Genomic DNA, 55,867 nt, shown 5'->3' on the forward strand with positions numbered 1-55,867 from the left:
TCGCGGGCTCGGGGAGCTCCTCCTCGTACCCGAGGATCTGAGCCATCAGCTGCCGGTAGTAGTGGAAGAGCCGCACCGCTTCTTCCGGATCACCAGCGGGAACCGCAGACTCGGGCCCTTCCTGCTCGTCACCCCGATCGGGCAGAACGAACTCGTCATCGATCACATGAAGGAACGGCAGCTTCTGCCGGGAGGATGTCGCCATGCCGCCGCAACCTAGCAGCGGCCTCCGACACCGGGATGCTGATTCTCTGCACGTTTACCTGTACGCCCCTGTGCGCTGGAAGCCGTCCGCCGCACGCCCCTTCTGGCTCCCGTCCCGGCGGCCCTTTCGACAGCCGCTGGTGGATCTGCTTCGGTGAGGAGCCCTTCGGCTGTATCGGGTCGTTGGTCATGGCGACCGCTGGGACACGCTGGAGAGGGTGGCAGATGGCGGCCCCGGCGAGGCCGTTCAGCGAGTCCCCGGCGCGAGGCAGGAATGCGCCCAGGTCCACCAGGAGCGTCACGTGGTCCGCGACGTGTTCGAGTGCCCCCGTGACCACCATGCCGCCGTAGGAGTGGCCGAGCAGGACGATGTCGCCGAGGTCCTCGTACAGGTTCGTGTTGGCGACGCCTCACGGGCGTCCGGTCCACGAGAACGGCAGGACATGGCACATCCCGGCGGATCCGGACGGCAACGAGTTCTGCGTCATGGCCCCGCCCGACGCCTACCGGACGGGGCCATAACACGGCCGGACCGTACCGCGGCCCGCGCCAACCTACGGTTACCGCGTTGCGGTGGCCAATGCCGCGCGGATGGCGTCCTCGCCGACCGGCTGGCCCTTCTCGTTCGAGAACGGCCCGTACGGGGTCCCCCACACCGGCGTGCCCGTCTCCTGCCGCCAGCTTTCGGCCAGCGGTCCCGCGTCCACGACGCCGTACCCGATGGATTCGATGAATTCGGTCACCGCCGCCTTCTCCGGCGCGGAGTCCCCGGCGATCGGCAGGTACGAGCTGTCGGCCGCCCCCGCCGGGCGGGCGAGTGACAGCAGGTGCTTGTAGAAGATGTTGTTGAACGCTTTCACGACGGTGGCGTCCGGGGCGTATCGCAGCAGCAGTTGGCTCGAGGTGAGCGACTTGCTGTCGAGCTCGGGGATGTGCCCGTCACGCTCGGGGCCGTAGTTGCACGTGTCGATGACCGTCTTCCCGGCCAGTGGCACGGCGGGCAAGTCGGGGAACGCCGTGACCGGCACCGTGACCACGACGATGTCACCGGCCGCCGCGGCCTCCCCGCTCGTCGCCGCGGACGCCCGCGGCCCCAGTTCCGCGGCCGTGTCCGCGAGCGTTTCGGGACCCCGCGAGTTGCTGAGCACGACCTGGTGCCCGGCCTCGATCGCGAGCCGCGCGATGGTACTGCCGATGTTGCCGCTTCCGACGAATCCCACAGTCGTCATATTCCGTCCCTCCAGAAGAGCCGTACCCTTGTCATTTGCCGGACTCGTTGCGATTCGGGTCCCTGCCGTCAACTGGCGGAGAAGTAATGGCCGTTGTCCAAATCGGCGAGCAGGCCGGGTTGAGCGGGTTCCCAGCCGAGGGTCCGGCGGGTGATGAGGTTGGACGCCGGGTAGTTCTGCGTGACTACGTTCGCGAGGAACCCGAAGTACCCCGGCACCATCAGTACGTCCGCGGGAACGCTCACGGCGGGCAGGCCCAGACGGCTGCCAATGGCCTCGGCGATCTCGCGGAGCGGGATGGCCCCGTCCCCCACCGCGTGCCAATATCTGCCGGCCGGCCCCTTCTCCAGCGCCAAGCGGAACAAGGAGGCGACATCGCGGACGTGCACGGCATTCCACAGGTTCGCGCCGTCTCCGGGGTAGCCGACAAAGCCCTTCTCCTTCGCGAGCGCGATCAGCTGCACGAGGAAGCCGGCACGATCGGTCGTGCTGTGCGCGATGTTGGCAATCCGCACCACCGAAGACCGCACTCCCCGCTCCGCGAGGCCGACTACGGCGGATTCCACGACGTTACGAACCCGCAGGGTGCCCTTGTACTCATCGCCGCCGGGAAGGGCCGGGTCCTCCTCCGTGACCGGCCGGCCCAGGTTCCCGGGCGAGCCTATGCTTCCCGCCGCGACCAGCGGCTTTCCGGTTCCCGCCAGTGCCTCGCCGTACGCGAGCATGATCGGGAGCTCCGCGGCGGCCACGGCGTCGATCCCGCCGGAGGGAAGCAGGTCTTGCCTGTGCGCGACGTGGATGACGCCGTCGGAATCCGCAGCCGCCTCCTTGAGCCCGTCGAGATCCTCGAGGTCGCCGCGACGTACCTTCGCGCCGAGCTCGGACACCGCCGCCGCAGCCGTGTCCGACCGGGCCAGGCCGGTGACCTCGTGCCCGGCGGCGATGAGCTCGGGGATGATGTACGAACCGGAATGGCCGGTCCCGCCAGTGACGAAAACGCGCACGCTACTGCTCCTTGTGAATGATGTGGCGCGAGAAGTGGTGGTGCGGGTGCGCTCAGCTGAGAATGCTGACGTCGAGGAAGAAGTTGGTGTGCTTGACGGAGTGGGCGACGAGGCCCAGCATCAGCAGGCCGGTCCTCTCCAGTGTCCGCGTCATTGCCAGCTGCCCGGTGTCCATCGGGCGCAGTCCCAGGCTGATGACGATGTCCCCGGCCGGGGCGGCGCCGGCCGTCCCGACAGTGGCGCCGCCGAGCGCACCGGCCAATTCCTTGGCCTTGGCCGGGTCGCGGCCGATGATCTCGACGGCGTTGCCGCCGGCGAGCGCCCGGCCGGCCAGAGCGCTGGCCATGTTCCCCAGGCCGATAATGCTGATGCTGCTCATTGGTGTGCCTGCTTTCCGGAGCTGGACAGGACGCCATGCCCACCCCCGTCGTTATTGACGATTGCGTCGCCGACGCCGTCGAATGACTCGATGGTCCTGGCTCAATTCATGATGCGCCCATTCTGGTTCTGGGCCCTGCCATCAAGCCCCGCTGTCGAATTCTTATGCCGAATTCGCTCTGGCCCATCGGGTACCTATTCAGGATGCCGTTTGGTGTGAGCGGGTGTCCAAGACCTCTTTCAGCTGTTGCGATACCCTGAAGGCATCACCGGGAGGCGCCATGGATCTGGACCTGCGCAAGTTGCGCTACTTCGTCGCCGTCGCAGACAGGCTGCACTTCGGCCGCGCCGCCGATGAGCTGCACATCGCGCAGCCCGTGCTCAGCCGGCAGATCCGCGCGCTGGAACAGGACCTCGGCACCCCGCTGCTGACAAGGGACAGCCACGGCGTGGCGCTGACCGACGCCGGCAAGCAGCTGCTGACCGACGCCGGCCCGCTGCTGGCCTCCGCGCACGCGGTCCGCCGCCGGGTGACCGTGGCCGCGCGGGGCAGCCAGCGGATAATGGTCGGCTTCCGGGCGGGAATCGCGGTCGCCCCGGCAGTAGAGCTGTTCGCCGCCCGGCACCCAGACGTTCTGGTGGACGTGCAGCGGATCGAATGGGACGACCAGGCCCCGATGCTGCTCGACGGCCGCATCGACGTCGGCTATGTGCGGCTGCCCATCGACGAGACCGGCCTGCGCGTCACCCCGCTGTACACCGAGCCGCGGGTGGCGGTGCTGCCCGCCGGCCACCGATTGGCCGGCAAGGAGGAGGTCACCGAGGCCGACCTGGCCGGCGAGCCGCTGGTCTGGCATGCCGACACGTGCACGCAGCCCACCAGGCGCCCGCACCCCAACGCCGGGTACCTGGTGCGCGGGGTGGACGAGACGCTCGAGCATGTCGCGGCCGGCCGGGGCATCTCGTTCCTGGCCCGTTCGGCGACCGTGTTCTACTCACATCCGAACATCAGCTACGTGCCCATCCCGGATCTGGCGCCCGACCAGGTGTACCTCGCCGTGGCGGCAGCGCGCACCTCGCCGGTGGTCGACGACTTCTTCACCGCGGCTCAGGCGACGGCCGATGTCACGGCAGAATGTGGGAACTACGAAATGTGGCAGCTTGGAAGCGACGCCGTTTCAAAGCACGGTTGAGCAGTCCGACTGACAACAGCAGCGCCAACAGGGGCACGCGGCCACAGCAATGGCGAAGGTATTGAGCTCGGGGGCGGAGGCGATGTTGGCGCACAGTGAGAATCGACATCGCCGCGCGACCCGCTTCTAACATGATGCAAATCATGATCTTGTTGAAGTCGTCGAAGGCATTCTCGATCAATTCCGCGAGACACTTCCACTCCTCGATCTCAATCTCAATCTCAATCTCACCGAGCATGCGAAGAATCCGCGCGGATGGTGTTATCCGCACCTTGGCCGATTCCCTCGAACGGGACGGCTACGGCATGACTCCGATCAGCATGTACTGGTTCACTTCCGCTTCCAGCGCGGCGGCGATCATCCGGCGGGCGCCCTCACGCACGATCTCGTCGATCAAGGAGCCGGACTCGGTGGACCCCTCGGCGGTGACTGCGCTCAGCATGGGCCCGCCTCCCGACCCGCGCTGCAACGCAGGTCCACTCGGTGACTTCTCGATCAATCACCTGGGAAGGTACGCCCTTCGCGCGCTCCCGAGGCTGATTCACAAGTCCTGAGCATTGCTCTGGTGGCCAGGACTCGGGTGATACGAGATCCCACGGCGGGCCGCCACGGTGCCAGGTCCGACGCTGTTTCAGTGGATCGTCGGTCGCCGCACGCAGTGCTGCCGCAAGGGTGTCCAGGTTGTTCGTCACACAACGATCTCGGGCGCCCTCGTTCTTGTCTCCGCGAGCACCCCATGTGTGGCTGAGCGCTTCACATGCCTTTCGTCCGCTGAAGCGCTCAGCCTGTCGAGCGACGCACGCGGGAGAGGATCGACCACGACTTCGATGACATCAGCCGCGTACGAACGAGCGCTCGCAGCATCGCGGCGCCCGCCCCCACCGCCGCAAGGTGCAGGGCCGCCGCGAGCGCGAGGTTTTCCGGCAGGGCCGCATCGGCCGGCTGCGCGACCGCCAGGTACAGGGTGAACGGAAGCTTCCAGCCGCTCCAGGCGAACAACGAGCCCGAGCCGAGCCAGCCGAGCACCATCGGACCCCATCGGGGGACTCGTGCGGGCCGGCCTCGGACGACAGCCCAGGTAGCGGCGGACGCCACGAACGCCCAGAGCCCGAAGACTCCGGACAGCGCATACCAAGCGAGGTCCCGCTCGCCGCGGTGGGCGACACCTGCGGTGCCGCCCACCGCCCAGTACAGCCAGATGAGACCGACCGCGGCACCGACCACGGCCATCCATGGCAGCGCTCTTGGCGAGCCTTCCCCACGGTCCCCGAGCCGGCCCGCGAACGCGTCCGGCCAGCGCCGCCGCAAGTACGTGGGCAGCGCGATGGCCAGACCCAGCCCCATGCCCACAAAGCCGATCTGAACCAGCGCGGCCTCCCAGACCGGCATCGACGAGCCTGCGTTCCTCCCGCTCTTCGGATTGCCATCCGGCGGGCCCAGCAACGAACTGAGAACGGCGTACGGCAACACCGGGACGAGGAACCCCGTCCCAACCCAAGCGCCGAAAACCAACGGCGCTCCCGGTATGCGCATCCCCCACGGCCGCACCAGCGCGAGCGCCACCGCGATCCCGATCCCTGCCATACCGATCGTGGCGCTGTTGAGCACCACCCACTCCGCCATGCCGAACCCGGTCCCGACCGGCAGCAGCCCCAGGAGCGACCCGACCACCCACGACACCTTGATCAACAGGTAGGGCGTCAGCGCCAGCGCTGCCCCATACGCCGCCACCCGCCCGACCCGATCCCACCGATCCACCTGAACTCCCAACTCGAGCAACGGAGTTCAAGCCTCATTCACCACTGCCTCCACGGGCGTCAACCGCCAGGCGCATCCATTTCATCACTCAGGGGGAGTGAGCATCAGCCGACAGGAGCACATAGAACCGCTGGAGCACGAGGAGCCGCCGGTTCAAGCCCTCCGACCGCCAGACGCAGCGCTCAGACGCACCGTTGGAATTGATCATCTACGGCCTGTCCGGCGGATCTTTCTGTTGCCCTCTTTCTGGTGCTGAGCGGGGGCTGCTGCCCCTGCCTGTGCGTTGCAGAGTGCGGGTGTTCCCCCAGGCTCTTCGAGCAGGGAGGTACCCCCAGGCTGGGCGCGCAGCTCCTTGCGCCGCTTCATGGCTCACCCCGGCGCCGGGCATTGTGCTGCGGGTCCCGTCCGGTCTCACACCCGGTGTCCCCTGTCCGGGGAAGTGGATTCCCCGGAGCCGCGTCCATGAGAAATCATGAAGCATGCGTTCGGACGACTGGCACCTCACCGAAGATCCCGACGACTTTCTCGCCCGGGCCGGGGAATTCCTGCGCTCGCGCCCGGCCCTGCACACCATGCCGCTGACCGTGATCGAGTCACTGCGCACACGGGGGGCGGACGCGTACGGGGCCGAAGCTCCCGTCTTCGGCCGGCTGGAGCGAGCGGGCGAGGTCCGTGCCACCTTCTACCGCAAACCGCCCGGCCTCCTGAGCCTCACCCCCCTCACCCCCGAGCACGCCGACACCCTCGCTGCCCGTCTCGCCGGCCTCGGCCACGAACTCCCCGGCGTCAGCGCGGAGCACAGCACCGCCACAGCTTTCGCCGAGGCATGGCAGCGGCACACGGGCGCGACATCGACGCCGCGCGCGTATCGCATCCGCCTGTACCGCCTGGGCACGCTGACCCCGCCGAAGCCGCTTCCCGAGGGCCGGGGCCGAGTCGCGGGCGAGCAGGACCTTGAGCACATCATGCGCTGGTGCCGCGAGTTCGCCACGGCCGTCGGCGAAGCCGTCTCCATCGACGCCGGCTCCTGGGCCGGCACACGCTTCGCCGACAAGCGCTACACGTTCTGGGAGACTCCGGACGGCACTCCCGTATCCATGGCGGGCATGACCCCGATGGTCGCCGGCCAGATCCGGGTGGACCCTGTCTACACCCCGGCCCGCCTGCGCGGTCGCGGTTACGCGGGCGCTGTGACGGTGGAGGTGAGCCGGGCCGCGCTGGCCGAAGGCGCGAGGGAGGTCGTGCTGTTCGCGGACGCGTCCAACCCCACCAGCAACGCCCTCTATCAGCGAATCGGGTACCTCCCGGTCACTGAATTCGCCGTGTACGACTTCTCGCATGCCGCACCAGAAGCCGGATAAGAACGCGGGGCACGTACGGGGCGCCCCCTGTGGGTGCGTGGTCCCGGCGGTCTCTCATGGCCGGGTATCCGCGGTCTTGTTCCCGGCGTTGTCACCGAGGTAGGTCTCGATGTGCCGGGTGACGGCGCGGTCCACCTCCTCGGCCGTGCCGTCCCGCAAGGCGGAGAGCAGTGCCCGGTGCTGCCTGGGGATCTCTTCGGGCGAGGAGTGCGCGGGTGCGTCTCGCAGGAAGTGGGCATGCACCCGAGGCTGGATCGTGCGCCAGATCTGGAGCGCCTGGATGTGTCCGCTCGCGGTGATGACCGCCTCGTGGAACGTCAGGTCGAGGTCGGCAAGGCGCTCCGCACTGCCCTCTCTTCCGACGGCAGCGAACATTTCGTCGACGACCCGTTCGAGTTGGTCGAGCAGTTCCGGCGGGCGTGTCCTGGCGACGTCGCGGAAGGCGAAGCGCTCGATGGTGATCCGGATCGGAACGAGGACCTCTCGTACCTCACGCTGCGAGATTTCGGCGACTTCCGCCCCCCGGTAGGGGTGGGACACCACGAGCCCTTCCTGCTCCAGGATCATGATGGCCTCGCGGACGGGACCGCGGCTGACTCCGGAGCGGGCTGACAGTTCGCGCTCGACCAGGCGCTCACCGGGCTTCACCTCCCCGCTCGCGATGGCCTGCCTGAGCCAGTTCAGGACCCATTCCCGCCGTGACGCCGGAGGCCCGGACGGCGGCATCGAGCTCGTCACGTGATTCCCATCCCCTGGACGAAGGGCCCGCGGGTGTGCGGGCGCCGGCCCCTACGATAGCCACTCTCATATGGCAGATGGTTGACCATCTGCCATATGAGGGTTTAGCGTCTCGCACCGAGCGCCGCCCCCTCTCGGACAGGGGGAGCGAACGAGCATGCCGCCGCTCTTCTTCCTAGGAGACTCCCAGCTCGTAGGGCGGCTGGGCGGCTGGGGTGCCGTACGGCCCGACCGTCCGGTCGGGCGTCCGGAACCCACCTGGAACCGTTCACCGAAGAATCAGGAACCCATGAAGATTCGTGACATACGCGCGGCCGGTCTGCGCGGCGCCACCCCGGCAGGCGGGTGGCAGGAGGAACTCGACCACGACGACGTCGTACACACCCTGGTGGCGGTGCACACCGACGAGGGGCTGGTCGGCGTCGGCAGCGTGTTCACCAGCGAGGCGCTGGTTCGCGGCGCCCTCGAACTACTGCGCCCCCTGCTGATCGGCGAAAAGGCGACGGAACCGGAGCGGCTGTCGGAGCGGCTGCATCGCACCACGTTCTGGATGGGGCGCGGGGGCACGGTGACGCACACGATCAGCGGAATCGACACAGCGCTGTGGGACCTGCTCGGGCAGGTTACCGGCCAGCCCGTCGGCCGCCTGCTGGGTGGCCGGTACCGCGAACGCGTCCGCCCCTACGCGTCCCTGCTCATGGACCAGCCGGAGATCCTGGCGGACCACCTGCGGGAACTCGCCAAGCAGGGCTGGACGGCCTTCAAGATCGGTTGGGGCCTCTTCGGACGAGTCAGCGAGCGCCTCGATGAGCGGATCGTGGCTGCGGCCCGGGAAGCCGTGGGCCCCGACGCGCTGCTCATGGTGGACGCGGGGGGCAGTGACAGCGCTTGGTCCAACGGTTACAAGTGGGCCCTGCGCACCTCACGGATGCTCGATCGGTATGACGTCGCCTGGTTCGAGGAACCGCTCGGTCCCGACGCCCTCGACGACTATGTGAACCTGCGCCGCGAGGCACCGGTGGCGATCTCGGGTGGGGAAGTGCTGACGAGGCGGCAGAGCTTCCACCCTTGGCTGGAGGCCGGCGCTCTCGACATCGTTCAGCCAGACGTGACGAAGGTCGGCGGCCTGAGCGAGCAGCGCCGCATCGGTTGGGCTGCCCAGGACCACGGCGTCCGGCTGATCCCGCACGGCTGGAACACGGCCATCGGGCTCGCCGCCGACCTGCAACTCGCTTCGGCGCTGCCCGACACAGACCTGGTCGAGTACGTCACCGGATCGCCGTACGTGGATTCCCTCACCACCGCCCCCTGGCAGCTGGACGCCGACGGGATGCTGGCCGTCCCCGACCTTCCCGGGCTCGGAGTCCGCCTCGACCCTGACGGCCTGGCCCGCTACACCGACGCGGCTGCGCTGCTGCGACCGTGACCGACCGGACCGGGGGAAACCGCGACACCCGCGGGATTCTCCGGTGACCGTCGGCGAGTCGATGCCGGTTGTGGGCCCGTCGCGATAGAGCGGCCCGGCGCGGGGAGCCATCGCGAACCGGTCTCGGAGGTGCGGAGCCCAGCCTCGCGATGGCCGCCCTTGGCGGTGACGACGGCCTGGGCCACCTGGTGGGTCCGGGATCCGGGGGCGAGAGGCTGCAGGGCCACGCCGGGACCGATCCCCTCCCGCGCCGAAGCCCGCACTGCCGACCCGCACCCCGCGCCAACCCTCGCTGACAGGACGAGCCGCACTACTTGGCGGGACCTGTCATACGGAGCCCCCAACCGCCCCGGCCCGCCTCCTCCCACCCGGAATCAGTCCGTCCCCGGATGCCCCGTCCCCACCACAAAGCGAGGTAACGCATGTCTGGCGAGTTCACGGCTGTGCCCACCAACACCCGCGCAGCCGGCCGACCACCCCGCCGGGTGGTTCTCGTCTCCATCGTGGGAGCCATCGGCGGATTCCTCTTCGGCTTCGACACAGCCGTCATAAACGGAGCCGTCGACCCCATCGAGGAGAACTTCGCCCTCGACGCGATGGGGCTCGGTACCGTCGTCGCCATCACCCTGTTCGGCGCCGCCGTCGGAGCGCTGCTGGCCGGATGGATGGCCGACCGTATCGGACGGCCCCGGGTCATGGGGATCGCCGCCGTCGTCTTCGCTGCCTCGTCGCTCGGCTGTGGAACAGCGTCGGACTTCTGGTCCCTGTCGGCATGGCGCCTGCTGACGGGTATCGCCGTCGGCTACGCGACGGTTCTCGGCCCGCTCTACATCTCCGAGATCGCGCCGGCCGCCGCTCGCGGCCGGCTGGCCTCATTCCAGCAAATGGCCATCGTGCTGGGAATCTTCGCCGCCCTGCTCTCCGACTCCCTCATCGCCGCCGTGCTCGGCGGAGCGGACGCCGAGAGGTTCCTCGGCCTGCCGGCCTGGCGGTGGATGTTCATCGTCGGCGCGGTCCCAGCGAGCATCTACGGGATCCTTTCCCTGCGGATACCGGAGTCCCCGCGTCACCTGGCGGCCCGCGGCTGTCAGGAGGCCGCCTACCACGTCCTGGCCAATTTGCACGGGATCTCCCGTGATCAGGCAGAGCGGGACGTCGCCCGCATGGGCGCCACCCTCTCCAGCGAGCACCGCCCCCGCTTCCGGGACATGTTCTGCCGCCGGACCGGACTGCTCCCCGTTGTCTGGGCCGGCGTCGGCATCGCCGCCCTTCAGGCGCTTGTCGGCGTCGACGTGATCTTCTACTACTCCACCTCGCTGTGGAAGTCGGTCGGATTCGGTGAGTCCGCGTCCTTTGGCCTGTCCGTCCTGAGCTCGTTGATAAACGTGGTGTCGACGGTCGTCGCGATCGTGCTCATCGACCGGATCGGCCGCCGCCGTCTGCTGCTCGCCGGCTCGGCCGGTATGGCGGTCAGCCTCCTTCTGATGAGCATCGGGTTCTCCAGATCCGTTTCGGCGGGCGAGAACCTCGTACTTCCCGGGGCGTGGGGGCCGCTGACCTTGATCGGCGCGAACGCTTTCGTGGTGTGCTTCGCTGTCTCCTGGGGTCCGGTGGTGTGGGTGCTGTTGGGGGAGATGTTCCCCAACGCCATTCGGGGGGTGGCGCTCGCGCTGGCCGCATCGGTGAACTGGATCTCCGGCGTGGCGGTCAACCTCTCCTTCCCGACCCTGCGTGAGATCTCCCTGCCCGGGAGCTACGCCCTGTACGGGGTCATGGCTTTGCTCTCCTGGTTCCTGGTCCGCTTCGGCGTACGGGAGACCATGAACCGCGAGCTTGAGGACATGAGCGCTGCGCCGACGGCGCTGAAGCCCCAGCCATGAGAATCGTGCCGCATCCGCCCCGGCCCCGAAGCCCCCACGGCCTCGTTCCCCCTTCCGGACCAGCCCCGTGACGCGCCCCGGACCACAGCCGGACCGGCCGCAGTGGCGCACCGGCTGCACAGAGGCCCCGGGAAAGTAACCGCCAGCACGCAATACCGGAGGAAGACCACGATGCACAGCGACATTACTTTCATCACCGGCGCAGGATCCGGCATCGGGCGTGCTGTCGCGCTCCTGCAGGCTTCGGCCGGGCGCCCCCTCGCCCTGGTGGACAGAGATCGCGCCAATGTGGAGGCGGTCGCGGCGGAGGCCGAGGAACGTGGAGCGCCCCTCACCCTGGCCATCGCTGCCGACATTTCCCAGGAAGCAGCGGTCTCCGACGCCTACGAACAGTGCCGCGCCTCCCTCGGCATTCCCACCCGCGTCGTCGCCAACGCCGGAGTCGAAATCTCACGGAAGGCACACGAGACGACGCTCACCGAATGGGCAAGCGTCATCGACGTCAACCTCACTGGCACCTTCCTGACCTGCCGCGACGCCATTCGGCTCCTGCTTGATCACGGGCGCCCGGGAGCTATCGTCTGCGTCTCGTCCCCTTCGGCGTTCGTCGGCTTCGCCGGAGGCTCCAACAGCGCCTACGGAAGCTCCAAGGGCGGCATCTCCGCCATGGTCAAAGCCCTGGCTGTCGACTACGCGGCATCCGGTATCCGGGTCAACGGCGTCGTCCCCGGTGCCACGGCGACCTCTCTGCTCGATGTCACCACACAGGCGCATGAGGGCACTCAGGCGTATGACGACATCGCACACCGCGCGCGGACACAGATTCCTCTGGGCCGGCTCGCGCGGCCCGAAGAGATCGCCGAGGCGATCGACTGGCTGCTCGGCCCCAAGTCCAGCTACGTCACCGGCAGCCATGTGCACGTCGACGGTGGACTCACCGCCCGAGGGGCCAACGACTTCTGACTTCTGGCCTCTGACCAGTAGTCATTCTCGCTGACACACAGACCGCGTCCGAAGGAGCATCTTATGAACCCCTGCCGCACCGGCATCGGAGCCACCGCCTGGGTCATCGCCGACGGCTACATTCCGCCGCACAGCTCGGGACCCGAGCCCGATATGACCAGTCACGACAGCATCTGCGTACTCAACGCGGGGGACACCGAGGCGCGTGTCGAGGTGTACGTCTACTTCACCGACCGCGAGCCCGCAGGGCCTTTTGTCCTTCCCATCGCGCCCCGGCGCGCCTTCCATCAGCGCATCAACGACCTCAGCCGACCGGAGCGAATCCCCGTCGGAACCGACTACTGCCTCCTCGTCACCAGCGACGTCCCCATCGTCGTCCAGCACACTCGCCTCGACTCCCGACAGGAGGCCAACGCGCTGATGAGCACCATCGCCTTCCCCGCATGACACGGTCCACGGTTCGGGTTCGGAAGCGCGGCCCCTGAAGCCTCCGACGACACCACGGAGGAGCGAGGGCGCGTGCCGGGCCGCCCGTTCAGAGAGAAGTCGGGATGCGAGTCGATATCGCTGTTGGCCGAACGGGCCGAAGCAGCTGAGCTGGTCGACGCCTGACGACCGTTCGCCGGTAGCGGTGTCGAGCACGTACAGGCCCAGCGAGTTCGCCACGGCCAGCAAGGCGGCGTCGGCGCTGGCCAGTTCGAGACCGTCCTCGGCCTCCTCCAGCGGCCAGAGTTCACCGGCCCACTCGGGCGAGTTCACCGGCCCACTCGGGCGGCGGGCCCGGGTCGGCGACCGCATGGCAGGGCTTCAGGCTCGCCCAGTCGTACGTCGTGACCGGCCCCGACGTACGCACCACCGGCGCCTGGGACACCGGGCCGGACGCCAGTCACCCAGCGGCGAGCCCAGCACCTCCACCGGAACCGGTGCGCCCTCCACCGACCAGCGCAGCCAGGCATCCGCGGCGACCCTGGTCACGGCCTCGGCCCGTTCGGTGTCCACAACCAGGGACTGCTGAGCGCGCCGGGCCGCTTCGTACGCCGTTGCCATGGCGGGAGGGTAGCGGCCGTGGGCGACGAAGTCGGCTTCCCGTCAGCCGAAGGCACCCGGGTGGGCCTGTTCGCGGACCGTCACGAACTGCTGGCGGACCGCCTGGCCCACCGCCAGTTCGTCGCCCGCGTCGAAGACCTGGGCTTCTGCCGCGGGCCACTCCGGTGCCGCGGGCCACTCCGGGGGGCGCCACCGCCGAACGCGTCGCCCGAAGGCGCCGAACGGCGAGCCCCGGGCCGCGAATGGTGCTGTACGGGCGAGCAGCACGGCTCCCGCACAGATGCCGAAGAGTGGGCCGGAGGCCGGACAACTCGGGGCTGTCGGTCTCCCTCCCATGACAACCGCTGCGGATCCACGCGGACAAGCGCGGACGTGTGCGTTCAGCCATCCGTCCGCGCGGCGGGCGTGAACAGGGGGTGGGGGTCAGCAGCCAGACGGCGACGTCGGCGGGTCCGCGGCCGTCTTGATGTTCGTCGGCACGGGAATTCGGTACGGCAATACCGCCACACGCGTCACCTTGAAGCACACGGCCGGCGCGCTTCTACCTGCTCACCACCCCCACAGCCGCGCTCCCGCACGGTTACCTGTCGTGTTGTGGGTTGGGCCGGGCAGTGTCGGCGAACATGTCCGCGACTCTCTGTGCTGTAACTGTGGGTGTGCGGCGCTGGATCCAGTAGCAGGAGCCGATGGCGGCAGTACCGATCATCACGCTGGCGATGGTCAGCCCGATGTAGAGCCATGCGCTCTCGTGCCCCCAGGCTCCATACGAGAGTGTGTGAAACGCCTGGGTCAGGCCGATTCCCGCGCTCGCGGCATATACCACTCCCCCGAGAAAGAGCGCGGTCTTCACGTGACGGCCGGATCCCACACGGATGTTGATACGGGACTGCCACGCAATGAGCGGAATGCCCGCGCGCCTCGTGATCTCTTTCTCCAGGCCGATCTTGTACCCGATCAGGGCTCGGCTCAAGTTGTTCAGATAGAGCCCGTAGACGATGACGATGGAGACGCCCAGCGGCAGCCACATCAGCAGATGACTCTCCCCGCCGCCGAATGCGACGGTCGCAGCCAGCGCGATGACTGTGCTTCCTGCGGCGAGAATGCGATCTCCCGAGGTCGTCAAGGTCGATATGCGGTTCCCCGCGTCTCGGCATTCGTCGATTAACCAGTTGACGACCTGCTCGTCGGAGAACTGTTGAGAGGGCTCGGAGCCATGCTGCTGTCCGGACATCCAGTCAGGCTCCCATGAGGACGTCCCCTTGTGAGGCCCGTTGGCCGGGACGAAGGAACGCTTTCCAGAGCGCGTCGTCAGCAGGTGCGCGTTCCCCAGGACTATCGGCTGGGGCGGGGCCAGCGTTCAAGGTCGCACCAACGGCGCTCCGTGAGCGCCCGCCGCCGGTCCGCCTTCGTGCACCGCCAGCACTTCCACCCCTTCGGCACCGGCCAGTCGGCGCCGTTCCGGCACGCGTCGGCCGCGCATTCGCGTCGGCGCTTCTCCGGCTGGATCTCAGACTCGGGGGCCGGTGCCTCGTAGCCGTCGGGGCGGGCGGTGAGGATGTGAGCGGAGTGCCGACCGGGGTGGAAGGTCTCCCATTCGCGGTCCGTGTGGTCCGAGGTGGCGGTCTCGTCCTCGTGGTGGGGGCAGCGCTGGTTGAGCCAGCGGCTCACGGTCGCGAAGGTGGCGTTGTCCAGGGACCACACCCACATCTTGCCGTCGCCGAGAGAGAAGAGGGTCTGACCCTCCCGGCCGGGAACGCGCGGCAAGTCGATCTGCTCCCAGGCGCCTTCCTCGGCGGCGAAGACGGGCTCCGGGCAGCGCTGCCCGTCATCGATCTGCGCGATACAGCGCACCTCCTCTATCCGGCCGGGGGCCAGCCGAAGGGTCTGGGCGCAGTGCAGAACGTGCCGGGCGGTGTCCCGTGCCGCCGGCGTCCTCGATTCCGGCCCCCGGGGCTGCTCCTCGTCGGGCGGCGCGGTGAACTGGCCACGGGTGATACGGCTCTGCATCCGCTTGCCCAACTCCGTCACCAGACCGGCCAACTCGGCAGGAAGGTGAGAATGTTCGAGGGCCGGGCAGACAGCCGGGTGCGGAATACGGCAGTACTCGGGCGCGTGCGGGTCGGTGCCGGGGTAGGCGACACCCTGGTTGACGTGCCACTGGTATGCCTGAGGCACACGGTTCGAGGGCACCTCCGGCATCAGAGGGACGCGCTCCTTGTCGTGCCGCTCGTACCACTCCACCGGCAGGCCGCAATACCGGCAACGGCCGGCCCCACTGCTGCGCAGCAGCTTCGAGGGATTCGCCTGATGCAGGCGCATCGACATGGTCACTCCTCCAAGGTGCGTACGGTCTGCGACCGCGCCGGGCGGGTGTCATCAGGTGAAGCGCCGGTCGGCCGGCGTCAGGCGTGGCTTTGCCATCCGCAGTCCGAACAGGGATTGCTGGAGGGCCACCAGCGGTCCAGCACCGCCGGCTTCGCGCCGTACCAGACGGTCTTGTGGGCGAGCCGGCGGCACAGCTCGCCGGGAGCGGCATCCAGGACGGAGCGGTTGAGACCGGCGTTCTGCCGCACCTTCCGCTCCGGTGCTGCCATGGTGCCACGGGCGGAGTGGGTCATGCCCACGACGTTGAGGTCCTCGACCCCGACGGCCGCGAAGCCGGTCGCCAGGCGCTTGGTCACGTGGTGGAGGAGCGCCTCGCGACGCACGGCAACTTCGTGGTGGAACGTGGTGGAGGCAGCCACACTCGGCAAGTTCAAGCAGCGGTTGGCCCTCATTTATGAGAATCACGGTGCGCGGCAATCGTTGGTTGGGGTGGGTGCCCGTGTCATATCGCCATCGATCGGGGCGCTGGGGCGCCCCGTCGTGACCATCTCCGTAGGTGTGCCAGACCGCCGCGCCTCGCCATGGCCAGCGGTCGGGCGAATTTTCTGTGGCCGGAGAGCGACATGATGAGTTGAGACATCTGTGCCGTTGTGCGAATCGGCATTTTATGACCTCTGCCAGAGGTCAGTACGGTTCGGATTCATGGAGTGGAATTTTCAGACTGCGGAAGAACTCGCGGCTGCCTTGCGTGCCGGTGAAGTGACCTCGGCGGAACTGACCGACGAGGCGATCGCCCGTATCGAGCGCGACGACAAGGTGATCAACGCGATCTGTGTGCCGGACTTCGACCGTGCGCGGGGCCCGCCGCGCGCGGTGCCGACCAGGCGCGCGCCCGCGGCGAGGTCCGGCCGCTGCTCGGTATTCCGGTGACGGTCAAAGAGTCCTACAACATGGCTGGGCTGACCACGACCTGGGGCATGCCGCAACAACGGGACTATGTGCCGGCCGAGGACGCGGTACAGGTGTCGCGGCTCAAGGCCGCGGGCGCGGTGGTGCTGGGTAAGACCAATGTGCCCTTGGGGCTGCAAGATATCCAGAGCTTCAACGAGATCTACGGCACCACCACTAACCCGTGGGATCACGCTCGCACGTCGGGCGGATCGTCCGGTGGATCGGCGGCGGCCCTGGCATCCGGATTCGGCGCGCTGTCCATCGGCTCCGACCTCGCCGGTTCGCTGCGCACCCCCGCGCATTTCTGCGGCATCTACGCACACAAGCCGACACTCGGACTGGCGGCAACCCGCGGCATGGTAGCGCCGCCGGCACCGCCATTGCCGGTCGACCTCGACCTCGCCGTCGTCGGTCCGATGGCGCGCACTGCCCGCGACCTCACGCTCCTGCTCGACGTCATGGCCGGGCCGGACCCGCTGACGCTCGGCAAGGCGCACGACTTGACGCTGCCGCCCGCGCGCCACGAGCGGCTCGGCGACTTCCGGGTCTTGGTCGTCGAGGAGCATCCGCTCATTCCGACCGGGTCCGCTGTGCGGGCGGGCGTGCAGCGCGTGGCCGACGCGCTGGTCGACGGCGGCGCCCGCGTCGAACGGCACACTCCGCTGCTGCCCGATCTGACCGAAGCCGCCATGCTCTACAGGCAGTTGCTGTTTTCGAGTTCCGTTGCGCGTTTTCCCGTCGAGGCGTACGAGCAGTTGCGGACGCGCGCCGCCGGACTGAGCGCAGACGACCAGAGTCTCGATGCGGCGCTGCTGCGCGCCATGGTGTTCAGCCACCGTGACTGGATCGAGGCGAACAACCGTCGCGAGCTCCACCGTCATGGCTGGCGGCAGCTCTTCGCGGAGTTCGACGCCGTGGTGTGTCCCATCACGCCCACTCCCGCGTTCCCGCACGACCACAACCCCGATCCAAGAGAACGCCGGATCGACATCGACGGCGTCGAGTACCCGTACTTCGACCAGCTCGTCTGGGCCGGTCTGGCCACCATGCCCGGCCTGCCCGCCACCGCCATACCAGCGGGCCGGTCCCCCGAGGGTCTGCCGGTGGGAGCGCAGCTCATCGGTCCGATGTTCGAGGACCGCACCCCGCTGCGGCTGGCCGAACTGCTCGAGCAGAAGATCGGCGGCTTCCAGGCACCGAAGTAACGTACTAGCGGGTGTCCGCCGAGGACGAGGTGCGGATGACGAGCGAGGGCTGGGGACTGGTCCTGAAGCTCGCGGCCTGGCACGCGGGAGCGGCCAGGCCGGCTGTCCAGTCGCCTCGACAGCCGGATCGTGTTCGCATCAGACGCGGAGCCTTCGCGTCTGATGCGAACACCGAAGGTCCACCAAGGATGTTGTCTTTCCACTGACCAGCGGGAACAACCGCCACGGCCCCTTTCTGGTGTATTCGGTTCCCACCCCGGGTTGGCGCCCAGGAGCAGAAAGCTGTCGTAGCGAGCCCCGTCGCGGCATGCTCGTCGACGGTGCCGTGAACGACCGACCGCACGCCGCGCTGCCTGCACACCTCCAGCGCGCCCGGGGAGACATCGGGTGCCGTGACGGAGTGGCCCCGGTCGAGCCGTCGTGACCACGGACGGGTGGCGGCCCGACGCGCAGGTGAGGGCCGTCTTCCGGCACTCCCCCAGCTTCGTGCGGCGCGCCGTGGCCTGACCGGCCGTACGGTCCGGCGCCGTCGGCGAGGTCAACGCCGGGGCGGGTCCGCCCGCTTGAGCAGGGCGCGCAGTACGGCCAGGCGGTGGGCGCGGAGGCGGTCGTCGGCCTTCGAGCCGGCCGAAGGACCGAGCGCCTTCCGCGTCGCGTAGGCGGTTACCAGGCCGAGGAGCAGCCGGACAAGAGCGTTACTGAAGGCCAGGGAGGCCAGAGAGGCCAGAGAGGCCAGGGTCCACACGGTATGGGCCATGCAGGTGGTGAGCATCTTCGGTCGCACCTCCGGGACAGGGAGCCTCCGGTGTAGCGCGGCCGTAGAGCGGGGCGCTGCCCCGCAGCCGCGCGGTACCGGCCCGCCGCACGCGGGTTCCGCGCGGCTGCGCCCCTGTCGGCCCCGCGCGGGCTCCGGGAGCATGCGGGCCATGGCCAACAACGAAGAGCCCCGAGAGCCCCGGGTCCGGTCGTGGAAGCGGGACCTTCCCTTCCCCTACGACCGTGACCTGTCAGGAGTGCTGCGCCACCTCAACCGCCGCACCCGGGCCTTCCGCACCCGGCTGGCGAACGACCCGGTCACGGCCTCCTACCTCGCCGCCGGTATGCGGCTGCTCGGACGGCACCTCGGCCCTGGCGCTTACGGGGAACGCCGGTTCCTCAGCTTCCTCTCGCAGCGCGTGGTCGCCGCTGAGGTCGACAACAATCCCCGCCCCTTCACCCGCCGGGGCAGCGTGGCGGCGCTGCGGGACCGCTGGAGCGCCCAGTCGGACTTCGTCGCCGACCTGATCAGGTTCGCGGTGTGGCGGGAGAACTACCGCCCCGGCTCCAGGGAGCAGCGGGCCGTCAACACCAGGAAACTGGTCGGCGGCCCGGACTTCGTGCGCGCCGTGCACGAGACGGCGTATCAGCACACCGCCGAGGGCGTCGAGATGCCCTCCGTGCGGCTCGGCCTCGCCCTGATGACGGTGGCCGAGGGCGACGAGGAGGTCATGGCCGCGATCTCCGACATGTACGAGGACTACCTCGGCTCGTGGAAGGAGCTGTACGCCGCCGTCATACGGGAGCGCGGTCTGCGGCTGCGCCCCGGCCTGACCCTCGACGACCTGGCGAACGCGCTGTCAGCGGTCACCGACGGCATGATCCTGCGCGCCATCGGCGACCCCGGTTCCGGTGTCGTCGACCACGCCAACCGCCGCTCGCTGATGGGAACGGTCGCGCTCGCGGTGATTCACGCCTTCCTCGAACCGGACGACGACGCCGCCAGTCTCACTCTTGAGCAGGCCGTCGCGGCGCGCTTCGACAATCGGGCGTACTGAACGGCAGCCGGCCGTACGGGCGGGAGGGCTGCCCGCCGAGGGGGAGCGCGTATGGCAGGGGTGGGCAGGCTGTGGGCGGCGATGGTCCTGGTGGCCGCGGTGACGCTGACGGGACGCGGCAGTCCCGGCGCGGGGCGGGAGCACGGCCGGAGCCCCGCACCACACGGAACGCAGGACGGGGCGAAGGGGTGGTGGCGGCCCGCACCGGGCGAGGTGACCGACTGGGACTGGCAGATCTCCGAGCCGTACGACCTGTCCGCACGGCGGCAGATGTACGACCTGGGCCTGTTCGACCTGGCGCGGCGCATGGGGTGCGACGGAACCCGACCAGAACAACCCGCTCGGCAACCGCCCCGGCTTCCCCGTCACCCTGCGCGACCAGCACTCCTGGTGCCGGAAGATCGCGTCCCTGGCACACGCGCGCGGTCTCTCCGTCGGCATGAAGAACGGTCACGACCAGCCGGGTTCCGTCGCGGCCCTCGTCGACGCCTTCGACTGGGCCCTGCCCGAGGAGTGCGCGCAGTTCGCCGAGTGCCGGGAGCTGCGTACGTTCGTCCGGAACGGCAAGGCCGTCTTCGCGGTGGACTACCGGGGCTCCGTCCGCCCGCCAGCGGCCTGCCGCGCCCCCGTGCACAGCACCTCGACGGCCTGGTCAAGGGCGAGCCGCCCACCGGCGGATACCGCAAGCCCTGCACATGAACCGCACCCGGCGCCGTAGCGTCCGCACCGCCCGTTCGGCCTGTCGGTGTGGTGCGGGCAGGGGAGTTTCGGCGAGGGTGGGGGCATGGCGCACAAGATGAGCAAGGACGAATGGCGGGCGTTCCTCTCCGAGGGCACCCGCACCGGGAAGCTGTCGACCACACGCGCGGACGGTGGCCCGCATGTCGCCCCGGTCTGGTTCCTGCTGGACGGGGACGACCTGGTCTTCAACACCGGCGCGGACACGGTGAAGGGACGCAACCTCGCCAGGGACGGCCGGGTCGCCCTGTGCGTGGACGACGACCGGCCACCGTTCTCCTTCGTCGTCGTGCAGGGGCGCGCCGAACTGGGCGACGACCTGGAGGAGGTCCGGACATGGGCGACCAGGATCGCCGCGCGTTACATGGGCCAGGACGCGGCGGAGGAGTTCGGCGCGCGCAACGGTGTCCCCGGTGAACTCCTGGTCCGTGTCCGCATCGACAAGGTCGTCGCCGTCTCCGACCTGGCCGACTAGGCGGCGTCCGCCGGGTCGCCCGGACAGGCGGGACCCACGTCCCGGTCCGGGCGTCGCCGGGCACAGCGCCCACGGCGCGTCCGGTCCGTCACGTGCGACGAGGTCTTCGAGCCGGGCACGGCGTTCCCGGTAGGGGCGGTGGAGCAGTTCGTCGTGGCCGGTTCGGATTTGGTCGAAGAGGGAAGCGCGCAGGTTCGCAGAAACTCGGCCCCGCGGAGAGGGGAACTCGCGTGTTAGTCGGTGTTCTCGGCGGCATCGCGCACGGATTGGTGGCCTGCCCCATCTCGGCCTCGGTACTGGTGGGCTCGCGTATTCAACTGTCGCCGGTTCGCCGAGGAGGCCACCCGGCTGGTGGCCCTGTGTGATCGCCGGCGGCATACGGCTCCAGGTCCCGCCGGCCTCCTTCATCGACTGCGGCCTGGGGGCCCCCTTCGAGTCCGCTGTAGATTTCCTGCGGTGAGCGAGCAACTGCCCAGCGGCGGCATCGAGCTGTCACCCGACGAGATCGAAGCCCTCCACACCAGGTGGTCTTCCTGCTGGACCCCGAGTGAGGTCGCGCAGCAGTTGGCCGGGATCGGCACGCCCTGGTACGTGGCCGCGGGCTGGGCGCTGGACCTCTTCCGCGGCAGGCAGACGCGCGCTCATGGGGACATCGAGATCGCGATTCCGGCCGCGAGCTTTTCCGAGGTCCGCTACCGCTTCCCCGGATATGTCTTCGACGCGGCAGGCAGCGGCCGGATCTGGGAGGACGCCACACCGGAGGTGTTGGCCGCCGTACATCAGACTTGGCTCCGCGATCCGGCCACCGGCGACTACCTGCTCGACGTGTTCCGCGAACCGCACGACGGCGACACCTGGATCTGCCGACGCGATGAGAGGATCCGGCTTCCGTACAGCGACATCATTCACCACACCCAGGACGGCGTCCCGTATCTGGCGCCCGAACTGGTCCTGCTGTTCAAGGCCAAGCACGCCCGCCGAAAGGATCAAACAGACTTCGACGCGACCGTCCCGCACATGACCCCGGCTCAGCGCGAGACCCTGACCGAGCTACTCGACCGCGTACACCCGGGGCATTCCTGGATTGCGGATCTGTAGCCGGCTACTGGTGCGCTCGCGTGTTCAACTGCCGCTGGCTCCACGAGGAAGCCAGCCTGTTGGAGACCTTGCGTGATCTCCTGGGGCGTATCGGCTCCATAGAGATCCGTCACCGTGTGTCGCGTAGCTGAAGGAGGTACGTCGCGGTCAGCGCGACGGCACGGTCCCCGTCATGCGACAGCTCCACGAGGGCACGTGATGCCGTCGTCCCCGGGATGCCCGCCAGCGCCTGGGTCAGCCGTCCGCGTGCAGGCGCTCGAGTGGTGTCGTGGGCGAGGCGGTCGACGAGCCCGGTCGCGATCTGATCCACCGTCGCATCGTCGCTCGCCAGCACGCTCAGTGCATCGGCTGCATCGGTGTCGTTCCTTCCCTCCACGATCATGCCGATGAGCGTCGGGACCGCATCGGCCACTCCACGTGTTCCGAGCGCCAAAGCCGCATACCCGCGGACGACGGCGTCGGTGTTCGCGAGAGCGTCCCGCAGGTGCGCGGTGGCCTCATCACCGGGCAGCTCGGCGAGGGACTGAACGGCACGCTCCCGCACTTCGGCCACCGGTGAGCCGAGGCCCTCCGCCAGCAGTGCAGGGGCACCGTCGCCCGATCGTGCCAGCGTCCAGCGAAGGGCTCCGGCGACGTTCGGCTCCGTCTCGCTCAGTGCCGCCTCGACCAGGGCCTCCACCGGCACCGGAACCTCGTCGGCCGAGGAAAGGGCCGCGCGCTGGCGCGCGTCGGCGCTCTTCGACCCCAGGGCCTGGAGGAGCGTGACGACCTGGAGGACGTCCTCCCAGCCGGCGGGTTCCGCGGCATCGATCCGGCGCAGCCGCGTGAGCAGCTCGGTCTCGGCCGCGATGCGGTCGCGTGTCTGACGGATGAGGTCGCCGACGAGCGCCGAGGGCGTAAAGCCGGGCTCTTCGAGCGCGCGCCCGATCTCACGCAGCGACAGCCCCAGCGACCGCAGGCTCTCGATATGGAAGATCCGCCGGATGTCCTCCCCGGAGTACTCCCGATAGCCGGAGCCCGTACGGCCCGATGGCCGCACCAGGCCGAGCGACTCGTAATGCCTGAGCATGCGGGCGCTGACCCCGGACCGTCGCGCCACCTCACCGATCAACACGTCCTACCGTCCCTCCTGGCCGGACCCGCCGAGGGCCACGACGCGCTTGGCCTCCTCGATCGCGAACTCGAATCCGGCGTCCGGGTCACGCAGCAGCCGTTGTGTGGCGAGCGCGTGCGCGCACACGCGCGGATCAAGGGCCGTCGTCGCAGCACGCAGGGCCGGCACAATCACTTCACCCAGCGCGACCAGCGCCCGGCTGAGACTGAGCTGCGTCTCCCGCTCACCGCGCCCGAGCTGCGTCACCAACACCGTGGCCAGCGCGGACTCCTCGCCTTCCGGCACGAGCACTACCGCGGCCCGCCAGGCGCTCCGCGCCACCTCGTCGTCGGCGTCGGACAGCAGCGCCCGGGTGATCGCCGGCCACGCCTGCCGGTCCCCGATCTTGGACAGCGTGTGCAGCGCCTGGCTCCGTGCCTGCGCACGCTCCGAGCGGACTTCGCCGAGCAGCTCTGGAAGCGTCATGGACGCCGGGTGGCGGGTGAGCGCCCAGGTCAGCATGTCGCGGACGAAGGAATCGGGCTCGATCGCGCATCGCTCGATGAGCTTGTCGACGAAGCGCGGGTCAGGCGTCGTGCCGACCGCCAGAGCAGCCCGCATTCGCACGGACGAACGGCGGTCCTCCAGCCCCTGGAGCGCTCGTATCGCATCCATGTCCTGTCTCGTGGTCGTCATCGAGACCACCTCCTTGGGAAGCAGTGAAGGCCCTGTCACTGTGTCAAGGTCAAGCAGGGCCCTGACCACGGCGGTCGCCCACTTCGGGTCGGCCGGTGCACGCCTTGCCGAGGCCTCCCCCACTCCCCATGTTCGAACACGCCATCGCGTAGGGGTGAGTGATTCCGGCTATTCCGAGGACCTGGTCAGCGCCCAGCGCGAGCTGCACCGCGCCCGGCACGCATCCCGGGCGGCCTCCGACCCGGCCAGGACGGTGGCGAGTACAGCAGACTGGCACAGCCCAGGCCGGATGGGCCGATGTCGACGTCCAGGCCCTCATCACCCGTCCTGGTGCGCAGCGCCCGCGCGACGGACACGAGTGTGGGGTCCGCGAACGACAGCCCCGCGTGCTGCGGGTGCGCGCCGACAGTATGCGGTCCGAGCGGGTCGTTGATCCGGTCGCGAACCGCTGGGGCCTTGGCGTGCCCCTCCAGATCGCGTAAATACTCGGCCTGTTCATCCTCGAACGGCTGATCCCGTAATAGCGGCAGGTCGCCGCCACACTGCGCTGACTTGTTCGACGTGCCGCAGCACCGCCGGTCGATGCCGGGCTCACCGTCGCAGTTCCCGTTCCGTCATGCAGGTCTCCCAGGAATCAGAGACCCACCTGTCGACAACCTCCGTCGGTTTTGGACCTGGACAAGGCCGAGGCACCCCACAATGGTTGCGGACCGGGCCGCGGATCAGCGGGGCAGCCGCCCGCACCGCAGATCACAGACTGGATGATGCGAGTACGATCCGCCCCCAGCACTGCACGACGCACGAGGAGAGGTAACCACCATGTCCGATGCCGGGCAAACGACTACAGAACTCAAGACACAATATGCCGCTCAGGTGACTGCGGACCTTGAGCGGAACACCCAGGAACAGGAACGTATCGGGGCTGAGGTGGCAGCGCTACAAGAGCAGTTGCGCGCGTTGCAGCACGACCAGACCCTGCTGGTCAACCTGCAGCAGACGCTGGGCAGCGACAGCCCCACGGCAACCGGCCCGGACGCAGCCCAGAGCGCCGTGGACGTGCCTTCCGTGCCGCGGCAGGCCTCCGCAAAGCCGACACCGGCCAGGAGGAAGAAGGCCGTGACTACGAAGTCCAGGAAGACCGCGGCCAAGAGCCCCGAGACGAAGACATCCACCAGCTCGGACAAGCAGCCCACCCTCGTCGCGCTCATCCGCGGCCATCTCGCCCAGCAGCCCGAACCGCGCTCCGCTGCGGAGATCGCCTCCGAACTGGCCCAGGCCCACCCCGAGCGCAACGTCAAGCCCACGGTCGTGCGTACCACGGTGGAGGGTCTGGTCGCCAAGGGCCATGTCCGTCGCGCCAAGCAGGGCTCGTCCGTCTTCTACACGGCCTCCACGGCTGAAGCGGCAGGCGACTCGGCGGAGCAGAGCGGCCCGGCCTCTGCGTGACGGGCAGGGTCTCGCCACACACTCCCGCCGGTGGGCCCGCGCGGGCGCCTGCCCGGACCGGTTGTGGCCTGCCCTGCCGGCGGACGCAGCCCAAGCCGTCATGAGGAGGGCGAACACTCGCCGAGCCAGGCGTCATCGCAAACGGATCAGGCGGTGAGAAGCGGTGTGTATCGGTGCCTGCCCTTGACGGTCTTCGAGCTCACTGACCGTCGGCTACGCTCCGGCCGACGTCTCTGCGGAGCAGCTGGCCGCACCGACCAGCCTCCCACGCCATGAGCGTCAGCGACCCCCTGCGTCAAAATGGTGCAGGTGTTGTACGACGACGCGGCCGTCTGCGGCCACTACGTCGCGCGGGACCGCGCTTTGAAGACGAGCGCGGACAAGATCCTGACCAACATGGCTGTTGGGCCCGAACGGACACGCGGCAGCAGCCGCCAGACCATCACCCAGGCTCTCGGCGTCAGCGTTGAAGGGGCCGAACGCCCGTCGGAAGCCGCCGTGGAAGGGTGCGGCACAGCCGGACTCCGCTCAACAAACCGCTGCCAGCAACAAGTCCTGATGCCGCCCACCCCGCTGACACCACCCCACACACTCACAGAACGTGCCAGGCGCCCGGCGGGGACTGTCACACTCCCCGCCCAGGCGCCTGGAGCGTGCGCAAAACGAGAGGCCCCAGACCCCGGCTCAGAAGCAGAACTGTCCAAATCAGCGCCCGAACCTCCGTCTTGCCACTGCCTATGTGCCGCCACGGGCGCACCGCCCGCACCTTGCTGTGCGACTCGGCCCCGCACGCGCCGGGCACCTCTCACCGAGCCGTGTTGCGGTTGAGCCGCGGGGCAACGCTATCGAGGCCGTTGCAGACTCGAACGGCCCCTCGCCGCAACTCGGGTCGGCTGACCCCGTTCCACCAGGAACACCGTCAACCTGCGCACAGGGTGCGGTTGCACTAGCATACGCTGCGTAAGAGGGCATCTGGTCTAGATTGCGGGTGGCTTGAAAGGGGCGGGTGACCGTTGCCGGGATCCGGCTCTGACTCCGGCTGCGAACCGGGCCCGGCTCATCGCTCGGCGCGTGACGATCGGCTCACGGGCCGCCAGGCCGAGGGCCAGGCGACGTCCCGGTTGACCGGACCGGTCACCCCAAGGCTGGCCCGTGCGTACTCGAGGTACCGCCGCTGTGCGTTTCTGAACTCCGAGTACGCCTGGTCCCAGCTCTGTTCGTCTTCCGTGGGCACACCCCGCGCCAGGTGCTCCAGCCGCCACAGGCAGTGGTTCAGCGTCTTGGACGCGGTGTTCGTGTCAGTGTCTCCCAACAATTCGCAGGTCTCCCCCAGTGCGGAACGGCGGGCCTCAGCCGCGCCGAGCTCGGCGAGCACCTCGGCGGTGAGCTCCAGCGGCGCGGGACCGGTCACCAGCCCGCGGCCCGCAGCGATGCGCTGATAGCTGCCCGCGAGCTCTTTGACCGCGTGGATGTACTCGCCATAGGCGTCCAGACGCCGCCCATCCCAGCGCACGGACTGCTCACGCCGCCACCGTGCCCGGTCGTTCAGGCTGCTCACCAGGAACGACGCGACTGCGCCCAGCGCAACACCCGCCAGCGGAAGTATCTGTCCCGACAGACTCATAGAGGCCCCGATCACGTAGTCGAACAGTTCCCCCATTCTCCCGGCCGGAGCCCGGCGAAGTCGGCGATGCCGTCACCCGCAGCCACTGGTGACTCCTCGGACGCCCCCTGGTAGTCACATGACCCGCCGGACAGGCTCCAGTTGGGCCCCGGCCCGAATCGGCTGCAAAGGATGCTGCGAATTTCGTACTAACGGCGCCGCGCAGCGAGGGGCTCACTCCTGCGGTTCCGGGAACATGACGGCCAGGACGTTGGCGGCGATGGCCGACACGTCGGTAGCGGGGTCCACCCCCCGGCGCAGGGCCAGGCTGCCGCCCATCGCGCCCAACGCCACGACCACCTGTCGCAGCGGCATGGCCGGCCGGATGCGCAGGCGCAGGCAGTGCCGCTCCAGCAGGGCCTCGATCTGCTCCTCGTGGCGTCGCTGGGCGGCCACCGCGCCGGCAGCGGCCTCGGGTTGGCGAGTCACGGCGGCCATGAACTCCGCGGCGGCCGTGCTCCAGCGCGCCGCCTCCTGATCGTCGGTGAAGCCGGCCGGGGTCAGCGCCGCGATCAGCTCCTCCCGGGTGGATGCGCGGTCGAGGGTCTCGCCGAGCAGTTGCAGATGCGCCTCGGCGTGGGCGTCGACGAGGGCCTGCCACAAGCCCTCCTTGCCGCCGAAGTGCTTGTAGACCGCGCCTCGCGTGTAGCCGGCCTCCTCGGCGATCTCGTCCACCGTCGCGGCCAGGAAGCCCCGGCGCGTGAGCACCGAGCGGCCTGCCTCCAGCAGCCGCTCGTGGGTGAGTCGCTGCTGCTCGGCCCGCGTCAACCTCGTCACCGATCCAACCGTCCATTCAGTAACGGAGTGTTTCCAGAAACAGTACGTTACTGTAAGAGGGTCGGTCGGTCCCTTCGGGGGTATAGGAGTGTGCCGGGAGATGAGCGCTGGACCGGGGCTCATGACGGGAGCCGTCGCCGCGCTGGGGGTGCTCGGCTGGGCGGTGGACCGTGCGCTGCTGTGGCTGGAGGCTCGCGGGTGGGTGTACTGGCGCAAAGGCAAGGGCCTGAAGGCCATGGGAGCGGATCTGATGGTGGAGAGCTCGCCTGCCGCGCAGGCCCTCCAGCGGGCGACGCACGACGAGCGGATGCGCAAGAACGTGCGACCGGCGAGGGAGCCGTCCTTCGACGTCGACCTGGCGGCAGGGCTCGTGAGGATCCGGCACCTTCCCGAAGATCAGGAGGGCAAGGGGCATCGGCACAAGAGGCAAGGAGTCGACGTATGAGTGAGATGGTGCCCTATCTGATCGTTTTCGGCTGCCTGGTCTCGGTGGTGGGGTTCTTCACCTGGCTGAAGGGTGTGGTGCGCCGCCGCGGCCTGGCCGGGACGGCGGTGACGGGCGCACTGGCCTCCTACGAGGAGGCGATGCGCACCACCGCGCACGACTCCCACGTCGAAGTCCGCGCCCAGGCAGACCGCCGGGCGCCGATCCTCTCCCCCGACGACCCGCGGTGGACCGGCCGTACCGCGCCGAGCCGGACGCGGCGAGCCCGCCCTCTTCGCAGGTGGCGCCTGCACCGACGACTGAGCCGATAGCCGGCGGAGCCGGCGGCACCTCAGAAGCCGGCCGCAGGCCCGGACCGGTTCCCACTCGGGCTGCCGGCGTCCGCTGACGCCAAGGAATTGTGCACACCGGTTCCAACTACCGCTCGCCGCCTGCCCCGGGAGATCAACTGCCCGACGTCACCCAAACGTCGGCCCCGACCTCACCCGGAGCGGCTGGAGCGCACCCTGGGCCTGCGCTACTCGTACGAGCGGTACCGGGTGCTTGGGCTGCACAGTGACTACAACGGGGTGGCGCTGGAGAGCGCCACGTTGTCGACGTTCCCGCAACGCGCGCTGTCGGCGCCGTCTGCGCCGTCGAAGAAGATCGTGCCGACCATGGTGCACGAACTGACCCACCAGTACTTCGGTGACACCGCCAACCGGATTTCCGGCCGCGATCTGACCGGTTACATGAAGAGCTGGATCTACGGCAGGGCCACCCCGCATGCCGGGCCACCCCGGCTGGAAGCCCGGCAAGACCTCCTGAACGGAGGAGAACACGGGGCCTCGTGGGCGGCTCAGAACACGGGCGTGGCCTCGGTCGGCACACCGAACGGGGGTACGCCCGGTGACAGTTGGGGTCAGCTCCCTGGACCTCGCCACACCGGCTGTCAAAAACCTGATTGACCGGCCCGGCCGTTAAAAGAGACCAGAAGCACGGTGCGACTACTCCTCGAGGAGTGCCTCCAGCATGGGTTTGCTCTCCTCGTCCACATACGAGGCGTAGTACTCGTAGAGGTTGCAGCGCGCGAGCCGGTCGGCCTGGACTAGGTCCGCGTTGCGCACCGCCTCGAAGACCTCGGCGTGGTGGGCCACGGACTTGCGCATCAGCGCGACACTGTCGGGTGCCTGCTGCAACTTGTCCTCGATGAGCGCGAGGACCACGCCGCGCACCACCTCGCTGCAGGCCTGGATCAGGTTGTTCCCGCTGGCCTGCGCCACCACGTCGTGGAAGTGGACGTCTGCGGCACTGAAGGCCTCGTATCCTTCGTCGATCGCCTCCCGCATCCGCTCCAGTGCGGCCTCGATGGCCTCCACCTGCTCGTCGGTGCGCTGCCGGGCCGCGAGCCGGTTGGCCGAGCCCTCCAGGATCATGCGGAACTGGATCAGTTCCCCCATCGAGAGCCCGTCCATTCTGGCGAGCCGCTCGAGGGACTTGCGCAGGTTCTTCGTGGAGAGCGGCAACACCTCGGCGCCGCGCGGATCACCGGCCCGTGAGCGGATCAAGCCCCCGCTCTCCAGCACCCGCAGCGCCTCGCGCACGGTGGAACGGCTCACCGAGAACTGGCTCATCAGGTCCCGTTCGCTCGGCAGCCGGTCGCCGGGACGCAGGGCGCCGCGGACGAGTGTCTCTTCCACCTGCTCGACGATCGCCTCGTAGGCGCGGGTCGGACGTACTGGTTGGAAGTACTGCTCTTTTGACACGGTCTGCCTTCCGGGCGGTTTTGCAGGGCCTACGGATAGTCGAACGTACCGCTCTACGTACCGTCCCCGCGGCTCGAAGATCCCCTTGACAACCGTATCCGGATTCTACTAACCGGGATATGGTGCTGGTCGGACCAGTAACCTCGGGAGAGGCTTGAGCGCAGCAGATGGATCTCGCGGTCACCTCGTGCGACGACGGGGTCAGCTGGCGTGCCCGACCACGAACTCGTCCGCGGCCTGATCCTCCGGCTTCACCAGGCGCTCGACGTCCCGGTGAACCTTCGAGCCGCCGTTGCAGTGCCACCCTTGTAAGGCCGTGGACGGACGAAATTCGCCTGGTCGGTCGGGCGAGGAACAGCAGCGAACAGCGACCTCTCGGAGGAGCAATGTCAGGCGCGTGTTGCGCCCCCGCGCCAGGGGGCGACCGGGAGATCCCCGAGCCGTCCACCGTGCGGCTCCGGGCCTCGGACCGGGACCGGGAGCAGGGGCTGCGCTCCATGCTGCGCATTCCCGGAGGGACGTTCTCGATGGGAGGCGAGGACGCCGACGCGTTTCCCGAGGACGGCGAAGGCCCTGTGCGGGCGGTGGGGCTGTCGCCGTTCCTCATCGACGCGACCACCGTCACCAACAGGCAGTTCGCGACGTTCGTACGCAGCAGCGGTTACCGGACCGATGCCGAGCGCTACGGCTGGTCCTTTGTGTTCTACGCACTCGTCCACCCTGAAGCCCGGCATCTGGTGCGCGACGGCACGGTGGCGCAGGCGCCCTGGTGGCTGGCGGTTGACGGGGCGTGCTGGCGGGCCCCCTACGGGCCGGGGTCGTCATGGACCGATCTGTCGAACCACCCTGTCGTCCACGTCTCCTGGCGCGACGCATCCGCCTACGCCGCGTGGGCGGGCAAGCGCTTGCCCACGGAGGCGGAGTGGGAGATGGCGGCGCGTGGCGGTCTGGAACGCTCCCGCTTCCCCTGGGGGGACGAGCTCCTGCCCCGGGGGCAGCACCGCTGCAACATCTGGCAAGGGGAGTTCCCGCAGGTCAATACGGGCGAGGACGGGCATTTGGGAACCGCGCCGGTCAAGACCTACCGGGCCAACAACTTCGGCCTGTACAACACATCGGGCAATGTGTGGGAGTGGTGCTCAGACTGGTGGAGCGCCACATGGCACGCGGCCGACCGCCCGGAGACCCGCCAGGACCCGGCCGGGCCTCCCGCCGGGGAGGCGAAGGTGATCCGCGGCGGCTCCTACCTGTGCCATGCCTCGTACTGCAACCGCTACCGCGTCGCCGCGCGCACATCCAACACTCCCGACAGCAGCACCGGGCACATGGGGTTCCGCTGCGCGGCGGATCCGCCCCGGGCCCACTAGCTGTGCGGGTCGAGGTGGCCCTTCACCGCGGCGGGGTACGGGAGGGCCACGCGGACCTCAGCGCGGCTGCGACGGTGCGCTATCCGACGCCGCGCTTGCACTGCGGGGAACGGTTCGGCACACCAGCGCGTGCGTCGCGCCGGATCGCTGCAAACAGTTCGACTCTGCTCCGGTCCATGATTCATCCGGCTGCGGGCCGCGCCTTCGTCGCCGCTGGTTCGCGGGTGGCAGTCGAGTGGTCGATGTTGGGCAGCGACGCTCGTCAGCCCGTTGCCTGGGTCACTGGGCGTACTCAGGTGCCCCGGCGAAGTCTTCGCCCGGTTCGCTCGCCCCTCGGCGACGGTGACTGTCGTGGCGAGCAGCGCCAGAACGGCAGCGGGAACCCGACCACGCACCCCACGGCCGGGCACTGCGGGCCGAACTCACCCAGGACGGTCAAACGACACTGCGCAACGCCAGCGTCGCGGTCCGCGCCGCCGAAAAGCAGCTGTTCTCGCCCTGTCCCATGAGCGGCAGCGCCGGCTACGAGAGGACCTCGCCACCTGCGTGACCCCTTCCATCACTGACTAACCCGCACCACCCGGTCCAGCCCGCGCCAACCAGTGCCACGTCATCACACTTCCGGTGCCGAGACTGACCGGCACGCCCCAGCCCGGAACTCCCCCGGTGTCGAAACCGACCGACATTCGGCGCTGGTGACGGTTGGTCTTGCGCTCGCAGGTCGGGCTGGCGCCCGCGCGACCACGCCGCGCGAGGCGACCGGCGGTCGCGCCCTACGCCTTCAGCCCCACGAGTCCCCACCCCCGCCGGGCGGCTTCGGAAAGGACGCGGCCCCAGTCGTCCATAAGGTCGCTGAACTCGTCGAAGTCTGCGACCCGGTCCTGGGGAGCTGACGTAGCCGCGGACGCTTGCGTATCCGCGTGGACAGCCCTGTTCCTTGATCTCCTCCCACAGTTTCCAGGCGTTGGTGCAGCCTTCTCGCCAGCGCTGATCGAGGTATGGCTTGTAGTCGTCGAGCCTGGTCGCACGGCTTTGCCACCGACCGGTGAACATCTCCTCCGGAGTCGTGGCACGGGAGAAGCGCAGGATGGTGCTGAGGGTCATGCCGAGCTGCCGGGCGACGGACCGCTTGCTGTGACCGGCGGCGAGGAGAGCGTGGATGGTGGCGTGCTTGGCGCGGTGCGTTCGCGAACCGGTGCCCTGTCGGCCAGGGCGATAACGCGGTCGGCTCCGCTTCCTCCGGCTGTGCCTGCGCGGGGCGCAAGCAGCCGCGGTGTCGGTAGACGCATTTCTCGGCGGCTTCGCCCAGGTTGTGCCAGAGATGCCATCGGTCGGCGACCTGGAGGGCCTGTAGGGCGCCGGGTGGCGCCCTCGGCGAAGAAGGTGGCTCGGTCGCGGCAGATGATCTCGATGCTGGGTCGCTCGACGAGCCAGGCCGCCAGCGTGTCGGCCTCCCGATCGGGAAGGAGGTCGATCGGACGTCGTGTTTCGACGTCGACGAGCATGGTTCCGTAGATGCGGCCCTTGCGCTGGGCGTATTCATCCACGCCGACCACGCGGGGTCCGGAAGCAAGGCGATCAGCCTCAGCAGGGTGTTCCTGCTGACCGGGACCTGGAAGGCATCCGTCATGCGGGCGCCTGCCCGGCCTGCGAGCGCGAGGCCGACCGGAGACCCGGGACGACGCCTACGGCTACCACCCGGACGAGGACGCCGAGTAGGCCCGAGGGTTCCGCACGTTCCTGCACGGGCGGCCGTGGACGCACGCCGAGGGGCCGGTGGCGCTGTTCAACCAGACGGTGGGCCGGCTGCCTCGGCACCGGGTGCTGCTGCCGGGCGTGAGCGTGCTGGCCGGCAGTGTCCGAGGCATTGATCGCGCACCCCGACACACTGCGCGCCGGCTGCTCGCACGGTACGAGGCCCTCGCCCAGGACACCGGCACCGATCCGCAAGCCCGCCAGGTCCAGACCTCGCCTGACATCAACGCTCAGCGCACGCTCGTCACCGAACGGGGCGAATGGCATGCTGGAAGCGGGAGTTGGCCCGCGGCCCGGGAAGGGGGCGTTCGTGAGCGCCGGGTGTGTGCAGCGGTCTGAACGTGTTGCTGTCATCGGAGTGGGCATTCTCGGAGCCAGCGTGGGATGGAACCTGTCGCGGCACGGGGCCGAGGTGGTCTTCATCGATGCGGGCCGGCCAGGCGAAGGAGTCACCAACTGGTCTTTCTCGTGGGTCAACGCCAGCAACAAGACCGAGCGCAGGTCCTACTTCGACCTGAACGTTGCGAGCATGGCGGCTCACCGTGAGCTTGCGGAGACCATCGGACCAGGCTCTTGGTGGCATCCCAGCGGCCACCTGCGCTGGGCTGATGATCCCGCAGCGGAGGCGAAGCTCCTGGAAACGGCCGAGCTGCTGGCTGGCTGGCACTACAGGGTCGAGGTGTGCACCGGGGCCGAGGTGCGCCGTCGTCTCGAACCTGCTCTCAGGGTGCCCGGCAAGACCTCGGTCCTGTTCTACCCCGACGAAGCATGGGTGCACGGACGGCATCTCGTCGGCCGCCTGGTCGGCCGAGCCGTTGAGTCCGGCGCCGAACACCGTTCCGGGACCGCGGTCTGCGACGTCGGCATCGGCTCCGATGGGAGCATCCGGACAGTGACTCTCTCGGACGGGAGCTGTCTCAACGTCGACGTCGTCGTGAACGCAGCAGGACCCAGCGCCTCCCAGGTCGCCGGGCTCATCGCACGGCACTTGCCGATGCGCCGAGAACCCGGCGTCGTCACCCGGATCGGCGGTGCTCAGGTCCCGGTTCACCGAGCCATGCACGCGCCCCACATCGAGATCCGTCCTGACGGAGATGCGTCAGTGGTCCTCCACAGCCGCGAGATCGACGCACTCATCGACACAGGTGAAGATCCAGCGGAACTCGCACGGCTGCTCCACGAATCGGCGCGGCACGTCGTTCCGGAACTCGGCAACTCCCGCATCGCACAGACACAGGTGGCCTACCGGCCCATCCCGGCCGACGGATTCCCCTCGGTGGGAGCGGTGCCTTCTGTGCCTGGCTACTACGAGGCTGTTTCCCACAGCGGCATCACGCTCGGGCCGGTGATCGGCAGGCTGCTTGCTTCAGAGATCCTCAGCGGGAAGAGGGACGAGATGCTTGCGGACTTCCGCCCGGAGCGTTTCCCCCCGTGACAGCGTGCGGAGACGCCGGTACCGAACACACAGATGCGTCTCCGGCGCCCGAATCAGGCTCGCGACCAGTGCCTCCGCTGATACCTCGGAACGTACGAACCGGGGCGACGTCCTCGAAATGTGCTGTCACCCAGCCCCGCAGGCGGCACCGGTGGCGGTATCCAGACCTGACGTGGGCCAGTACGTCGTTCATCTCGGAGCTGTCGGGCGAGGGAAAGGCTTGCCGTTGTGCGGCGGCTTCAGGCTCAAGATGGTGCCGTAGCCGCGCTGGGAGGCGCTCAGCAGGGCGTCGATGGCCCGATGCTGCTGTGCGCCGAGGTCCTTCTGGGCGTGAACGGGGACGAAGCCGCGCAGCCAGCTGGCGTCCACACCTTCGAGTTCGGTAAAGCCGATGCCGGTTGGATCAGCACACCTATAGGCGGCTTCCGCGGGCAGGTGGTTCTCGGGCGAGGGCCGCCGCTTGCGAGGTACGCTCCTGCGGCCATGCTCACCACGCGGTCCGCGAACGAGGTGCTCCGCACATGTCTTTGCTGTACGGCGCAAGCGCTGCGAGCACCGAAGTCTTTCTTACGCGCCTGCGCGGCTGGGTCCTCGGGTGGGTGCCCGGCGCCTGGGCGCTGGTGTGGTTCCTGACCGTGGAGGAGGGTTGGCACCCGAGCTTCCTGCCGCTGTGCGTACTGCCGCCCGCTGCGGCGTACCTGGGCGTTCGTGCCCACCGCGAGATCCGTGCCGGTCTCGCCTGGACTGCGGGCGCCCTGGCCCTGGCGTCCCTCGGGCTGAGCGGGGCGATCGAGCTGCTGTCGAGGGCCTTCTGAGCTGAAACGGATGGTCACGCGGGGTCGCTGCCATAGAGCCCCGCGCCACCGCCGGCAGCCGACCGGCCGGCCCACTGCTCCAAGAAGCCGGGCAAGGGCGTGGCCGATGAGCCGCGGGTGAACGACGAAGCTCCCCCGCGGGGCGCTTTGATACCGCCGCCCAGCTCTTCAACAGGGGACGCTGTGGGGCACAGCGGCTTCCGGCAGCGCGCTGCGGGACGCCGCCCGGGGATCCTTGAGCGAGGTCAGCCGAACCAGACGAGGACCGGTATGCGGATCTCACGGGCCTCGGGCACGACCTGGTATTCGAAGAGCACGGGCTCGCCGTCGACCTGAAGGCTGTAGCGCATGCCAAGGTCATCCATGGGATCGCCCGGCGGCTTCCGGCCGGCGTCGACAGCCGCGCCCGCCTCCAGTGCCAGGGCCCGTAGGAAGTTCACCGTCTTCCGTGCCAGATCCGGGGGCCAGTCACGGATGTCGGTCGCCGGGACCTTCTCGGTGTAGACGCTCCAGCCTCGCCGGGCTTCGCTCACCGGCCCGCCTCATCAAGCTGGGCGGCCAAGTCGTCGACGGCGACCAGGTGCTGCCCGGCGGAGGCATTGGCGCGGCTGGCCGAGGCGGCCGGAGCGCGGTTGAGCATCGCCGTCTTCCACCAGCGCCGCATCACACCGGGGACCATGCTCGCCTCGGCGGCCAGGACTTCGGCGTAGAAGCGGGCCCGCTCCGCGCCGGAGAGAGCATCTCCGATGGCGTTGATGGTGTGCGGAATGGCGGGGACGGGCCCCGGCCCGGCGGGGTGTTCGGGTTGGGCGCTCACCGGTACTCCTTCGGACGGATGCTACGAGTGTCCTATACGACGCTCCCCTCCGTCTCCGTCTCCGGCTCGGCAACGGCCGAGGGAGGCGAATGCCTCCACAGCGCCACGTCAACGACCGTCGCCCCGCGCGTGACCGAGTCGTGCAAGCGTCCCGCCTCGGCGAGCTTTCCGGCGACCTCATCCCCACCGTTGTCGAACCAGAACCGCCGCGGCGCTCGGCGAGCAGCCGCCCTTCCTGCACCAAGCGGGCATCCCAGTCGTCATCGGCCAGGGGGCCGCACCGTGAGCCGGAGGGCGGCACCTCGCCGGCGAACGGCTCCAAGGGATTGCCCCCGCCGAACCGAGTGAGCGCCTGGGCGTGCCGGCAATCGTCCGGGGCCGCCTTCGCCGCCGCCCGTCAGGGCACCGGCCGGCCGCCGGCCGACCCCGTGCGGCGCCTCGACGGTCGGCACGTCACCGACGTATCGGCGCCGGTGCGCGCGCTGGGCGAGGCGGTCGCGGGACCCGGCGGCCATTACCACCAGTGCCGGGGCACGTTGCGCGGCTGCCGGTGCGGCGGGGAGTGGCCCCCCGCACCGTTCACGCCGGCCTGGCATGACGCCGAGGTGGCCCGGCGCGCGCTCGCCTCGGTGAGCGTGGACACCGCGGGCGAGACACCGTACGTCGACATGCGAGCCCGGACCAGGCCCGGCGAGGCGCTCGACTGGGACACCCAGCCGAGCGCCTCGCCATGTTGCTGGAGAACGAGCCCAACACCCCCTGTGCTGCACTTGGTTGGACCCACCATGGGACGGCGGGGGCGCGGCAGGGGGCCGTCTCGGGCAGCTGTGTCGCCGAGCCCTCGTGCCCAGTCCGGATTCAGGACACAGTGTGCCAGCCGCCCAGATAGATGGACGCGTTTCCATTCCGTTGGATGAGCCTCACCTGGGTGACGGTCTCTCCAGCCGGAGCCGTACCCTTGCCACAGCCGGAGGAAGACCCGTTGGTGTCCTTGACTGTCCCGCTCTTACCGTCGGATCGCTTGTACGCCGCCCAGAATCCCAGCCCGTCCGCCTCTTCGTCGCACACGGTCAGCGTTCGGTGATTGCTGCTGATACAGGCGGTCCCACAGTTCTGCACACTACCGACGCCGCAGCCCGCCAGCCCCATGACTGCTCATGAGCCAGGGCAGCACTCCCGCCCCGTGCTGCCGCGGCCTTGGACTCCAGCTCGGACGTGTCGCTGGTCGCGCTCCCTGTGCTGCTGTCGGCGGCGACGGCCACGCCCGAGGTGCCGCCCAGGAGGGCGAGGGAGGCGATGCCGATGAGCTTGCGTGTTGCGGTGATGGCGATGTGGGCCCCCCGTAGTCGTCGTGACGGAGCGGGGTGGACCACACTCCCCGTTGTGAACTGCGGATCGCTTCCCCCGCGCCTGCTTGCTCCTTGAGCGTCTCTGACGCGAGCATGGCCATCCAGGGTTTTCAGCGCCGCTCGAAAAGCCCAGGTCACCAGGGGGAATCGAGTGCCCCGTATCCACTTCACCGATGCCGACCAGCACGTCGGCCCGCTTCTCGGCGTGCTGGTCACCGCCGCCGGCGGGCAGGACTCCGTCGCAGGCCAGACGCTGATCGGGCGGGTCGCCGCCGCGCATCCCACCATCGGCAAGACCTGGGTCGAGGGCGGCTACCGCCAGCACCTCGTCGAGCACGCCCCCACCCTCGCCCTCACCCTCGCCTGATGGATCGGATCGTGGCTGCGGCGGATTGCTGGTGGGAGTCCCTGGTGAGGGCCGGTCGGCGGGCGGACCGGCGCCTGGAGACAGTCGCACGGGCTTGGGACGGCTGTGGTTGACACGGCAACTGGACCGGGCCAAACTCACACCCAGACTACTGGTAGGACCAGTTAACTGGAGCCTTCCTCGGAACCTCCAGGGGTCTGCCGGCCGCGCCAAGCCTTCGGTTCCCTTCGACCGACCGCCGAGCCGCCCAGCAGATGTGATGAGTGCGGACCCCGCTGCCGACGCAGCGCGCGTTCGCATGTCCAAGCAAAGGAGCGTCCTGGATGACCAACGCCTCTCCGCATCCGCCGTCCGCGAGCGGCACTTTCCAAGGCAGGATCGGCACCACCTACGAGGAGTCGACCCCGTGGTGGCCCGATCAGCAGGCGCCTCCCGAGGACACGCCCAATGTCGTGGTCATCGTGCTCGACGACGTCGGCTTCTCCGACCTCGGCTGCTTCGGCTCGGACATCGACACCCCGGCCATGGACGCCCTCGCCGACGGCGGCCTCCGCTACGCGAACTTCCACACCACCACGCTGTGTTCGCCGACCCGCGCCTCCCTGCTGACCGGCCGGAACCATCACTCCGTCGGTATGCGCATGCTGTCCAACTTCGACACCGGCTTCCCCAGCGGCCGGGGACGGATCACCACCGCCGCCGCGACACTGCCCGAGGTGCTGCGCGACAACGGCTTCAACACCATGGCCGTGGGCAAGTGGCACCTGGCGCCGATGGAGCAGACCACCGCGTCCGGGCCGTACACCCAGTGGCCGCTGTCCCGCGGGTTCGAGCGCTACTACGGATTCCTGGAGGCCGAGACGGACAGCTTCTATCCGGAGCTGTTCTACGACAACCACGCCGTGGATCCGCCGAAGACCCCGGAAGAGGGCTACCACCTCAGTGAGGACCTGGTCGACCGGGCGATCGAATTCGTCACGGACCAGACTTCGGTCACTCCGGAAAAGCCCTTCTTCATGTATATGGCGTTCGGTGCGGCGCACGCCCCGCACCAGGCTCCCCAGGAGTATCTGGAGAAGTACCGGGGCCGGTTCGACCACGGCTGGGACGCCGAGCGCGCCACCCGGCACGCGCGCCAGATCGAGCGGGGCATCCTGCCGCCCGGCACCGAACTGGCGCCGCACAACCCCGGGGTCGTTCCCTTCGACGAGCTGTCGGACGACGAGAAGAAGCTGTCCGTACGCCTCCAGGAGGCCTACGCGGCGATGGTCGACCACACCGACCACCACATCGGCCGGTTCATGGAGTTCCTGGAGCGGATCGGACAGCTGGAGAACACCATCACCATCCTGCTCTCGGACAACGGGGCCAGCCAGGAAGGCGGGCAGAAGGGTTCGCTCAATCCCACCGCGTTCCAGAACGGCATTTCCGAGAACTTCGACGAGATGGTCTCGCGGATCGACGAGATCGGCACCACGCGCGCGCATGCCAACTACCCCTGGGGCTGGGCGCAGGCGGGCAACACGCCGTTCAAGCGCTACAAGCAGAACACCCACGAGGGCGGCGTCCGCTGCCCGCTCATCGTGCGGTGGCCACGGGGGCTGCCGCGCACCGGCGAGACCAGGCAGCAGTTCCACCATGTCAACGACATCGCCCCGACCCTTTTCGAACTGCTCGGCGTGCAGGCTCCCGAGGTCTACAACGGCATCCCGCAACTGCCGATCCACGGTGTCAGCATGGCCTACACCTTCGGCTCGCCGACCGCGCCGACGCGCAAGGAAGCCCAGTACTTCGAGATGTTCGGGCACCGCGCGATATGGCACGACGGCTGGAAGGCCGTCGCCTTCCACGAACGCGGAACGTCCTTCGACGCGGACCAGTGGGAGCTCTACCACCACGACACCGACTTCTCGGAATGCGACGACCTGGCGCAGAAGCGGCCCGAGCAACTACAGAAGATGATTTCCCGCTTCTGGGTGGAGGCGGGGAAATACGATGTGCTGCCGCTGGACGACCAGGGATTCGCCCTCCGGGCGAAGATTCCGCGCCCCGGCTCTCCACGCAGGCGCACCACCTTCACCTATTACCCCGGCATGGCCCACCTGCCCGGCGCCGCGGTGCCACCGGTGATGAACCGCGCGCACCGCATCACCGCTTTCGTCGACCGGGCCGCCGCGTCCGACGAGGGCGTCCTGGTGTCCCTGGGCAACATCAGCAGCGGATACGTCCTGTACGTCAAGGACAACCGGCTGGTCTACGAGTACAACTTCCTCGGCACCCGGTACACGGTGACCTCGGCGGAAGAACTCCCGGTCGGCCCGGCGGAGCTGACCTTCGAATTCGTCAAGACCGGTGACATGCGGGGCGTCGGCCACCTGTACGTGTCAGGAAAGCCGGTCGGCAACGAGGCCATTCCGCGGGTCCTCCCCCACTTCCTGGGATGGCAGGGCCTCGACATCGGACGGGACACCCTGTCGCCCTCCTCGTCCAGCTATGACGGCGAATTCGCGTTCACCGGAGGGTTCGAGAAGGTCGTCTTCACGGTCGCCCCCGACGAAGAGGGCGAGGAGCCCTTCGAGCGAATCGACTGACCCGCTCCCGGCACCGACGACGGGCAAGTCGAAGGCCGCCTCCGCCGATGAGCGGAGGCGGCCTTCGCCGTTTTCTCCGGGCCGCGGGGCAAGGGCCCGCCCGGGGTTCGGTCAGCTGGGCGGCGTGTAGCGTCCGTCGATCGCCGTCCAGCCTCCGTCCACGAACAGCTGGCTGCCCGTGACGAAGGACGACGCGTCCGAGGCGAGGTAGACGACGGCGCCGGCCAGCTCGTCGGGCCGGGACCAGCGGCCCAGGGCGCTCTTGCTCGCGTAGGCCTCCGACCACTCCGGCACCGCCCTGATCTGCGCGGTCAGCGGTGTGTCCACGATGCCCGGAGCTATGGCGTTCACCCGCACGCCCGACGGGCCCAGCTCGGCCGCCGCGGTCCGCAGCAGCTGGACGAGGCCCGCCTTCGTGGCCGCGTACACCCCCTGCCCCGGCTCGACGGCCACCGCGCGGATCGAGCTGAAGCCGATGATGCTTCCCCCGCCGCGTTCGGCCATGCCACGGCCGAACGCCCGTACCAGGTCGAAGGACGCGCGCAGGTTGAGCGACACGACCCGCTCGAATTCCTCCGCCGTGTAGTCGAGCAGGCTTTTGCGCACGTTCGTCGCGGCGGTGAAGACGAGCACGTCGACGGGGCCGAGTTCCTCGGCGGCACGTGCGACCGCCTCACCGTCGAGCACGTCGAGGGCGTACGCGGAGAGGCCCGGCCCCATCGACGCCGACTCCTCGGCCGCCGTCAGGTCACGGTCGGCGCACACCACGGTGGCGCCGTGCGCGGCGAGGGCCAGGGCGCATTCGCGGCCGATTCCGCTGCCCGCGCCCACCACGACGGCCTTGCGGCCGTCGAGCCTGAACAGACGGGAGTACGCGTCCACCGCGTTGGTGTGGTCGTTTTGCATGGTCCTCACGGCTTCTTCGTGGTCGGACGGATCACTGCCATACGGGTTACGGTCAGCTCTTCGATGGCGAACCTCGGGCCCTCCCGGCCGGCCCCGGAGTCCTTCACGCCGCCGTACGGCATGACGTCGGAGCGGAAGCCGGGAACCTCGTTGACGACCACTCCGCCCACCTCCAGGCGGTCGAGAGCGGTGAACGCCGTGTCGAGGGCGCTGGTGTAGACGCTCGCGTGCAGCCCGTAGCGCGAGTCGTTGACCAGGTCGAAGGCCGTCTCCAGATCGGGGACGGACCGTACCGCGACCACGGGGCCGAAGACCTCCTCGTCCCAGACGGCGAGGGCGCGGTCCACGTCGAGCAGCACCGCGGGCTCGATCGCCCCGTCGGTGACCCTGCCTCCGGCCACCAGCGAAGCGCCCGCTTCCACCGCTTCGTCCAGCCACGCGCACACCCGCTCGGTCGACCGCTTGTCGATGAGCGCCGAGACCCTCGTCGCCGGGTCGCGGGGATCGCCCACGACCACCTGGGGCACTCGCTCCGTCAGGCGGGCCACGAACTCCTCCCGCACGGCGTCCACCACGATGACCCGCTGCACGCTGATGCATGCCTGGCCGGAGGCGTAGTACCCGCCGCGTACCACCGCGTCGGCGGCGGCGTCGAGGTCGGCGTCCTCGGCCACCACCAGGGCGGCGTTGGAGCCGAGTTCGAGCAGCACCTTGGTGGGTGCCGCGTCCCGGGCGATCTGGTGGCCCACGGCGGCGGAGCCGGTGAAGGACACCGCTGCGACCCGGCGGTCGGTGGTCAGCGCGACGCCCACCTCGGGGCCCCCGGTCACCAGCTGCACCGCGGCTTGCGGCGCGCCGCCGGCGCGCAGGGTCTCACGGAGGAGGTGTACCAGCCACAGGGTGGCCAGCGGGGTCTGCGGGGCCGGCTTGGCGATGACCGGGCAGCCGGCGGCCAGCGATGGGGCGATCTTGTGCGCGGCGAGCAGCAGCGGGTAGTTGAAGCCCGAGATGCCCACGACCACGCCGATCGGCTTGCGGGTCCAGAAGCCGAGCAGCCCCTCGCCCGAGGGCAGCAGGTCCAGCGGCACCGTCTCCCCGTGCAGCCGGGCCACTTCCTCGGCCGCCGTCAGCAGGGTCAGCAGGGTGCGGTCCACCTCGACACGGCAGTCGACCAGCGGTTTGCCGGTCTCCAGGACCAGGAGCCGTTCGAAGTCCGCGCGGCGGGAGGTGACCGCCTCGTGCGTCGCGAGCAGCGCCGCTCTGCGGGTGTGCGAGGGGAGCCGGCCGACCTGCTCGCGGACCGCGACGGCCGCGTCCACCGCCTGGTGTGCGAGGGCGGTGTCGCCGACCGGGGCCCGCGCGACGAGCGTCCCGTCGTAGGGGAAGCGGATGTCCTCGGCGGCGGGTGCCTCCACCCAGCTGTCTCCGACGGGCAGCCCCTCGGGAAACTCCGTCGCCACGGGGCCCTGGCCGCCGTCGGGTTCGACATGGGTGCTCACGGTTGGTACTCCCGGTTGAGGTCGGCCGCCGACACTCCGGACAGTGCCTTGCCCAGAGTCGGAACGGCGGTGATCAGTCGGCGTGTGTAGGAATGCTGCGGGTCCTCGTACACCTGTTCCGTGGGCCCGGTCTCCACGATCTGTCCGTCGTGCATGACCGCGACCCGGTCGCACACGTGGCGGACGACGGACAGGTCGTGGGAGACGAAGACCAGCGTGAGGGACAGCTCGTCGACGAGGTCGGCGATGAGGTTGAGCACCTGGGCCCGTACGGACACATCCAGGGCGCTCACCGGCTCGTCGGCCACGATGACCTTCGGACGGGGAGCGAGAGCGCGCGCGATCGAGATGCGCTGCCGCTGGCCGCCGGAGAACTGGTGCGGATACCGGTCAGCGGCCTCGGCCCGCAGGCCGACGGCCTCCAGCAGCTCGGCCACCCGCTCCTTGCGGTTCCCGTGCCCTTGCGCGACGAGCGGCTCGGCCACGATGTCGCCGACGCGCATGCGCGGGTCCAGCGAACTCATCGGGTCCTGGAAGACGAGTTGGAGGCGCTCGCGGACGAAGCGCAGCTGTCTCTCCCGGAGGCCGGTGATCTCCCGGCCGTCGATCGCGACGCTGCCGCTGGTGGGGCGGTCGAGCCCGGCCAGGATCCGCAGCAGGGTCGACTTGCCGCACCCCGACTCGCCCACGATGCCGAACCGCTGCCCCTGGGGGACGGCGAAGCTGACGCCGCGCAGGGCGTGCACCGCCGGGCCGGGGCGGCGCAGCGAGGTACGGGGCCGCTGGTAGTCGCGGGTGACGTCGCGGACGCTGATGGCGTCCACGGGGCCGCCCTCCTTCCCGGGGGCGAGGGGGTCGTCGTCATGTACGGCGGGCGGTTGCTCAGCCACGGCCGGCCTCCTGGTTCGTGGGGGTGCCGGTGCCGGCCGCGCCGCTCTCGGGCACCGGGTGGAAGCAGGCGTAGCCGGAGTCCGGCCCGGTCGGGACCCATTCCGGTCTGGTGGCGCACACCTCGGTGGCGTGCGCGCATCTGTTTCTGAAGACGCATCCGGCGGGGAACTGGCCCGCCGGCGGAACCGACCCGCCGATCGTGGCCAGCCGGCCGCGGTCGTCGACCACGGTCAGGTCCGAGGCGCCGATCAGGCCCTGGGTGTAGCGGTGCCGGGGGCGGGTGAACACCTCCTGGACCGGGCCGGATTCGACCAGCCGCCCGCCGTACATGACCATGACCCGCTCGCAGGCGGTGGCCACCACGGCCAGGTCGTGGGTGATGAAGAGCATGGCCGACTGCCGGTCCTGGACGCCTCGCACGATCAGGTCGAGAACCCGGGCCTGCACCGTGACGTCGAGTGCGGTGGTGGGTTCGTCGCAGACCAGGAGCGCGGGGTCGTTCGCGAGGGCGATGGCCAGCACCACTCGCTGCCGCTGGCCTCCGGAGAACTGGTGGGGGTAGGCGTGCGCGGCGGCTGCGGGATCGGGGAGCCCCACCTGGGCGAGCAGTTCCACGGCTGCGGCCTGGGCGGAAGCGCGGTCGGGCCTGGTCCGGTGGATCAGCAGCACCTCGGCGATCTGCCGCCCGACCCGCATCGTCGGGTTCAGCGCGGTCATGGGCTCCTGGAAGACCATGGCGATCTCCTTGCCCCGGACCCGGGACATCCGCGCCTCGTTTGCGCCCACCAGGTCGTGGTCGACTCCGGCGAGCCGCACCGAGCCCGTGGTCCGGAGCCCTTCGGGGAGCAGGCCCATGACGCTCAGCGCGGTCAGCGACTTGCCCGACCCCGACTCGCCGATCAGGCCGACCCGCTCGCCGGCCCGGATGGTGAAGTCGACGTCTTCGACGAGCTTTCTCTCGCCCACCGCCACGTTGAGATTTCGCACGGCCAGGACGTCCTCGGGCGGGTGAGGGGCGCCCGGTCCGGAGGCCGGTGCCGTGTCAGGTGCCGCGGTCATCGGCGGTCCTCCAGCTTGGGGTCGAAGCGGTCGCGCAGGCCGTCACCGAGCAGGTTGAATCCGAGCACCGCCACCGCGATCGCGATGCCCGGGAACACGGCGAGCCGAGGGGCGATCGACAGCATCTCCTGGCTCTCTTGCAGCATCCGGCCCCAGGACGGTGTGGGGGGCGGGGTTCCGAAGCCCAGGAAGGACAGCGCGGCTTCGGCGAGTACGGCGATGGCGAAGCCGACCGAGGCCTGCACAATAACGAGGCTGCTGACGTTGGGCAGGACGTGCCGCAGGCCGATCGCGAACGGTCCGCGGCCCGCGGCGCGCGCGGCGACGACGTACTCGGTCTTCATGACCTGGAGCGTGCCGCCGCGGATCAGCCGGGCGAAGTTGGGTATGGACGCGATGCCGATGGCGACCATCGCGACCAGCGTGCTGGCGCCGTACACAGCGGCGAACATGATCGCCAACAGGAGCGCCGGGAAGGCGAGAAGCAGGTCGTTGCCGCGCATCAGCAGCTCGCCGAACCAGCCGTGCGCCATTCCGGCGACGATGCCGAGGGGCACTCCGACCAGGGCGGCGACTCCGACCGCCACGAAGCCGACGAACAGCGTGGTGCGCGAGCCCATCAGGATCTGGCTGAACACGTCGCGACCGAACTTGTCCGTGCCCAGCCAGTACTCCAGGGACGGCTTCTCCAGCCGTACCGAGGGGTTCACCAGGGTCGGGTCGTGCGGGGTCCACACGAACGACAGCAGCGCCATGCCGAGCACCACCGCGACGATGAGACCGCCCACCAGCAAGCTGCCCGTCACCGGGCGGCGGCGCCGGCGGGCGTCGGGCACCGGGGACGCGACAGCGGTTTCCGTGTCCGGGGCGCTCATGACGCACCTCCTCTGAGTCGCGGGTCGATCACCAGATAGACCAGGTCCACCAGGAAGTTCACGAGCAGCACCGCCATTGCGATGATCATGACCACGTCCTGCACCACGATGAGGTCCCGGTTGGAGACGCTGTCCAGCAGCAGGCTCCCGAGCCCGGGAATGACGAAAACCCGTTCGATGACGACGGAGCCCACCAGCAGCGTGGCGAGCTGCAACGCCAGGACGGTGACCACGGGCACCGCCGCGTTCCGCAGGCCGTGCCGCAGCAGCGCCCGCGTCGGGCGGAGTCCTTTGGCGCGAGCGGTGCGCAGATAGTCCTCGCGGAGGACGTCGAGCACGGCGCTGCGGACATAGCGGGTGAGCACCGCCCCCTGCACCACTCCGAGGGAAAGCGCGGGCATCACCAGCTGTTTGAGGAACAGAGCCGGATCCTGCACCGGGGGTGTCCAGCCGTTCGCCGGCAGCCACCCGAGCCCCACCGCGAACACGGTGATCAGGAGGATGCCCGCGAGGAACGCGGGGACGGCCACGCCGACTTGGGACACGGCCGAGAGAATGAGCCCGGACGGCCTGCGGTGCCGCACCGCCATCAGCGTGCCCATGGGGACCGCGAGGATGCAGGCGAGCACCATCCCGCTGCCGACGAGCCACAGCGTGACCTGGAGGCGGTCGGCGAGCTGCGGGCCGATCGGCGCGTGTGAGATGTAGGAGTTCCCCGGGTCGAAGGTCACCAGCCCGTGTACCCAGCTGAAGTACTGGACCACGAGCGACCGGTCGAGCCCGAACTGCTGGCGCAATTGCGCCACCGCCGAGTCCGACGCGCTGGTGCCGAGTGCGACGCGGGCCGGATCACCCGGCAGCACCGCCATGAACGCGAACACCAGCACGGAGCTCACGACCAGGCTGGCCAGGAGGATCCCGATCCGCTGCGCTAGACGGACGATCATGAGTTGAGGCCGCCTTTCATGACCGGCCCAGGCCGGTGAGATCCAGTGACTCGGAGACGTAGTTCACGGGCAGGCCGGTGATCTCCTTGTCCGCCACCATCAGGTTCGGCAGCATGAACAGCCAGTCGGCCGCGGCGTCCTTGGACAGCAGCCGGGCAGCCGCCCGCATGGAGGTGACCTGCTCCTGTGGGGTGCCCTCGTCCGCCTTCTTCAGCAGCGCGCGGAATGCGGGGCTGTCGTAGCGGGTGTAGAAGGTCTTGCTCCCGAACACCGTCTGCATGTCGCGGGGCTCCACATGGCCGATGATCGACATGTCGTAGTCGGCGTTCTTGAACACCGTGGTCAGCCAGGCGGCGGGGAATTCCAGCTGATCGAGCTCGACCTTGAACCCGGCCTGTTCGAGCTGGCTCTTGACCACGGTGCCGCACGCGGTGGCATAGGGCAGGGTCGGAATCCGCAGCCGCAGCGTATGGCCGGCCTGGCCGGACTCCTTGAGGAGCTTCTTGGCCTTGTCCCGGTTGTACGGATACTGCTTCGTGAGGTTCTGGTACCACGGGTCGGTCGGCGGGACCATGCTGCCGATGGGCTTGCCCCGGCCTGCCCAGCAGGTGTCCATCAGGGCCTTGTGGTCGATGGCGTGGCGGACCGCCTTGCGGGCCTTCCGGTTCTTCAGCGGGCCCGAGCCGTTGTTGAGGGAGAGGAGCACCTCGGTGTTGGTCGAGCCCTCGATGACCTTGTACTTCGGGTTGTTCTGGAACCGGTACAGGGCATCCGGGGACTGCATCGCGCCGATCACGTTGATGGTGCCCGTGAGCAGCGCGTTGTTCATGGCCGTCGGGTCCTTGAAGTACTTGAGGGTGACCGAGGCGAAGTGCGGTTCGCGCCCCCAGTAGTCAGCACGACGGGCCAGCGTGATCGAGTCGCCGCGGTTCCACTTCTTCACCTCGTACGGGCCGGTGCCCACCGGTTCGGTGGCCAGCTTGTCCGCCCCGGTCCGGCTGAACATCGCGCCGACGCGGGTGGTCATCCGGTAGAGCCAGTCGTTGCTCGGCCTCTTCAGGGTGACCTTGAGTTCGGAGGACGACACCGCCCGCGCCCTGTCGACGACGTTCATCTGGGCCTTCTGCGCCACCTTCCAGTCGGATGCGACGCGTTCGACGGAGAACTTGGCGTCCTTGGCCGTGAACCGTGCGCCGTTGCTGAACTTGGCGTCCTTCACCAGGTGGAACGTGTACGTCTTACGGTCCTTGGACAGGCTCCACGACCTGGCCAGACCGGGTCGTATCTTCCCGGACTGGTCCAGCTTCACCAGGTTCTCGTAGACGTTGTAGAGAAGTGCCTGCGGAATGGCGGCACCTTCGGTCTTGGTGAAGTCGAGGTTGGCCGGCTCGGCGGTGAGACCGATCGCCAGGGCGTCGCCGGCGCGGCTGCCGGTGCTGTTGCCGGCCACCGTGGACCCGGCCGAGCAGGCCGGGAGCAGCAGGCAGGCGAGGGTGACCGCCACCGTCCCGGTGTGCCGCATCAGCGGCTTGCTATGTCTCATTCGTTCCATACGTTCTACCCCTGGCTTTCCATCGCGTGCAGGACGGCGGAGGCCACGTCCGCCGTGGTGGCGTTGCCGCCGAGATCGGCCGTGTGGTGCCTGGCGTCGCGCAAGGTGCCCGCCACCGCGTCCCGGAGGCGGCGAGCCGCGCCGGTGTGTCCGAGGTCGTCGAGCAGCAGCGCGCCGGACAGCATGCACGCGACCGGGTTCGCCACGCCCCTCCCGGCGATGTCGGGTGCGGAGCCGTGGACGGGCTCGTAGATACCCGGCACGTCGGCGCCCGGCAGGACGTTGGCGCTGGGTGCCATGCCCATACCGCCGGCGAGCACCGCGGCGAGATCGGACAGGATGTCGCCGAACAGGTTGCCGGCGAGCAGGACGTCCAGGGACCGCGGAGCCTGGATCATGCGGGCGGCCATGGCGTCGACCAGCACGGTTTCCAGCCGGACGCCGGGGTAGTGCTCGCCGACCTCGCGTACCACCCGGTCCCACAGCGGATAGCCGTAACGCATCGCGTTGGACTTGGTCACCAGGCACAGGTGCCCCGACCGCCGGCCGGCCAGGGCGAAGGCCTGGTGCGCCGCCCGCTCGATGGCGCGACGGGAGTGGACGGCGACCTCGATACCGAGGTCGTGTCCGCTGCCGGCGTGCGCCAACCCGCCGGCGCCGGCGTACTCGCCCTCGGTGTTCTCCCGCACGATCACCAGGTCCACACCGTCGGTGTCGCGCACCTTGGTGGGAACGCCGGGGAACGCGCGCACCGGGCGAAGGTTCACGGCGAGGTCGAGTTGCTGCCGCAGGCCGATGATCAGGCCCCAGACCAGTTCGTGCTCCGGCACATCAGGACGTCCGACAGCGCCGAACAACACGGCGTCCGTCTTCTTGACGAGGTCGGCCGCGTCGGCCGGCATCGCCGCGCCCTGCCGGAGGAACCGCTCGCCTCCCCAGTCGAACGAGGTCACGTCGAGCCGGTGGCCGTCGGCCTCCAGCGCGCTCCGGACCGCGGGCACGGTCGCCTCGACGACCTCGGGGCCGATTCCGTCGCCGGGTATGACGGCGAGCCGCACGACCTTGGTGTCCCGCGTCATGGGCGGCACCTTCCGCTATGACTGGCCTGACCAGTAAGCTCATTTGCCAGGTACCGTGACGACCGAAGCCGTTCTTGTCAAGGGTTCGAATTACTTCAGCTCCCGCTGGGCACCTCCCGGCGGTAGCGGGGAGAAGGAGAGTGCGGGTGCTCACGGAACAGGGTTTGGCCGTTGTGCCGGCCGTCGAGATGGTGGCCGGATTCGCTGACCGCACGCTGTCGCCGGTCGAGGTCCACGACGCGGTCCAGTCGGTGATCGAGGCGCGCGAGAGTGTGCTCAACGCGTTCTGGGTGCGGGACCCGGACGAGTCCCGCAAGGCAGCCCAGGCCAGCGAGGCCCGATGGGCGGCGGGAGAACCGCTCGGGCCCGTCGACGGGGTGCCCGTGACGCTGAAGGAGAACGTCGCCCGCAGGGGCGTTCCCATGCCCTCGGGCAACGCGGGGACCGAGCCGGTCGTCCCCGAGGCGGACGCGCCCATCACCGCGCGGGTCGTCGAATCCGGCGGGGTGATACTCGGGTCGACCGTGATGCCGGACTGGGGCATGCTCTCCTCGGGAGTCTCCAGCCGGCACGGCATCTCACGCAGCCCCTGGAACCCCGCCTGGACCACGGGCGGCTCCAGCTCGGGTGCGGGGGCAGCGGCTGCCGGGGGGTACGGTCCGCTCCACGTCGGCACCGACATCGGAGGATCGATCCGGCTGCCGGGCACCTGGCTGGGCCTCGCCACGCTCAAGCCCAGCTACGGGAGGATCCCGCTGGACGCCCCGTATCTGGGGCGCGCCGCCGGCCCCCTGACCCGCACCGTGGCGGACGCCGCCCTGCTGATGCGTGTCCTGAGCCAGCCGGATTCCCGGGACTGGTCGAGCCTGCCGCCGCAGGACATCGACTGGCCGGCGCTGGACGGCGATGTCCGCGGACTGCGGGTCGGGGTGCACCTGGACGCCGGCTGCGGGGAGCCGTGCGACGCCGAGATCCTCGCCGCGGTGAACCGCGCCGCCGCGGTCTTCGAGGCGGCGGGAGCCGTCGTGGAGCCGGTCGAGCCGTTCATGAGCCAGGATCTCCTGGACGACCTGGATCAGTTCTGGCGGGTGCGGTCCTGGAACGACTTCCGTGAACTGGCGCCCGAGGCCAAGCTGCGCGTCCACCCCCACATCATCCGATGGTGCCAGGGGGGTGCGGACGTGCCGGGCACGAGGGTGCTCCAGTGCTACCAGCAGATCATGCGTATCCAGGCGCAGACCGTGGCGGCCACGGTCCCCTACGATCTGGTGCTCTCGCCGGTAACTCCCGTGGCGGCGTTCCCCGCTGAGCAGCCGATGCCGTTCACGGGGGACGAGAAGACCATGTCCCACATCGGCTTCACCGCGCCGTACAACATGTCGGGGCAGCCTGCCGCGACGGTCAACTGCGGCTTCACGGAGGACCGTCGGCCCATCGGCGTGCAGATCGCGGGCCGCCGTTTCGACGATCTCGGCGTCTTGAGGGCGGCTGCGTGGTACGAACGGAACCGTCCTGCCGAGGCGGTCCCGCGTTGGCCTGACAACGCCGCCGGGGCGACCGCCGGAGAGAAGACGACATGGACCACGCTCGGAGGGAAGAAGCCTTGAGTGACGGGGCACAGTTCCGGCAGGTCGCGCCAGTACGGCTCTACCAGCGCATCGTCGAGCAGATCGAGCAGGCGATCGCGCAAGGTGACCTGAAACCCGGTCAGCGCCTGCCGACCGAAAGAGAGTTGGTGACGCAGTTCGGGGCGAGCCGGCCCACAGTGCGGGAGGCCCTGCGCGTGCTGGAGAGCAACGGCCTCGTCCGCTCGCGCCCGGGTGACCCCAACGGCCCGGAGATTCTCCCGTTCTCGTCGGCCGGCCTGACCAAGGAGATGACCCGGCTCGTCCAGTTCGACAACATGTCGATGGCCGAGTTGATCTCGTTCCGCATGATCCTCGACGGGTCGGCGAGCTTGCTGGCGGCCCGGCTGCGGTCCGAGGAGGAGCTGTCCTCCATGGAACGGACGCTTGCCGTCATGTCGGACGCGATCGAGGCAGGGTATGAGGAGTTCAGCAAGGCGGATGTCGCATTCCATGAGGCGGTGGCCGTGGCCAGCCGCAACTCCCTCATCGAGGTCTGCAATCAGGTGGTCCGGGGAGCTGTCCTCTCACTGATCTCGGACAAGGTCGCCCATGCGCCCAACAGCACGGCGCTCATGCGGGAGTCGCTCCACCACCACCAGGAGGTGTTCGAGGCGGTCCGGGTACGGGACGGCCTTGCGGCAGCACGCATCTCGCGGCGCAAACTCTACGACTACTACGCCGGGTACGTCCCCGAGGACGAACAGGGGCCGCTGCTCGCCCTCGTGGACGACGAAGAGAGCTGAACCTCTCCACCAGGCCCGCCCGCGCGCCGCTGTCGGCGCGCGGGCGGGCCTGTGTCGTGTCGCGTGGCCTCAGCGCCTGTGTCAGACCTTCGTGACGTGAACTGAGGTGGTTTTGCATGCCCTGGCCACAAGGCCGCCGCACATGACGGCGGATGGCTGTCAGTCCCCCTGAGTACGCTTCCGCGTATGGTTCCCAAGAGTTTTTATGACCTGAGGTTCGGCGTGTTGCCCGGAGCTGCCCGGAAGTCCGCACATCACATCTGCGGCAGCCTCCATGAAGCCCAGGCCGCCCTGGACTTCGAACTTGAGGCGTCCATCAACGTGTGGCTTCTCTTTGGCTACAGCAGCGGCGCCGATGTGGCACTGGATGTGTATCAGCAGGGAGAACTGGCCAAGTCGATAGACCCGCACCCGTTCATGACAATCCGAGTCGAGGGCTACCCGGACATCACCTTCCTGGGGCAAGGCAAACCGACCGGTTATGCCGACGGCTCGGACGACCCGGGGAAGGTGAAGATGACGATTGCCGACGGGCTGTCCGAGGGCAAGTACGACGACGCGTTCGAAGTCATCGTTGACTGGGACAGCATCTCCGTTCCGCCGCTCGTCGGAGAGATCGCGGGCTACGAGGACTACGTCCTGCTCGGCGACGGCCCCGTCGACAACCTCGACGAGCTTGCCGGACTGGACGAGGACGAGTTGCTGGACGAGCTGATCGAACGAGGTTACGTCGACTACGGTTCCCACGATTTCGACGCGTAAAGGTGCGGGTTGCGCGGCTGGCGCACCAAGGCCCGTTCGCCTCGCGTGCCGACAGGTCGGGCACGGCCCCGGGCGGACGGTGGGGCGGACGACGATCTCGCTGAGCTTGTTCTTTACGGTCCGACGTCGAACAACGCCCAAACGTGATCGCTCCTACGAGGATTCCGGAGACGTGAACACGGCCTTCGCCTGATCCTGTGCTCCGTCACAGAGGCACTTGATCAGCACGAAGGCCGTGGGGAATGACTCTGCTGCAACCTGGCATCCGGCGGGAGTCGTTCGCGGTGGCGTCACGCTCCAGGATGAGCAGCGTCGCGTCCTCGACGCCGCTGTCCAGGTCCACCTTGGGCCGCCGCCCCATTCCCTTGGCCATGGCCGCAACCCTACTCAGCGTCGGGTCGGACCTCGGCGCGCGCTTTCAAGGCGGCTGGGACCATAAAGAACAAGCTCAGGGCACGGGCGTTCCGCGTTGCCATGAGTCGATGACGATCAGCGTCTTCGTCTGGAGCACACCAACACCCTTACGACGCAGACGATTGACCACTTTTTGCAGGTCCTCGACGTTGTCGACATGCAACCTGACGAGTGCGTCCACGTCTCCGGTGAGCGTCAGCACCTCATCGACCTCCGGCAGGGTCGACGCGAACTCAAGGATGTCGTGGATATCCGTGTCGCCCGTGAAGCGCAGCTCGGTGACCGCCTGAAGGCCCTGACCGAGCTTGGCCTGATCCGTCGTGATCGTGTAGCCGGTGATGACTCCCGACTCCTCGAGGCGGGTGATGCGCCGGCGGACCGGCGCCGGGGAGAGCTGCACCAGGCGTGCGATGTCGCGAACGGTGCGCCGCCCGTCGGCTCGCAACAGCTCCAGGATCTGCAGATCGACCGAGTCGAGATGTACGAGTGCCGACATGCCGTAAGTGTAAGCACCACTTCCCACAACGGTCGCTCTCGACCCGGAGGGACTTCTCAAGAGGAGCGTGCTTCGCCTCCAGTGCGCACTTTTGTTGTGGACGGATCACGCGCTTGGAACGGTGTCCCTCATGTCAGCCGCGACAAAACCAGCAACACGCCTTGCCCCCTCTGAAGCCGTGAAGTCAGGCACGCAGCATGCTGGCGCCGTGCTGCGACTCGATGTCGTCGCCACGCCCCTGGCGATCGCCCGGGTCGCCGCGATCTTGGCGCATCGCCAGTTCGACGTCGTCACCATGGATGTCGCCGCGCCCGTCGACGGGCTGCGGACGATCACCGTCGAGGTGGACACCGCGGACGAGATCAGGCTGGAACAGCTCGTCAAGTTCTTGAACCGGTCACCCGAGGTCGTCAAGGTCGTCCGCCTCTCCGACGACAGGTCGCACAGCCGGTACGGGGCATTCGTGGCGGTCGCCTTCCCCGAAGGCCGGCTCGCCGAAGCCGTCGCCATCGCCCGGGCGTTTTCCGCCGAGATCGTGGAAGCCGACCGGACTCGCTGCACCGTCTTCACCGCAGGAGAGCGCGCCCGTGTCGATGCCCTCGTCAAAGCGCTCTCCTGCTTCACCATCCGGGAGCTCGTGATGGCGCCGCCGCTGCGGATATCGCGCCCGTCCCGGAAGGGACACATCGCCGTGGACCACGCCCGGACCTGGGGGCCGTCATGAGCACGGACTCTGTCGCGGCAGCCGCGCCGTCCCACGCCGGCGACGTCCTGCAACTGGTCGATCCCGCCGGGACGCTGAACGAACAGACGGCCGCGGGCATGCTCGACGTGACCGGCGAACTGGTACGCGCGCTGTACCGCGACATGGTGCTCGGGCGCCGCTTCGACCAGGAGGCGTACTCCCTGCAACGCCAGGGTGAGCTCGGACTCTGGCTGATGTCCCTCGGGCAGGAGGCGGCACAGGCCGGTTCGATCCGCGCCCTTCGGGACGACGACCGGGTCTTCCCGTCCTACCGCGAGCACGTGGCGGCCCTGTGCCGCGGTGTCCCGCCGACGGAACTGCTGTCGCAGTGGCGTGGTTCGAGCCATGGCTCGTGGGACCCCGAGCGCTATCACTTCCACATCTACAGCCTTGTGCTGGCAACGCAGACCCTGCACGCGGTCGGCTATGCGATGGGTGTCCGCTACGACGCCGGCGACGGCGTCGTGCTCGCCTACTTCGGTGACGGCGCGTCCAGCCAGGGGGACGCCAGCGAGGCCCTCAACTGGGCGGCGGTGACGTCGGCACCCGTCGTGTTCTTCTGCCAGAACAACGGATGGGCGATCTCGACACCCGCGAGCAAGCAGTACGCCGCCCCGCTGGCGGAACGTGCGAAGGGCTTCGGACTCGACGCGGTGTCCGTGGACGGCAACGACGTACTGGCTGTCTACGCCGCCACACAGCGCATGGCCGAGCGGGTCCGGGCCGGTGGAGCACCCGGGCTCATCGAGGCGCACACCTACCGCATGTCCGGACACAGCACCTCGGACGATCCCAGGCGCTACCGCGAGGATGCGGAGCTCGCCCGGTGGAAGGCCCACGACCCGGTGGAGCGCGTGCGCCTGCTGCTCACGGCGCGCGGCTGGGCCGACGAGGACTACTTCGCCACGGTCGCCTCCGACGCCGAAGAACTCGCGGTGCGGACGCGCCGGGAGTGCCGTGCCCTTCCGGAGCCGTCCCTGAGCGACACCTTCCGCAACACCCTGTGCGAGGAGACCGAGGCGCTGCGACGCGAGCGCGAAGGCTTCGAGACTTTCAAGGAGTCCTTCCTGTGACCATCACCGCCGCGGCCACTCCGGCTGGCAAAGACGCCGAGGGCAAGGCCACCACGACCACGCTCGGACGCGCGCTGAACGAGGGCCTGCGGCAGGCGATGCGCGACGAGGAGCGGGTGGTTCTGCTGGGCGAGGACATCGCCTCGCTGGGCGGGGTGTTCCGGGTGACCGACGGGCTGGCCGCCGAGTTCGGCGACCGCGTCGTGGACACCCCGCTGGCCGAGTCGGGGATCATCGGAACGGCGATCGGCCTTGCCCTGCGGGGGTACCGGCCGGTGTGCGAGATCCAGTTCGACGGTTTCGTCTACCCCGCCTTCGACCAGATCGTCAGCCAGCTGGCGAAGATGCGGGCACGGTCCCGCGGGCTGCTGCGGCTTCCCGTCACCATCCGGATCCCGGTGGGGGGCGGGATCGGCGCGGTCGAGCACCACAGCGAGTCGAACGAGGCGTACTTCTGCCACACGGCCGGGCTGCGCGTCGTCGCGTGCGGCCATCCCCAGGACGCGTACGACATGCTCCGCGCCGCGATCGCGTGCGACGACCCCGTCATCTTCTACGAGCCGAAGCGCCGCTACTGGGACCGGGCCGAGGTCGACCTCGGCCGCCCCGTGGACAGCGGCACGCTGGGGCGCGCCCGGGTCCTGCGCGAGGGCTCCGACGTCACCGTGGCCGCGTACGGGCCCACGGTCGCGGTCGCGCTCAACGCCGCCGAGATCGCCGCCGCCGAGGGCCGTTCGCTGGAGGTCCTGGACCTGCGCTCGCTGTCGCCGCTCGATGCCACCGAACTGCGCCGCTCGGCGTCGAAGACGGGGCGCGTCGTGGTCGTGCACGAGGCGCCCGTCAACGTCGGTCTGGGCGCTGAGATCGCCGCGACGGTCATGGAGCACTGCTTCTACGACCTTGAGGCCCCCGTGGAACGGGTCGGTGGCTACAACGTCCCCTATCCGCCGGCGCGGGCCGAAGGTGACTACCTTCCCGACCTCGACCGGGTTCTCGACGCCGTCGACCGGGTGTGTGCCTCCTGATCCGTCCGGCGTCCGGCGAACCTCT

Annotated in this window: 55 protein-coding genes and 3 pseudogenes (1 of these 58 only partly in view); 27 read left to right on the forward strand and 31 right to left on the reverse strand. The window is 69.1% G+C overall.

Annotation, left to right across the window (positions count from 1 at the left end):
- The 4 genes from OHB04_RS00295 to OHB04_RS00310 form a co-directional block, all read right to left on the reverse strand.
- On the reverse strand, positions 1-205 hold the beginning of the coding sequence (locus OHB04_RS00295) for an SMI1/KNR4 family protein (RefSeq protein WP_326685719.1). It extends 1,055 nt beyond the left edge of the window; only the first 205 of its 1,260 coding nucleotides appear in the window; the start codon lies at positions 203-205; its stop codon lies beyond the left edge, outside the window.
- A 559-nt stretch (positions 206-764) separates the two neighbouring features.
- Positions 765-1,424 carry an NADPH-dependent F420 reductase gene (locus tag OHB04_RS00300; RefSeq protein ID WP_326809372.1) on the reverse strand — a complete coding sequence of 220 codons (660 nt, stop codon included), beginning with the start codon at positions 1,422-1,424 and terminating at the stop codon, positions 765-767.
- A gap of 77 nt (positions 1,425-1,501) precedes the next feature.
- Entirely contained in the window at positions 1,502-2,437 is a 936-nt protein-coding gene (locus OHB04_RS00305) for an SDR family oxidoreductase (protein ID WP_326806477.1), read from the reverse strand.
- A 52-nt stretch (positions 2,438-2,489) separates the two neighbouring features.
- Complete coding sequence (locus OHB04_RS00310) at positions 2,490-2,816, reverse strand: NAD(P)-binding domain-containing protein (RefSeq protein WP_326806478.1); 327 nt, start codon at positions 2,814-2,816, stop codon at positions 2,490-2,492.
- A 280-nt stretch (positions 2,817-3,096) separates the two neighbouring features.
- Here OHB04_RS00310 and OHB04_RS00315 point away from each other — a divergent pair, with 280 nt between their 5' ends.
- Positions 3,097-4,008: a LysR family transcriptional regulator gene (locus OHB04_RS00315; protein WP_326806479.1), complete on the forward strand. Its 912-nt coding sequence runs from the start codon at positions 3,097-3,099 to the stop codon at positions 4,006-4,008.
- A gap of 298 nt (positions 4,009-4,306) precedes the next feature.
- Here the strand turns inward: OHB04_RS00315 and OHB04_RS00320 are convergent, their stop codons facing one another.
- Entirely contained in the window at positions 4,307-4,450 is a 144-nt protein-coding gene (locus tag OHB04_RS00320) for a hypothetical protein (RefSeq protein WP_326693129.1), read from the reverse strand.
- 338 nt (positions 4,451-4,788) lie between these two features.
- Complete coding sequence (locus tag OHB04_RS00325) at positions 4,789-5,766, reverse strand: hypothetical protein (RefSeq protein ID WP_326806480.1); 978 nt, start codon at positions 5,764-5,766, stop codon at positions 4,789-4,791.
- Positions 5,767-6,245: 479 nt separating this feature from the next.
- Here OHB04_RS00325 and OHB04_RS00330 point away from each other — a divergent pair, with 479 nt between their 5' ends.
- A complete protein-coding gene (locus OHB04_RS00330; RefSeq protein ID WP_326806481.1) occupies positions 6,246-7,127 on the forward strand; it encodes a GNAT family N-acetyltransferase in 882 nt (293 codons plus the stop codon).
- A gap of 54 nt (positions 7,128-7,181) precedes the next feature.
- Here the strand turns inward: OHB04_RS00330 and OHB04_RS00335 are convergent, their stop codons facing one another.
- The gene (locus OHB04_RS00335; RefSeq protein WP_326685725.1) at positions 7,182-7,865 is read right to left on the reverse strand and encodes a GntR family transcriptional regulator; all 684 of its coding nucleotides are present in this window, start codon (positions 7,863-7,865) and stop codon (positions 7,182-7,184) included.
- Positions 7,866-8,154: 289 nt separating this feature from the next.
- Between OHB04_RS00335 and OHB04_RS00340 the strand changes: the two genes are divergently transcribed.
- The 4 genes from OHB04_RS00340 to OHB04_RS00355 all read left to right on the forward strand — a co-directional run bounded on the left by OHB04_RS00340 (position 8,155) and on the right by OHB04_RS00355 (position 12,581).
- Positions 8,155-9,291 carry a mandelate racemase/muconate lactonizing enzyme family protein gene (locus OHB04_RS00340; protein WP_326685726.1) on the forward strand — a complete coding sequence of 379 codons (1,137 nt, stop codon included), beginning with the start codon at positions 8,155-8,157 and terminating at the stop codon, positions 9,289-9,291.
- Positions 9,292-9,713: 422 nt separating this feature from the next.
- Positions 9,714-11,171 carry a sugar porter family MFS transporter gene (locus OHB04_RS00345; protein WP_326806482.1) on the forward strand — a complete coding sequence of 486 codons (1,458 nt, stop codon included), beginning with the start codon at positions 9,714-9,716 and terminating at the stop codon, positions 11,169-11,171.
- Positions 11,172-11,342: 171 nt separating this feature from the next.
- A complete protein-coding gene (locus OHB04_RS00350) occupies positions 11,343-12,134 on the forward strand; it encodes an SDR family NAD(P)-dependent oxidoreductase (protein WP_326685728.1) in 792 nt (263 codons plus the stop codon).
- 63 nt (positions 12,135-12,197) lie between these two features.
- On the forward strand, positions 12,198-12,581 hold the full coding sequence (locus tag OHB04_RS00355) for a sensory rhodopsin transducer (protein ID WP_326685729.1): 384 nt from the start codon (positions 12,198-12,200) through the stop codon (positions 12,579-12,581).
- Between the two features lie 642 nt (positions 12,582-13,223).
- Here the strand turns inward: OHB04_RS00355 and OHB04_RS00360 are convergent.
- The 4 genes from OHB04_RS00360 to OHB04_RS00375 all read right to left on the reverse strand — a co-directional run bounded on the left by OHB04_RS00360 (position 13,224) and on the right by OHB04_RS00375 (position 15,889).
- On the reverse strand, positions 13,224-13,448 hold the full coding sequence (locus tag OHB04_RS00360; RefSeq protein WP_326806483.1) for a hypothetical protein: 225 nt from the start codon (positions 13,446-13,448) through the stop codon (positions 13,224-13,226).
- A 313-nt stretch (positions 13,449-13,761) separates the two neighbouring features.
- Positions 13,762-14,412 (reverse strand): hypothetical protein, encoded by a 651-nt coding sequence (locus OHB04_RS00365; RefSeq protein WP_326685731.1) that lies wholly within the window; start codon positions 14,410-14,412, stop codon positions 13,762-13,764.
- Between the two features lie 101 nt (positions 14,413-14,513).
- Positions 14,514-15,506, reverse strand: coding sequence for a DUF6083 domain-containing protein (locus OHB04_RS00370; protein ID WP_326806484.1), 993 nt, complete (start codon positions 15,504-15,506; stop codon positions 14,514-14,516).
- A gap of 77 nt (positions 15,507-15,583) precedes the next feature.
- The gene (locus tag OHB04_RS00375) at positions 15,584-15,889 is read right to left on the reverse strand and encodes a hypothetical protein (protein ID WP_326806485.1); all 306 of its coding nucleotides are present in this window, start codon (positions 15,887-15,889) and stop codon (positions 15,584-15,586) included.
- Between the two features lie 319 nt (positions 15,890-16,208).
- On the opposite strand from OHB04_RS00375, the pseudogene OHB04_RS00380 reads away from it, so the two are divergent.
- Positions 16,209-17,662, forward strand: a pseudogene (locus OHB04_RS00380) (amidase).
- A gap of 538 nt (positions 17,663-18,200) precedes the next feature.
- Here OHB04_RS00380 and OHB04_RS00385 read toward each other — a convergent pair.
- Positions 18,201-18,434, reverse strand: a complete 234-nt coding sequence (locus OHB04_RS00385) for a hypothetical protein (RefSeq protein ID WP_326685735.1) — start codon at positions 18,432-18,434, stop codon at positions 18,201-18,203.
- 154 nt (positions 18,435-18,588) lie between these two features.
- Between OHB04_RS00385 and OHB04_RS00390 the strand changes: the two genes are divergently transcribed.
- The 4 genes and pseudogenes from OHB04_RS00390 to OHB04_RS00405 all read left to right on the forward strand — a co-directional run bounded on the left by OHB04_RS00390 (position 18,589) and on the right by OHB04_RS00405 (position 21,787).
- Positions 18,589-19,476, forward strand: coding sequence for a hypothetical protein (locus tag OHB04_RS00390; protein ID WP_326685736.1), 888 nt, complete (start codon positions 18,589-18,591; stop codon positions 19,474-19,476).
- A gap of 322 nt (positions 19,477-19,798) precedes the next feature.
- Positions 19,799-20,194, forward strand: a pseudogene (locus OHB04_RS00395) (endo alpha-1,4 polygalactosaminidase); the annotation flags it as partial.
- A gap of 66 nt (positions 20,195-20,260) precedes the next feature.
- On the forward strand, positions 20,261-20,689 hold the full coding sequence (locus OHB04_RS00400) for a PPOX class F420-dependent oxidoreductase (protein ID WP_326685738.1): 429 nt from the start codon (positions 20,261-20,263) through the stop codon (positions 20,687-20,689).
- Positions 20,690-21,145: 456 nt separating this feature from the next.
- On the forward strand, positions 21,146-21,787 hold the full coding sequence (locus OHB04_RS00405; protein ID WP_326806486.1) for a nucleotidyltransferase domain-containing protein: 642 nt from the start codon (positions 21,146-21,148) through the stop codon (positions 21,785-21,787).
- A gap of 109 nt (positions 21,788-21,896) precedes the next feature.
- Here OHB04_RS00405 and OHB04_RS00410 read toward each other — a convergent pair whose 3' ends face one another.
- Positions 21,897-22,901, reverse strand: a complete 1,005-nt coding sequence (locus tag OHB04_RS00410) for a MerR family transcriptional regulator (RefSeq protein ID WP_326685740.1) — start codon at positions 22,899-22,901, stop codon at positions 21,897-21,899.
- A 3-nt stretch (positions 22,902-22,904) separates the two neighbouring features.
- On the reverse strand, positions 22,905-23,576 hold the full coding sequence (locus OHB04_RS00415) for a HEAT repeat domain-containing protein (RefSeq protein ID WP_326806487.1): 672 nt from the start codon (positions 23,574-23,576) through the stop codon (positions 22,905-22,907).
- An 873-nt stretch (positions 23,577-24,449) separates the two neighbouring features.
- Here OHB04_RS00415 and OHB04_RS00420 point away from each other — a divergent pair.
- The gene (locus OHB04_RS00420; RefSeq protein WP_326685742.1) at positions 24,450-25,022 is read left to right on the forward strand and encodes a BlaI/MecI/CopY family transcriptional regulator; all 573 of its coding nucleotides are present in this window, start codon (positions 24,450-24,452) and stop codon (positions 25,020-25,022) included.
- 1,057 nt (positions 25,023-26,079) lie between these two features.
- Here the strand turns inward: OHB04_RS00420 and OHB04_RS00425 are convergent.
- Together OHB04_RS00425 and OHB04_RS00430 are read right to left on the reverse strand one after the other, a co-directional pair.
- Positions 26,080-26,682, reverse strand: a complete 603-nt coding sequence (locus OHB04_RS00425; protein ID WP_326685743.1) for a hypothetical protein — start codon at positions 26,680-26,682, stop codon at positions 26,080-26,082.
- 177 nt (positions 26,683-26,859) lie between these two features.
- Positions 26,860-27,462, reverse strand: coding sequence for a TetR/AcrR family transcriptional regulator (locus OHB04_RS00430; protein ID WP_326685744.1), 603 nt, complete (start codon positions 27,460-27,462; stop codon positions 26,860-26,862).
- 100 nt (positions 27,463-27,562) lie between these two features.
- Between OHB04_RS00430 and OHB04_RS00435 the strand changes: the two genes are divergently transcribed.
- The 3 genes from OHB04_RS00435 (at position 27,563) to OHB04_RS00445 (ending at position 28,854) form a co-directional block, all read left to right on the forward strand.
- Positions 27,563-27,907 carry a hypothetical protein gene (locus tag OHB04_RS00435; protein ID WP_326685745.1) on the forward strand — a complete coding sequence of 115 codons (345 nt, stop codon included), beginning with the start codon at positions 27,563-27,565 and terminating at the stop codon, positions 27,905-27,907.
- Positions 27,904-28,218 (forward strand): hypothetical protein, encoded by a 315-nt coding sequence (locus tag OHB04_RS00440; protein WP_326806488.1) that lies wholly within the window; start codon positions 27,904-27,906, stop codon positions 28,216-28,218. Before OHB04_RS00435 ends, OHB04_RS00440 begins: the two co-directional genes overlap by 4 nt.
- Before the next feature lie 258 nt (positions 28,219-28,476).
- Complete coding sequence (locus tag OHB04_RS00445; protein WP_326806489.1) at positions 28,477-28,854, forward strand: hypothetical protein; 378 nt, start codon at positions 28,477-28,479, stop codon at positions 28,852-28,854.
- A 39-nt stretch (positions 28,855-28,893) separates the two neighbouring features.
- Here OHB04_RS00445 and OHB04_RS00450 read toward each other — a convergent pair whose 3' ends face one another.
- Complete coding sequence (locus OHB04_RS00450; RefSeq protein ID WP_326685747.1) at positions 28,894-29,652, reverse strand: FadR/GntR family transcriptional regulator; 759 nt, start codon at positions 29,650-29,652, stop codon at positions 28,894-28,896.
- A 386-nt stretch (positions 29,653-30,038) separates the two neighbouring features.
- On the opposite strand from OHB04_RS00450, the gene OHB04_RS00455 reads away from it, so the two are divergent.
- A complete protein-coding gene (locus OHB04_RS00455; protein WP_326806490.1) occupies positions 30,039-31,019 on the forward strand; it encodes a formylglycine-generating enzyme family protein in 981 nt (326 codons plus the stop codon).
- A gap of 1,100 nt (positions 31,020-32,119) precedes the next feature.
- Here OHB04_RS00455 and OHB04_RS00460 read toward each other — a convergent pair.
- Positions 32,120-32,575 carry a transposase gene (locus tag OHB04_RS00460; RefSeq protein WP_442814764.1) on the reverse strand — a complete coding sequence of 152 codons (456 nt, stop codon included), beginning with the start codon at positions 32,573-32,575 and terminating at the stop codon, positions 32,120-32,122.
- A 220-nt stretch (positions 32,576-32,795) separates the two neighbouring features.
- On the opposite strand from OHB04_RS00460, the gene OHB04_RS00465 reads away from it, so the two are divergent.
- Positions 32,796-33,113, forward strand: a complete 318-nt coding sequence (locus OHB04_RS00465) for a hypothetical protein (RefSeq protein ID WP_326806491.1) — start codon at positions 32,796-32,798, stop codon at positions 33,111-33,113.
- The gene (locus OHB04_RS00470; protein ID WP_326809374.1) at positions 33,100-34,209 is read left to right on the forward strand and encodes an NAD(P)/FAD-dependent oxidoreductase; all 1,110 of its coding nucleotides are present in this window, start codon (positions 33,100-33,102) and stop codon (positions 34,207-34,209) included. The genes OHB04_RS00465 and OHB04_RS00470 overlap by 14 nt, the downstream gene beginning before the upstream one ends.
- A 189-nt stretch (positions 34,210-34,398) precedes the next feature.
- Here the strand turns inward: OHB04_RS00470 and OHB04_RS00475 are convergent, their stop codons facing one another.
- Positions 34,399-34,578, reverse strand: coding sequence for a hypothetical protein (locus OHB04_RS00475; RefSeq protein WP_326685750.1), 180 nt, complete (start codon positions 34,576-34,578; stop codon positions 34,399-34,401).
- A 152-nt stretch (positions 34,579-34,730) separates the two neighbouring features.
- On the opposite strand from OHB04_RS00475, the gene OHB04_RS00480 reads away from it, so the two are divergent.
- On the forward strand, positions 34,731-35,024 hold the full coding sequence (locus OHB04_RS00480) for a hypothetical protein (RefSeq protein ID WP_326685751.1): 294 nt from the start codon (positions 34,731-34,733) through the stop codon (positions 35,022-35,024).
- Between the two features lie 245 nt (positions 35,025-35,269).
- On the opposite strand, the gene OHB04_RS00485 is transcribed toward OHB04_RS00480, so the two are convergent.
- Positions 35,270-35,557: a hypothetical protein gene (locus OHB04_RS00485; protein WP_326685752.1), complete on the reverse strand. Its 288-nt coding sequence runs from the start codon at positions 35,555-35,557 to the stop codon at positions 35,270-35,272.
- A complete protein-coding gene (locus OHB04_RS00490; protein ID WP_326685753.1) occupies positions 35,554-35,841 on the reverse strand; it encodes a hypothetical protein in 288 nt (95 codons plus the stop codon). Before OHB04_RS00490 ends, OHB04_RS00485 begins: the two co-directional genes overlap by 4 nt.
- Positions 35,842-37,377: 1,536 nt before the next feature.
- On the opposite strand from OHB04_RS00490, the pseudogene OHB04_RS00495 reads away from it, so the two are divergent.
- Positions 37,378-37,551, forward strand: a pseudogene (locus OHB04_RS00495) (IS5 family transposase); the annotation flags it as partial.
- A gap of 329 nt (positions 37,552-37,880) precedes the next feature.
- Entirely contained in the window at positions 37,881-40,148 is a 2,268-nt protein-coding gene (locus OHB04_RS00500) for an arylsulfatase (protein ID WP_326806493.1), read from the forward strand.
- Between the two features lie 111 nt (positions 40,149-40,259).
- On the opposite strand, the gene OHB04_RS00505 is transcribed toward OHB04_RS00500, so the two are convergent.
- Genes OHB04_RS00505 through OHB04_RS00540 form a run of 8 tightly spaced genes read right to left on the reverse strand, consistent with a single transcriptional unit; the run spans position 40,260 to position 48,956 of the window.
- On the reverse strand, positions 40,260-41,054 hold the full coding sequence (locus tag OHB04_RS00505; protein WP_326809375.1) for an SDR family NAD(P)-dependent oxidoreductase: 795 nt from the start codon (positions 41,052-41,054) through the stop codon (positions 40,260-40,262).
- Positions 41,055-41,059: 5 nt separating this feature from the next.
- On the reverse strand, positions 41,060-42,553 hold the full coding sequence (locus OHB04_RS00510; protein WP_326806494.1) for an aldehyde dehydrogenase family protein: 1,494 nt from the start codon (positions 42,551-42,553) through the stop codon (positions 41,060-41,062).
- Positions 42,550-43,443, reverse strand: a complete 894-nt coding sequence (locus tag OHB04_RS00515) for an ATP-binding cassette domain-containing protein (protein WP_326685758.1) — start codon at positions 43,441-43,443, stop codon at positions 42,550-42,552. Before OHB04_RS00515 ends, OHB04_RS00510 begins: the two co-directional genes overlap by 4 nt.
- Positions 43,436-44,503: an ABC transporter ATP-binding protein gene (locus OHB04_RS00520; protein WP_326806495.1), complete on the reverse strand. Its 1,068-nt coding sequence runs from the start codon at positions 44,501-44,503 to the stop codon at positions 43,436-43,438. The genes OHB04_RS00515 and OHB04_RS00520 overlap by 8 nt, the downstream gene beginning before the upstream one ends.
- Positions 44,500-45,378: an ABC transporter permease gene (locus OHB04_RS00525; protein ID WP_326685760.1), complete on the reverse strand. Its 879-nt coding sequence runs from the start codon at positions 45,376-45,378 to the stop codon at positions 44,500-44,502. Before OHB04_RS00525 ends, OHB04_RS00520 begins: the two co-directional genes overlap by 4 nt.
- Positions 45,375-46,325, reverse strand: coding sequence for an ABC transporter permease (locus OHB04_RS00530; RefSeq protein WP_326685761.1), 951 nt, complete (start codon positions 46,323-46,325; stop codon positions 45,375-45,377). Before OHB04_RS00530 ends, OHB04_RS00525 begins: the two co-directional genes overlap by 4 nt.
- Positions 46,326-46,341: 16 nt before the next feature.
- Positions 46,342-47,868, reverse strand: a complete 1,527-nt coding sequence (locus OHB04_RS00535; protein WP_326685762.1) for an ABC transporter substrate-binding protein — start codon at positions 47,866-47,868, stop codon at positions 46,342-46,344.
- A gap of 14 nt (positions 47,869-47,882) precedes the next feature.
- On the reverse strand, positions 47,883-48,956 hold the full coding sequence (locus tag OHB04_RS00540; protein WP_326806496.1) for an isocitrate/isopropylmalate dehydrogenase family protein: 1,074 nt from the start codon (positions 48,954-48,956) through the stop codon (positions 47,883-47,885).
- Positions 48,957-49,102: 146 nt separating this feature from the next.
- Between OHB04_RS00540 and OHB04_RS00545 the strand changes: the two genes are divergently transcribed.
- The 3 genes from OHB04_RS00545 (at position 49,103) to OHB04_RS00555 (ending at position 52,089) form a co-directional block, all read left to right on the forward strand.
- On the forward strand, positions 49,103-50,563 hold the full coding sequence (locus OHB04_RS00545; RefSeq protein ID WP_326685764.1) for an amidase: 1,461 nt from the start codon (positions 49,103-49,105) through the stop codon (positions 50,561-50,563).
- Positions 50,560-51,327: a FadR/GntR family transcriptional regulator gene (locus OHB04_RS00550; protein ID WP_326685765.1), complete on the forward strand. Its 768-nt coding sequence runs from the start codon at positions 50,560-50,562 to the stop codon at positions 51,325-51,327. Before OHB04_RS00545 ends, OHB04_RS00550 begins: the two co-directional genes overlap by 4 nt.
- 186 nt (positions 51,328-51,513) lie before the next feature.
- Positions 51,514-52,089, forward strand: coding sequence for a hypothetical protein (locus tag OHB04_RS00555; RefSeq protein WP_326806497.1), 576 nt, complete (start codon positions 51,514-51,516; stop codon positions 52,087-52,089).
- Positions 52,090-52,294: 205 nt separating this feature from the next.
- Here the strand turns inward: OHB04_RS00555 and OHB04_RS00560 are convergent, their stop codons facing one another.
- Positions 52,295-52,462, reverse strand: a complete 168-nt coding sequence (locus tag OHB04_RS00560) for a hypothetical protein (RefSeq protein WP_326685767.1) — start codon at positions 52,460-52,462, stop codon at positions 52,295-52,297.
- A gap of 75 nt (positions 52,463-52,537) precedes the next feature.
- Positions 52,538-52,999 (reverse strand): Lrp/AsnC family transcriptional regulator, encoded by a 462-nt coding sequence (locus OHB04_RS00565; protein WP_326685768.1) that lies wholly within the window; start codon positions 52,997-52,999, stop codon positions 52,538-52,540.
- Between the two features lie 208 nt (positions 53,000-53,207).
- On the opposite strand from OHB04_RS00565, the gene ilvN reads away from it, so the two are divergent.
- From ilvN to OHB04_RS00580, 3 genes are read left to right on the forward strand one after another with little or no spacing between them, the layout of a single operon-like run.
- A complete protein-coding gene (ilvN, locus tag OHB04_RS00570; protein WP_326685769.1) occupies positions 53,208-53,723 on the forward strand; it encodes an acetolactate synthase small subunit in 516 nt (171 codons plus the stop codon).
- Complete coding sequence (locus tag OHB04_RS00575; protein WP_326806498.1) at positions 53,720-54,817, forward strand: thiamine pyrophosphate-dependent enzyme; 1,098 nt, start codon at positions 53,720-53,722, stop codon at positions 54,815-54,817. The genes ilvN and OHB04_RS00575 overlap by 4 nt, the downstream gene beginning before the upstream one ends.
- A gap of 2 nt (positions 54,818-54,819) precedes the next feature.
- On the forward strand, positions 54,820-55,842 hold the full coding sequence (locus OHB04_RS00580) for an alpha-ketoacid dehydrogenase subunit beta (protein ID WP_326809376.1): 1,023 nt from the start codon (positions 54,820-54,822) through the stop codon (positions 55,840-55,842).
- Positions 55,843-55,867 lie beyond the last annotated feature (25 nt).

The organism is Streptomyces sp. NBC_01775, assembly GCF_035917675.1.
Lineage (GTDB): Bacteria > Actinomycetota > Actinomycetes > Streptomycetales > Streptomycetaceae > Streptomyces.

Excerpts from the sequence above, each read along its gene's own strand:
- OHB04_RS00310 (WP_326806478.1), bottom strand. The coding sequence starts at position 2,816 with ATGAGCAGCATCAGCATTATCGGCCTGGGGAACATGGCCAGCGCTCTG.
- OHB04_RS00315 (WP_326806479.1), top strand. The coding sequence starts at position 3,097 with ATGGATCTGGACCTGCGCAAGTTGCGCTACTTCGTCGCCGTCGCAGAC.
- OHB04_RS00320 (WP_326693129.1), bottom strand. The coding sequence starts at position 4,450 with ATGCTGAGCGCAGTCACCGCCGAGGGGTCCACCGAGTCCGGCTCCTTG.
- OHB04_RS00330 (WP_326806481.1), top strand. The coding sequence starts at position 6,246 with ATGCGTTCGGACGACTGGCACCTCACCGAAGATCCCGACGACTTTCTC.
- OHB04_RS00340 (WP_326685726.1), top strand. The coding sequence starts at position 8,155 with ATGAAGATTCGTGACATACGCGCGGCCGGTCTGCGCGGCGCCACCCCG.
- OHB04_RS00345 (WP_326806482.1), top strand. The coding sequence starts at position 9,714 with ATGTCTGGCGAGTTCACGGCTGTGCCCACCAACACCCGCGCAGCCGGC.
- OHB04_RS00350 (WP_326685728.1), top strand. The coding sequence starts at position 11,343 with ATGCACAGCGACATTACTTTCATCACCGGCGCAGGATCCGGCATCGGG.
- OHB04_RS00355 (WP_326685729.1), top strand. The coding sequence starts at position 12,198 with ATGAACCCCTGCCGCACCGGCATCGGAGCCACCGCCTGGGTCATCGCC.
- OHB04_RS00365 (WP_326685731.1), bottom strand. The coding sequence starts at position 14,412 with ATGTCCGGACAGCAGCATGGCTCCGAGCCCTCTCAACAGTTCTCCGAC.
- OHB04_RS00370 (WP_326806484.1), bottom strand. The coding sequence starts at position 15,506 with ATGTCGATGCGCCTGCATCAGGCGAATCCCTCGAAGCTGCTGCGCAGC.
- OHB04_RS00385 (WP_326685735.1), bottom strand. The coding sequence starts at position 18,434 with ATGCTCACCACCTGCATGGCCCATACCGTGTGGACCCTGGCCTCTCTG.
- OHB04_RS00390 (WP_326685736.1), top strand. The coding sequence starts at position 18,589 with ATGGCCAACAACGAAGAGCCCCGAGAGCCCCGGGTCCGGTCGTGGAAG.
- OHB04_RS00400 (WP_326685738.1), top strand. The coding sequence starts at position 20,261 with ATGGCGCACAAGATGAGCAAGGACGAATGGCGGGCGTTCCTCTCCGAG.
- OHB04_RS00415 (WP_326806487.1), bottom strand. The coding sequence starts at position 23,576 with ATGACGACCACGAGACAGGACATGGATGCGATACGAGCGCTCCAGGGG.
- OHB04_RS00425 (WP_326685743.1), bottom strand. The coding sequence starts at position 26,682 with ATGGGGGAACTGTTCGACTACGTGATCGGGGCCTCTATGAGTCTGTCG.
- OHB04_RS00435 (WP_326685745.1), top strand. The coding sequence starts at position 27,563 with ATGAGCGCTGGACCGGGGCTCATGACGGGAGCCGTCGCCGCGCTGGGG.
- OHB04_RS00440 (WP_326806488.1), top strand. The coding sequence starts at position 27,904 with ATGAGTGAGATGGTGCCCTATCTGATCGTTTTCGGCTGCCTGGTCTCG.
- OHB04_RS00455 (WP_326806490.1), top strand. The coding sequence starts at position 30,039 with ATGTCAGGCGCGTGTTGCGCCCCCGCGCCAGGGGGCGACCGGGAGATC.
- OHB04_RS00480 (WP_326685751.1), top strand. The coding sequence starts at position 34,731 with ATGTCTTTGCTGTACGGCGCAAGCGCTGCGAGCACCGAAGTCTTTCTT.
- OHB04_RS00500 (WP_326806493.1), top strand. The coding sequence starts at position 37,881 with ATGACCAACGCCTCTCCGCATCCGCCGTCCGCGAGCGGCACTTTCCAA.
- OHB04_RS00505 (WP_326809375.1), bottom strand. The coding sequence starts at position 41,054 with ATGCAAAACGACCACACCAACGCGGTGGACGCGTACTCCCGTCTGTTC.
- OHB04_RS00520 (WP_326806495.1), bottom strand. The coding sequence starts at position 44,503 with ATGACCGCGGCACCTGACACGGCACCGGCCTCCGGACCGGGCGCCCCT.
- OHB04_RS00525 (WP_326685760.1), bottom strand. The coding sequence starts at position 45,378 with ATGAGCGCCCCGGACACGGAAACCGCTGTCGCGTCCCCGGTGCCCGAC.
- OHB04_RS00530 (WP_326685761.1), bottom strand. The coding sequence starts at position 46,325 with ATGATCGTCCGTCTAGCGCAGCGGATCGGGATCCTCCTGGCCAGCCTG.
- OHB04_RS00535 (WP_326685762.1), bottom strand. The coding sequence starts at position 47,868 with ATGAGACATAGCAAGCCGCTGATGCGGCACACCGGGACGGTGGCGGTC.
- OHB04_RS00540 (WP_326806496.1), bottom strand. The coding sequence starts at position 48,956 with ATGACGCGGGACACCAAGGTCGTGCGGCTCGCCGTCATACCCGGCGAC.
- OHB04_RS00555 (WP_326806497.1), top strand. The coding sequence starts at position 51,514 with ATGGTTCCCAAGAGTTTTTATGACCTGAGGTTCGGCGTGTTGCCCGGA.
- OHB04_RS00560 (WP_326685767.1), bottom strand. The coding sequence starts at position 52,462 with ATGGCCAAGGGAATGGGGCGGCGGCCCAAGGTGGACCTGGACAGCGGC.
- OHB04_RS00565 (WP_326685768.1), bottom strand. The coding sequence starts at position 52,999 with ATGTCGGCACTCGTACATCTCGACTCGGTCGATCTGCAGATCCTGGAG.
- OHB04_RS00575 (WP_326806498.1), top strand. The coding sequence starts at position 53,720 with ATGAGCACGGACTCTGTCGCGGCAGCCGCGCCGTCCCACGCCGGCGAC.